This is a genomic window from Anabaena sp. FACHB-1237 (assembly GCF_014696225.1).
GTDB lineage: Bacteria > Cyanobacteriota > Cyanobacteriia > Cyanobacteriales > Nostocaceae > FACHB-1237.
This window is the reverse complement of record NZ_JACJPV010000025.1, coordinates 1-57671: the sequence shown is the minus strand read 5'-3', so window position 1 is coordinate 57671 and position 57671 is coordinate 1. Positions and strand designations below refer to the sequence as shown.

49 protein-coding genes and 6 pseudogenes are annotated in these 57671 nt (G+C 34.9%); 21 read left to right on the top strand and 34 right to left on the bottom strand.

What is annotated here, in order from left to right; all coding sequences use genetic code 11:
• The first annotated feature begins 45 nt into the window (after positions 1 to 45).
• Positions 46 to 1329, top strand: coding sequence for an S-layer homology domain-containing protein (locus H6F32_RS13375; RefSeq protein ID WP_190369820.1), 1284 nt, complete (start codon positions 46 to 48; stop codon positions 1327 to 1329).
• Between the two features lie 173 nt (positions 1330 to 1502).
• Here H6F32_RS13375 and H6F32_RS13370 read toward each other — a convergent pair whose 3' ends face one another.
• Both H6F32_RS13370 and H6F32_RS13365 read right to left on the bottom strand, forming a co-directional pair.
• Complete coding sequence (locus H6F32_RS13370) at positions 1503 to 2384, bottom strand: site-specific DNA-methyltransferase (RefSeq protein WP_190369819.1); 882 nt, start codon at positions 2382 to 2384, stop codon at positions 1503 to 1505.
• Positions 2385 to 2553: 169 nt separating this feature from the next.
• Positions 2554 to 3414 carry an alpha/beta hydrolase gene (locus tag H6F32_RS13365; RefSeq protein WP_242031127.1) on the bottom strand — a complete coding sequence of 287 codons (861 nt, stop codon included), beginning with the start codon at positions 3412 to 3414 and terminating at the stop codon, positions 2554 to 2556.
• Between the two features lie 141 nt (positions 3415 to 3555).
• Between H6F32_RS13365 and H6F32_RS13360 the strand changes: the two genes are divergently transcribed.
• The gene (locus H6F32_RS13360; protein WP_190369817.1) at positions 3556 to 4620 is read left to right on the top strand and encodes a DUF6765 family protein; all 1065 of its coding nucleotides are present in this window, start codon (positions 3556 to 3558) and stop codon (positions 4618 to 4620) included.
• Between the two features lie 22 nt (positions 4621 to 4642).
• Here the strand turns inward: H6F32_RS13360 and H6F32_RS13355 are convergent, their stop codons facing one another.
• Positions 4643 to 5830, bottom strand: coding sequence for a hypothetical protein (locus H6F32_RS13355; RefSeq protein WP_190369816.1), 1188 nt, complete (start codon positions 5828 to 5830; stop codon positions 4643 to 4645).
• Between the two features lie 553 nt (positions 5831 to 6383).
• Between H6F32_RS13355 and H6F32_RS13350 the strand changes: the two are divergent.
• Positions 6384 to 6575, top strand: a pseudogene (locus H6F32_RS13350) (Uma2 family endonuclease); the annotation flags it as partial.
• Positions 6576 to 6654: 79 nt separating this feature from the next.
• Entirely contained in the window at positions 6655 to 9774 is a 3120-nt protein-coding gene (locus H6F32_RS13345) for an alpha-mannosidase (protein ID WP_190369814.1), read from the top strand.
• A 324-nt stretch (positions 9775 to 10098) separates the two neighbouring features.
• Here the strand turns inward: H6F32_RS13345 and H6F32_RS13340 are convergent, their stop codons facing one another.
• The 4 genes and pseudogenes from H6F32_RS13340 to ctpC form a co-directional block, all read right to left on the bottom strand.
• Positions 10099 to 10662 carry a Uma2 family endonuclease gene (locus H6F32_RS13340; RefSeq protein ID WP_190369813.1) on the bottom strand — a complete coding sequence of 188 codons (564 nt, stop codon included), beginning with the start codon at positions 10660 to 10662 and terminating at the stop codon, positions 10099 to 10101.
• A 263-nt stretch (positions 10663 to 10925) separates the two neighbouring features.
• A pseudogene (locus H6F32_RS13335) lies at positions 10926 to 11258 on the bottom strand (protein kinase); the annotation flags it as partial.
• A 42-nt stretch (positions 11259 to 11300) separates the two neighbouring features.
• Positions 11301 to 11456, bottom strand: a complete 156-nt coding sequence (locus H6F32_RS13330; protein WP_190369811.1) for a hypothetical protein — start codon at positions 11454 to 11456, stop codon at positions 11301 to 11303.
• Between the two features lie 433 nt (positions 11457 to 11889).
• Positions 11890 to 13155: a carboxyl-terminal processing protease CtpC gene (gene ctpC, locus H6F32_RS13325; RefSeq protein ID WP_190369833.1), complete on the bottom strand. Its 1266-nt coding sequence runs from the start codon at positions 13153 to 13155 to the stop codon at positions 11890 to 11892.
• Between the two features lie 204 nt (positions 13156 to 13359).
• Here ctpC and H6F32_RS21230 point away from each other — a divergent pair.
• Positions 13360 to 13461: pseudogene (locus H6F32_RS21230) on the top strand (IS607 family transposase); the annotation flags it as partial.
• Between the two features lie 265 nt (positions 13462 to 13726).
• Here the strand turns inward: H6F32_RS21230 and ispG are convergent.
• From ispG to H6F32_RS13305, 3 genes and pseudogenes are all read right to left on the bottom strand, one after another.
• Positions 13727 to 14953: a (E)-4-hydroxy-3-methylbut-2-enyl-diphosphate synthase gene (gene ispG, locus H6F32_RS13315; protein ID WP_190369810.1), complete on the bottom strand. Its 1227-nt coding sequence runs from the start codon at positions 14951 to 14953 to the stop codon at positions 13727 to 13729.
• A 400-nt stretch (positions 14954 to 15353) separates the two neighbouring features.
• Positions 15354 to 15791: pseudogene (locus tag H6F32_RS13310) on the bottom strand (hypothetical protein); the annotation flags it as partial.
• A gap of 391 nt (positions 15792 to 16182) precedes the next feature.
• Positions 16183 to 18873: a CBS domain-containing protein gene (locus H6F32_RS13305; RefSeq protein WP_190369809.1), complete on the bottom strand. Its 2691-nt coding sequence runs from the start codon at positions 18871 to 18873 to the stop codon at positions 16183 to 16185.
• A gap of 147 nt (positions 18874 to 19020) precedes the next feature.
• Here H6F32_RS13305 and psbZ point away from each other — a divergent pair, with 147 nt between their 5' ends.
• Positions 19021 to 19209: a photosystem II reaction center protein PsbZ gene (psbZ, locus tag H6F32_RS13300; protein WP_190369808.1), complete on the top strand. Its 189-nt coding sequence runs from the start codon at positions 19021 to 19023 to the stop codon at positions 19207 to 19209.
• 84 nt (positions 19210 to 19293) lie between these two features.
• On the opposite strand, the gene H6F32_RS13295 is transcribed toward psbZ, so the two are convergent.
• The gene (locus H6F32_RS13295) at positions 19294 to 19920 is read right to left on the bottom strand and encodes a 5-formyltetrahydrofolate cyclo-ligase (protein ID WP_190369807.1); all 627 of its coding nucleotides are present in this window, start codon (positions 19918 to 19920) and stop codon (positions 19294 to 19296) included.
• A gap of 127 nt (positions 19921 to 20047) precedes the next feature.
• On the opposite strand from H6F32_RS13295, the gene H6F32_RS13290 reads away from it, so the two are divergent.
• Complete coding sequence (locus H6F32_RS13290) at positions 20048 to 20743, top strand: response regulator transcription factor (RefSeq protein WP_190369806.1); 696 nt, start codon at positions 20048 to 20050, stop codon at positions 20741 to 20743.
• A 460-nt stretch (positions 20744 to 21203) separates the two neighbouring features.
• On the opposite strand, the gene H6F32_RS13285 is transcribed toward H6F32_RS13290, so the two are convergent.
• Positions 21204 to 21485, bottom strand: coding sequence for an Npun_R1517 family heterocyst differentiation transcriptional regulator (locus tag H6F32_RS13285; protein WP_190369805.1), 282 nt, complete (start codon positions 21483 to 21485; stop codon positions 21204 to 21206).
• A 723-nt stretch (positions 21486 to 22208) separates the two neighbouring features.
• Between H6F32_RS13285 and H6F32_RS13280 the strand changes: the two genes are divergently transcribed.
• Both H6F32_RS13280 and H6F32_RS13275 read left to right on the top strand, forming a co-directional pair.
• Positions 22209 to 22559, top strand: coding sequence for an NAD(P)H-quinone oxidoreductase subunit M (locus H6F32_RS13280; RefSeq protein WP_190369804.1), 351 nt, complete (start codon positions 22209 to 22211; stop codon positions 22557 to 22559).
• 270 nt (positions 22560 to 22829) lie between these two features.
• On the top strand, positions 22830 to 25022 hold the full coding sequence (locus H6F32_RS13275; protein ID WP_190369803.1) for a PP2C family serine/threonine-protein phosphatase: 2193 nt from the start codon (positions 22830 to 22832) through the stop codon (positions 25020 to 25022).
• Between the two features lie 280 nt (positions 25023 to 25302).
• Here the strand turns inward: H6F32_RS13275 and H6F32_RS13270 are convergent, their stop codons facing one another.
• Entirely contained in the window at positions 25303 to 27477 is a 2175-nt protein-coding gene (locus tag H6F32_RS13270) for a DEAD/DEAH box helicase (RefSeq protein WP_190369802.1), read from the bottom strand.
• A gap of 318 nt (positions 27478 to 27795) precedes the next feature.
• Between H6F32_RS13270 and H6F32_RS13265 the strand changes: the two genes are divergently transcribed.
• Entirely contained in the window at positions 27796 to 28278 is a 483-nt protein-coding gene (locus H6F32_RS13265; RefSeq protein ID WP_313926635.1) for a hypothetical protein, read from the top strand.
• Positions 28279 to 28677: 399 nt separating this feature from the next.
• Here H6F32_RS13265 and H6F32_RS13260 read toward each other — a convergent pair whose 3' ends face one another.
• The 4 genes from H6F32_RS13260 to queA form a co-directional block, all read right to left on the bottom strand.
• A complete protein-coding gene (locus H6F32_RS13260) occupies positions 28678 to 29322 on the bottom strand; it encodes a pirin-like bicupin family protein (protein ID WP_190369800.1) in 645 nt (214 codons plus the stop codon).
• A 78-nt stretch (positions 29323 to 29400) separates the two neighbouring features.
• Positions 29401 to 30159: a hypothetical protein gene (locus H6F32_RS13255; protein WP_190369799.1), complete on the bottom strand. Its 759-nt coding sequence runs from the start codon at positions 30157 to 30159 to the stop codon at positions 29401 to 29403.
• A 59-nt stretch (positions 30160 to 30218) separates the two neighbouring features.
• Positions 30219 to 31856: an iron uptake porin gene (locus tag H6F32_RS13250; RefSeq protein WP_190369798.1), complete on the bottom strand. Its 1638-nt coding sequence runs from the start codon at positions 31854 to 31856 to the stop codon at positions 30219 to 30221.
• Between the two features lie 263 nt (positions 31857 to 32119).
• Positions 32120 to 33244: a tRNA preQ1(34) S-adenosylmethionine ribosyltransferase-isomerase QueA gene (gene queA, locus H6F32_RS13245; RefSeq protein WP_190369797.1), complete on the bottom strand. Its 1125-nt coding sequence runs from the start codon at positions 33242 to 33244 to the stop codon at positions 32120 to 32122.
• Between the two features lie 235 nt (positions 33245 to 33479).
• Between queA and H6F32_RS13240 the strand changes: the two genes are divergently transcribed.
• Positions 33480 to 33872 carry a hypothetical protein gene (locus tag H6F32_RS13240; protein WP_190369832.1) on the top strand — a complete coding sequence of 131 codons (393 nt, stop codon included), beginning with the start codon at positions 33480 to 33482 and terminating at the stop codon, positions 33870 to 33872.
• Between the two features lie 108 nt (positions 33873 to 33980).
• Here H6F32_RS13240 and H6F32_RS13235 read toward each other — a convergent pair whose 3' ends face one another.
• On the bottom strand, positions 33981 to 34460 hold the full coding sequence (locus H6F32_RS13235) for a YraN family protein (protein WP_190369796.1): 480 nt from the start codon (positions 34458 to 34460) through the stop codon (positions 33981 to 33983).
• On the opposite strand from H6F32_RS13235, the gene H6F32_RS13230 reads away from it, so the two are divergent.
• A complete protein-coding gene (locus H6F32_RS13230) occupies positions 34459 to 34977 on the top strand; it encodes a pentapeptide repeat-containing protein (protein ID WP_242031126.1) in 519 nt (172 codons plus the stop codon). The two genes, H6F32_RS13235 and H6F32_RS13230, sit on opposite strands and share 2 nt — an antisense overlap.
• A gap of 250 nt (positions 34978 to 35227) precedes the next feature.
• Here the strand turns inward: H6F32_RS13230 and H6F32_RS13225 are convergent.
• The 5 genes and pseudogenes from H6F32_RS13225 to H6F32_RS13205 all read right to left on the bottom strand — a co-directional run.
• Positions 35228 to 35473, bottom strand: a pseudogene (locus H6F32_RS13225) (element excision factor XisH family protein); the annotation flags it as partial.
• 25 nt (positions 35474 to 35498) lie between these two features.
• Complete coding sequence (locus H6F32_RS13220) at positions 35499 to 35903, bottom strand: type II toxin-antitoxin system VapC family toxin (RefSeq protein ID WP_190369795.1); 405 nt, start codon at positions 35901 to 35903, stop codon at positions 35499 to 35501.
• On the bottom strand, positions 35903 to 36181 hold the full coding sequence (locus H6F32_RS13215) for a hypothetical protein (protein ID WP_242031125.1): 279 nt from the start codon (positions 36179 to 36181) through the stop codon (positions 35903 to 35905). The genes H6F32_RS13220 and H6F32_RS13215 overlap by 1 nt, the downstream gene beginning before the upstream one ends.
• A 124-nt stretch (positions 36182 to 36305) precedes the next feature.
• Entirely contained in the window at positions 36306 to 36641 is a 336-nt protein-coding gene (locus H6F32_RS13210; protein ID WP_190369794.1) for a XisI protein, read from the bottom strand.
• Positions 36629 to 37045 carry an element excision factor XisH family protein gene (locus tag H6F32_RS13205; RefSeq protein ID WP_190369793.1) on the bottom strand — a complete coding sequence of 139 codons (417 nt, stop codon included), beginning with the start codon at positions 37043 to 37045 and terminating at the stop codon, positions 36629 to 36631. The genes H6F32_RS13210 and H6F32_RS13205 overlap by 13 nt, the downstream gene beginning before the upstream one ends.
• A gap of 484 nt (positions 37046 to 37529) precedes the next feature.
• On the opposite strand from H6F32_RS13205, the gene H6F32_RS13200 reads away from it, so the two are divergent.
• Positions 37530 to 37970 (top strand): hypothetical protein, encoded by a 441-nt coding sequence (locus tag H6F32_RS13200; protein ID WP_190369792.1) that lies wholly within the window; start codon positions 37530 to 37532, stop codon positions 37968 to 37970.
• Between the two features lie 70 nt (positions 37971 to 38040).
• Here the strand turns inward: H6F32_RS13200 and H6F32_RS13195 are convergent, their stop codons facing one another.
• The 10 genes and pseudogenes from H6F32_RS13195 to H6F32_RS13150 all read right to left on the bottom strand — a co-directional run bounded on the left by H6F32_RS13195 (position 38041) and on the right by H6F32_RS13150 (position 43596).
• Positions 38041 to 38262 (bottom strand): type II toxin-antitoxin system HicB family antitoxin, encoded by a 222-nt coding sequence (locus H6F32_RS13195; protein WP_190369791.1) that lies wholly within the window; start codon positions 38260 to 38262, stop codon positions 38041 to 38043.
• Between the two features lie 89 nt (positions 38263 to 38351).
• On the bottom strand, positions 38352 to 38516 hold the full coding sequence (locus H6F32_RS20595; protein ID WP_242031124.1) for a type II toxin-antitoxin system HicA family toxin: 165 nt from the start codon (positions 38514 to 38516) through the stop codon (positions 38352 to 38354).
• 98 nt (positions 38517 to 38614) lie between these two features.
• On the bottom strand, positions 38615 to 39220 hold the full coding sequence (locus H6F32_RS13185; protein WP_190369790.1) for a hypothetical protein: 606 nt from the start codon (positions 39218 to 39220) through the stop codon (positions 38615 to 38617).
• Between the two features lie 6 nt (positions 39221 to 39226).
• A complete protein-coding gene (locus H6F32_RS13180; RefSeq protein WP_190369789.1) occupies positions 39227 to 39730 on the bottom strand; it encodes a hypothetical protein in 504 nt (167 codons plus the stop codon).
• Positions 39731 to 39910: 180 nt separating this feature from the next.
• Complete coding sequence (locus tag H6F32_RS13175) at positions 39911 to 40240, bottom strand: XisI protein (protein WP_190369788.1); 330 nt, start codon at positions 40238 to 40240, stop codon at positions 39911 to 39913.
• Positions 40228 to 40643 (bottom strand): annotated as a pseudogene (locus H6F32_RS13170) (XisH family protein). Before H6F32_RS13170 ends, H6F32_RS13175 begins: the two are co-directional and overlap by 13 nt.
• A gap of 20 nt (positions 40644 to 40663) precedes the next feature.
• On the bottom strand, positions 40664 to 40996 hold the full coding sequence (locus H6F32_RS13165; protein ID WP_104388591.1) for a XisI protein: 333 nt from the start codon (positions 40994 to 40996) through the stop codon (positions 40664 to 40666).
• Positions 40984 to 41403 (bottom strand): XisH family protein, encoded by a 420-nt coding sequence (locus H6F32_RS13160; RefSeq protein WP_190369787.1) that lies wholly within the window; start codon positions 41401 to 41403, stop codon positions 40984 to 40986. The genes H6F32_RS13165 and H6F32_RS13160 overlap by 13 nt, the downstream gene beginning before the upstream one ends.
• 205 nt (positions 41404 to 41608) lie before the next feature.
• A complete protein-coding gene (gene ahcY, locus H6F32_RS13155) occupies positions 41609 to 42883 on the bottom strand; it encodes an adenosylhomocysteinase (RefSeq protein ID WP_190369786.1) in 1275 nt (424 codons plus the stop codon).
• Positions 42884 to 43200: 317 nt separating this feature from the next.
• On the bottom strand, positions 43201 to 43596 hold the full coding sequence (locus tag H6F32_RS13150; protein ID WP_190369785.1) for a DUF1830 domain-containing protein: 396 nt from the start codon (positions 43594 to 43596) through the stop codon (positions 43201 to 43203).
• Between the two features lie 485 nt (positions 43597 to 44081).
• On the opposite strand from H6F32_RS13150, the gene H6F32_RS13145 reads away from it, so the two are divergent.
• From H6F32_RS13145 to H6F32_RS13125, 5 genes are all read left to right on the top strand, one after another.
• Positions 44082 to 45659, top strand: a complete 1578-nt coding sequence (locus H6F32_RS13145; RefSeq protein WP_190369784.1) for a photosystem II high light acclimation radical SAM protein — start codon at positions 44082 to 44084, stop codon at positions 45657 to 45659.
• Positions 45660 to 45692: 33 nt separating this feature from the next.
• Complete coding sequence (locus tag H6F32_RS13140) at positions 45693 to 47087, top strand: DICT sensory domain-containing protein (protein ID WP_190369783.1); 1395 nt, start codon at positions 45693 to 45695, stop codon at positions 47085 to 47087.
• Positions 47084 to 47722, top strand: a complete 639-nt coding sequence (locus H6F32_RS13135) for a pentapeptide repeat-containing protein (RefSeq protein WP_190369782.1) — start codon at positions 47084 to 47086, stop codon at positions 47720 to 47722. Before H6F32_RS13140 ends, H6F32_RS13135 begins: the two co-directional genes overlap by 4 nt.
• A gap of 317 nt (positions 47723 to 48039) precedes the next feature.
• Positions 48040 to 48960 (top strand): homoserine kinase, encoded by a 921-nt coding sequence (gene thrB / locus H6F32_RS13130; RefSeq protein WP_190369781.1) that lies wholly within the window; start codon positions 48040 to 48042, stop codon positions 48958 to 48960.
• A gap of 482 nt (positions 48961 to 49442) precedes the next feature.
• The gene (locus tag H6F32_RS13125; RefSeq protein WP_190369829.1) at positions 49443 to 51056 is read left to right on the top strand and encodes an NAD(P)H-quinone oxidoreductase subunit 4; all 1614 of its coding nucleotides are present in this window, start codon (positions 49443 to 49445) and stop codon (positions 51054 to 51056) included.
• A 153-nt stretch (positions 51057 to 51209) separates the two neighbouring features.
• Here the strand turns inward: H6F32_RS13125 and shc are convergent, their stop codons facing one another.
• Positions 51210 to 53123, bottom strand: a complete 1914-nt coding sequence (shc, locus tag H6F32_RS13120) for a squalene--hopene cyclase (RefSeq protein WP_190369780.1) — start codon at positions 53121 to 53123, stop codon at positions 51210 to 51212.
• Positions 53124 to 53236: 113 nt separating this feature from the next.
• Between shc and H6F32_RS13115 the strand changes: the two genes are divergently transcribed.
• From H6F32_RS13115 to H6F32_RS13105, 3 genes are all read left to right on the top strand, one after another.
• A complete protein-coding gene (locus tag H6F32_RS13115) occupies positions 53237 to 54412 on the top strand; it encodes a glycosyltransferase (RefSeq protein WP_199294566.1) in 1176 nt (391 codons plus the stop codon).
• 109 nt (positions 54413 to 54521) lie between these two features.
• Positions 54522 to 55817, top strand: coding sequence for an adenylosuccinate lyase (gene purB, locus H6F32_RS13110; RefSeq protein ID WP_190369827.1), 1296 nt, complete (start codon positions 54522 to 54524; stop codon positions 55815 to 55817).
• Positions 55818 to 56844: 1027 nt separating this feature from the next.
• A partial coding sequence (locus H6F32_RS13105) for a Calx-beta domain-containing protein (RefSeq protein ID WP_277875064.1) occupies positions 56845 to 57671 on the top strand: 827 nt, incomplete at its 3' end.

Sequence of the window (57671 nt, the reverse complement as noted above, 5' to 3'; positions counted from 1 at the left end):
AAGGATTTACAGGATTAATTACAAATCACCTATTACCTATTACCAATGTTTTCTCGTATTATATTATTAACTTTCACAGTTTTATTTTCTGTAACAGCTTGCGCGAATAACCCTGGAGCTAAAAATTTAGAACTAGCATTATCTCCCGATCCCCAATTACAGAAAAATCCTCCTTTATTGGCACAAACTCCCACTCCCACGCCCACAAATAGTAATATTCCTAATATTAAATTACCTGAAGATTTCCCAGAAAATATTCCCACTTATCCCAATGCCACATTAGCAGAAACTAAACCTATTAATAATGAACAAAGCCCAGATTTAAAAATAGTTTTAACCCGTTGGGAAAGTGTTGATCCTAGTAACTTAATTATTAGTTTTTATCGTAATGAATTAGCAGCTAAAAAATGGCAAATTATTAAACAACCTCAAGATGATACAGCAGGTATTTTTACAGCGCAAAATGACAACTTAACTATTACCATTGCCATTAAACCACAAACTGTAAATACAGCTAATCCTAATCAGTCTCAAACTTCCACAGAATTATTAATTACTTATGAAAAACATAATTCTGATCATCCTAATAATACTAAATTAGGTCCTGCATTACCTAGTGAAAATCCCAGTCCAGAAATTACCAATAAACCGGAAACTTTGACATCCCAGGAATTTACGGATATTGATCAAGCACCTCCAGAATGGAGAACACATTTACAAGACTTAGTAGATTTAGGGGTTTTATCTATAGAACCGAAAACTAATCAATTTCATCCCAATAAAATTATTACCCGTCGAGAATATGCACGTTGGTTATTTAATGCTAATAACGCCATGTATCCTAAAAATCCAGCGAAACAAATTAGGTTAGCATCTACAAATACCCAACCTGTTTTTAGAGATGTATTAGCTAAAGATGCTGATTTTGCGATTATTCAAGGTTTAGCAGAAGCGGGTTTAATTCCCAGTAGTTTATCGGGAGATAGTACCACCGTTTTATTTCAACCAGACGCGCCTTTAACCAGAGAACAACTTATACTGTGGAAAGTGCCATTAGATACTCGTCAACCTTTACCGACTGCTAATTTAGAAGCAGTGAAACAAACTTGGGGATTTCAAGATGTGGGCAAAATAGAAACGAAAGCGTTAAAGGCAGTATTAGCAGATTATCAAAATGGGGAAAATTCCAATATTAGGCGGGTATTTGGGTATACAACGTTATTTCAGCCCAAAAAAGCTGTAACTCGCGGGGAAGCGGCTGCTGCGTTGTGGTATTTTGGTATTCAGGGGGAGGGTATATCTGCAACGGAGGCGTTAAAAGGAAAATGATGATTAATCTTCAAGATCCCGGACTTCTTAAAGAAGTCCGGGATCTGCCGAATGTGGGTTCTAAATCCTTTATAATCAAAAAAGCAAATTGATAGCTTCTAAACCATTATGGAAAACATTACCGTTCAAGTTGACTCGTAGTTTCACAAATTATATTATAACACCTACTTATTCTATCTCCTATCTATTCTTTTTTTCGCAACTTCAATATATTTCTCTTCCTTCTCAATACCAATATAATAACGACTCAAATTTAAACAAACAACAGCAGTAGTTCCCGAACCCATAAAAGGATCTAACACTACCATATTTTCATGACTACTAGCTTTAATAATTCTTTCTATTAACTTCACTGGTTTTTGTGTAGGATGAAATCTTTCCTCTTTATAAAAATTTATATCTTTCCACACATCAGTTATTCCCATCTCAATATTAAAAACTGGAGCGATATTTTCATAAGCAAGTTGAAAATCGAGAATTTCTTGCAATTTTTCCCACATTTCTTTTGTAGGAATTTGGGCTAAAATATTATTTCCTGTATAAAGTGACCACATTCCTCCCCCATTTACTTTTACTCCTAATTTTTGATTTATTGCTAAAGCAGTTAAACCTAATTCTTTTTGTCTATCTTTAAGGAATTTTTTCACAAAAGGACGACTATTATAATTAAAAAATAACAGACTTTCCGTAACATTAGGAAACATTTTATATCCTTTTGTCGCTCTTCCTCCGATAGATTTAATTCCTTTATCTATAATTATTTGTTGTCTAAAATCAAAGCCTAATTTAATCAGATAATCATATAAATGAACTAAGTTTCTCACATAACCAAATAGATATAAACTACCTGATAATTTAATGACTCTAGCAATTTGTTCTAACCATTGTAAACACCATTGTACATAATCTTCTTCTGTGCGCCATTGATAGTCCCATTTTTCTTGAATAACTTTCCAATAAGGAGGATCAAGAATTACTAAATCAATACTTTTATCAGGTATTTCTTTGAGTTTTTCTATACAGTCACCATGAATTATTTGATTGAGATATTTCATGTTGTATTGGTTGATATTTTTTGATAAGATGAGGATTGATAGCTCTAGTAAATTACAAAAAATATTGATAAAGCTGATATTAAAAGATTATCATTTGTTCGGAAGTAAAATCATTGAGCATTCCTGAAACTAAATGTAAAGACAAAATTCTTTTAATGTGTTTTGTTATTTATAGTTTAATTGGGTAATTTGATAAATGTTGATCCATCCAATTACTTAAATCTTCCATTACTTCAGCATAATTAATATCACAGTGTAAATCATGATATGCTCCCTCATACTCAATTCTTAACTTATCTACATAATTAACTTTTTCATAAAAACGCTTACTTCCTTCCGGTAAGGTGACACGATCCGCACTACCATGTAATATCAATAATGGTACTTGCCATTTTTCTACATGATTGTAGATCCATCTTAAAGTTTTAAAAAACTCTGTAGATAAACGTGCAGTTCCACGAGTATGACGTAACTTATCTTGAGTATAACCTTTGATTACCTCTTTATCTCGTGAACCAGCATTAATATCGAAACCTGTATCTAGCGAAAATTGCGGGTATATGTTAGAAAGTAATTTACCTAAAAATAACCGTAGTGGAGATACTGTCACTTGTCCAACACTAGGCGCACAAGCAATTACACCAGATATTAGAGAATTATCTTCAGGATATTTTAAAGTATAATCTATAACTATCATTCCTCCCATACTGTGTCCATAAAGGAAAAGCGGGATTTCCCCATGTTGTGTTTTTACAAAATCTATAAAAATGCGTAAATTATCAGTGTATTCTGACCATGTATCAATATAAGCTCTTATCCCTGGTGAAAGTCCATGTCCAGGTAAATCAAAAGCATAAATAGCATATTGTCTTATTAATAAATGATTAACAATGTTTTGATACATTCCACTATGTCCACCTAAACCATGTACCAAAACCAATACACCTTTCATTTTACTCTCTGGTAACCAATTTTGATAATATAAATCCTGTTGTTTTAATCCAGTAAAAGTGCTTTGATGATGTTTCATGATCATTAATAAGTAGATATTATTTTTTTGATCACGGTTATTGTACCAGTAAATGCGGTAGTTTTCATAAAAAACAAATTGACATATAAACTGACATATAAATTAACATAAATTGATTTACTAGAGAATAGGCTGATAATTATGCAAATAGACTTTCATCATGGTGTAACTTATATAGTAGCCAGATTAGCAGGTTTTGATCATCAATCAGCAAATGTTATTGCTTACAGTTCTCAATATGTAGATGATGCTACCAATAGTGGTATCATTAGATTTAATAATGGAGCAACATTTTATCGCATTAGTTCCGCACATAAAACATTAGATTATCGCAATTTTCAAGAATTAGCAAATCATCGAGTTTGGATACCTTTTCATTTTTTACCAGGAAATAATGGCAAGAAAGCTGGTGAAGTTGATGAAGGAAAATTTATTGATAAATTAATATGCCGTCCTAATAGTTATGTCGCACAGGATATGATTAGAGAATGTATTAAACATCGAGATAATTTGTATGGTTTACATCGCTTAGGAATTACGATGCACGTTTATGTTGATACATGGTCACATCAAGGTTTTGCGGGAGTTAACCATCAAGTAAATGCTGCAAAAAAATTATTAGATGAAAATGAAAAGCCAGATAAAAATTTAATGAACAGATTGAAAAATTATTTTGTCAATGAGGCTTTACCTTTAGGACATGGTACAGTTTTAAGTAATCCTGATAAACCTTTTTTAAAATGGGGTTATATTAATGGTAGAAATGAGAAAATTATGCGAAATAATCCCGAAGATTTTCTCAATGCGGCAGATTTTATGTGTAAAGCAATGCGTCGTTATTTATTAGGTGATGCTGATATGGATGTTTTAGGAATACCGGAACCAGATAGAAGTTTAATTGCCAATATGTTGGTAAATATTCGGGATAAAAAAGATCATTTACGTCATCGTCAATGGTTAAATGCAATTGCTTCAGGAATGTTTAGTTTTGGTGCTGAAAATGTTGTTTATATTCCCAAGGGTAAGAAGTCTTGGAAATATTTAGCTTTAGGTACTAAGAAGTTGGTAGATAAGGATGATGATGTTTTTTCCTATCATCCCCAATTTTTATTAAGTGACTGGAAATTATTTCATGATGCTTTGCAAATTCATAGGTTTTATATTATTCATGAATTGTTACCTAAGTATGGTATTTGTATAGATTGAGACAAATAGTTTATTTGTCTAACTATTTACCCAACAGAAAACCACGCCAAAAATAAACGATATTTACACATATTTGTTCTACCCATAACATTGCTATATCTAACCATTCTAAAATCTGTTCTAATGGATGTTTTTCATAACCTAATGAAGTTGCAGAAATGTCTATCCAGTCAGGACGAAATTTTACTTGTTTATTGTTCAGTTTATCTTTAAATTGTTCATATTCATAGTTTTTATAAGTTTGATAATTCTCTTGATAATTTTCTCTATCTTCTTCATTTTGAACACTTGCAAATTCTTCATTGATAGTCTCTTGATGCTTACTTTCTGTAGTTAGAGTATTATTGCTTTTACCAAATAAATCATTCCAGGTTAACCAATTTATCTCTGGAATATCTAATTTTGGTAATTGCGGAATATTTGTATGTCTACTATTAACAATATTTTGATCAATTTCAGGAGTAATATTCCTACCTCCTAAAAAATAATTGATCATCCCTGCTACAATATCAGAAAATTGGTAATGTTTCATATTTTCGCCAGGTACTAAAGCGGAATTTTCTAAATAATTCTCAACATTCGCAACTAAATTATCTACAAAAACTAAAAAACGATTTTGCGGATAATTAGCGGTTAACTTATTCAACTTTCTATCAATTTCTGGCAAAAGTTGTAATTGTTGATATGACTCAATTTCATGATTAATTTTATTGGTTATTTCCCTATTTTGTCCTGTACTTAAAACGTTAAAAATGCGATTATCTTCACCAATTAATACTAAATTACGATTATCTAATAATGTCGCAATTCCTTGAATCGTCGGTAAATGCTCTTGTAAAATATTTCTAGGTGTGGTATTATGCTGAGTATGATAGGGAAAAATTGTGCGCCATAAAGATTTCCAGAAATTTACAGGTGTAGAACTTTCGCTAGATTCTTGAGCATCTGTACCAGTAGGTAAATTTTTTATCAGTGTTAATACCTCTTTAATTGGTGTGTCAGTTTCTACAGGAGAAGCAGCATTTAACTGTTTACCAAAAGGTTCTTTTTGGGTGATGATTTGATACAATGATTGTAGTAAGGATTCCACACCTAATTTAGTGGCAATTTGTAATCCTTTGAGGGTATGATCTATCTGTTCACTCAATTTGCGAGATTGCTGAGAAAGGAAGTTAAAGATTTTGCTTTGATAGCGTGAACCGGAAGCCATGATATTAAATAATCTGATAATGTAGGTTGTAGGATTATTCTATATTTTTTCAGGAAAAAATTTTTCTGTTACGATACTCTATATGTGCTTTTCTTTAACTTTAACGTTTGAGCAAATTAAATAAAGTTAAATTAAGTCAATAAGTGTTACTATTTTTTAATTCTGTTTATTGCTATTGGTTGGTTTTGCTTATAATTGGATATACAGCACATTCCACCTACATGAGATACACTATGAACACAGCAAGATGCCTGTGTTACAAGGGTTTTATCATTAACATCTGTACCTCATAATAATGGAAACTGCTGTAATTGCCCAGATTATTGGATATGAGGAAAATTATGGATATTACAGCAATTTTCAGGTAAATGAATCACATTTTGATTCTGGTTTCGCATAAAGACGCAAAGGCGCAAAGTTTCAAATTTTGAATTTGTCATCAAAAAGTGATAAGCTAATGTGCAGCACTCACTGTATAATTAAAAAACCTGAAGTTACAGTAGCACAAGCATCTTGCTTGTATTAATTATTCAAGTTAAAGGCACAACAGCTTAGACCTGCTCCTTTACAAGATAAAATGCAAGAATATTTATCTTCAGGATTACTTTTAGGTTGGTTAATTAACCCACAACAAAAACAAGTAGAAATTTATCGTTCAGGAAAAGCAGCAGAAATAGTCAATATGCCTGTAATATTATCTGGTGAAAATATTTTGCCAGGATTGGAAATCATGCTAGATTATTAACCTAGCTATTAGCAGTCAGTTTCTTAACTCTTATCTTTATCTTTGCGCCTTTGCGTGAGATAAAATTCATATTATAATTATGACTACACCTTTACTATCATCCTGTTCTGAAAATATTTCCGCAATAGTAGAACAATTACGTTACTATTGCCAGATTGATATACAATCACAATGGCGATATTTACAAAATCAGAATATTACTGATATTAGCTTATTACCTAATTTACAAGACTGGTTGCAGGTAGAACTAAACGAAAAAAATCACATTCCGTGGAAACAGGGAAAGGAAGTTCTATGGTTAGGACAAAAATTGATCATTCCCGAAAATGTCCAAGGTTATGATATATCTGGTTTATGCTTGCGAGTTGCTTTGGTGTGGTGGGCAGATCAAGCAGAAGTTTATGTTAATGGTAAATTGGTAGTAACGGGAGATTTATTTGATAGTTCCCCTAGAGTTTTACTAAGCAATGGGGTATTTCCTGGAGAAGAATTTACTATTTTAGTGAAGTTGGTAAGTCCAGAACATTGTGATGGGGCGTTAATGCGATCGCTGTCCATATACGAATCTTTAGATTACCATGATCCTGATCCTGGTTTTCTGGCTGATGAACTGGAAATTTTACAACATCAATTAATTCTATCAGCACCGGAAAAACTGGAGGCACTCTCTACAGCTATCGAAAATAAACATCTGAAGGAAATTAGAACATCTTATTTAAACTTTTGTCAAGAAAATCATCAATATCTATCTAAATTAACTAACTCTACTATATATCTTCTTGGCCATGCCCATTTGGATTTAGCTTGGTTGTGGCCAGTGTCAGAAACTTGGAAAGCGGCTGAAAATACTTTCAACTCGGTGCTAAACTTACAAAAAGATTTTCCTGAATTAATATTCTGTCATTCTACCCCTGCTTTATATGCTTGGATGGAAAAAAACCGTCCTGAATTATTTACCGCAATTCAACATCAGGTAAAATCAGGAAAATGGGAAATTATTGGCGGTAGTTATGTTGAACCTGATTTAAACTTAATCTCAGGAGAGTCTATCGTTCGTCAATTATTATATGGACAACGTTATTATTTAGCCAAATTTGGGAAAATATCCCCTATTATCTGGCTTCCTGATACTTTCGGTTTTTGTGCAACTTTACCACAGTTTTTATCTCAAGCGGGAATAGAATATTTCGTTACCCAAAAACTGCGCTGGAATGATACTACTAAATTTCAGCATAGTTTATTTTGGTGGCGATCGCCTGATGGTAGTCAAGTATTAAGTTTTATGTCAGCTTTAATCGGTGAAGCGATCGCACCAGTGAAAATGGCACAATATCTGCAAGAATGGCAAAATCAAACTTCTATAGAAAATGCACTTTGGCTTCCTGGTATTGGTGATCATGGTGGTGGACCGACTCGTGATATGTTAGAGGTGGCCAGAAAATGGCAAAGTTCCCCTATTTTTCCTCAGTTGGAATTTACCACAGCCGAAAAATATCTCCAGGATGTAAAATCGGCCTGTGGAGATTTGCCAATATGGGAAGATGAACTATATTTAGAATTTCATCGTGGTTGCTATACTACCCATGCGGATCAGAAAAAGTATAATCGTCAATGTGAACATCTATTATATCAAGCTGAGTTATTCGCCACTTTAGCAAAAACCGTCTGTGGTGTAAATTATCCCCAAGCGGAAATAGAAACAGCTTGGAAAAAAGTTCTGTTTAACCAGTTTCATGATATTCTACCAGGTTCTTCCATTACTCAAGTCTATGAAGATGCTTTACCAGAATGGGAAGATGTGCAAAATATAGGAAAGCAAATATTGGAAAATTCATTGCGAGCGATCGCATCTTATATCAAATTACCACAATCTCCCCATCCTCACAGTATTCCCATCCTAATTTTCAACTCTCTTAACTGGGAACGTCGGGAAATAGTCAATATTGCATTACCTTCTTTACCAGAAGATTATACAACATGGCAAATTTATGATCTTGCAGGAAATAAACTCCCATCACAACTAATAGAAAATAGCGAAAATAGAAATTTACTCTTCGTTGCTGATATTCCTTCAGTTGGTTATAACCTATATTTCCTTATACCCCATGAAGCAACCAATGAAAGCGAAACTTGTCAAACCGTTTTTCCTAACAACTACATTTTAGAAAATGAATATTTGCAAATTGAAGTCAACCCAACCACAGGAAACTTAAACAGCATATTTGACAAAACCCAACAACGGGAAATATTAGCAGGTTCAGGAAACGAACTGCAATTTTTCCAAGATAGTGGACAATATTGGGATGCTTGGAATATTGACCCAGATTATCACAATAAACCATTACCACCTGCCAAGTTAACATCTTGTCAATGGTTGCATCATGGAATTATAGAACAACGTTTGCGAGTGGTGCGAAATTTTGGAAGTTCGGAATTTATCCAAGACTACATTTTACAAACATCTTCCCCCATTCTGAAAATAGAGAATATTGTTCACTGGTACGAAAATCAAATTTTAGTAAAAACAGCATTCCCCCTCAATATTACATCGGAAATATCCACCTCAGAAATTCCATGCGGTGTTATCCATCGTTCAACAAACCCCAAAACTCCCGCAGAAACCGCAAAATGGGAAATACCCGCTTTAAGATGGGTTGACTTGACTCAAGATGATGTAAGTTATGGAGTAAGTCTTTTAAATGATTGTAAATATGGTTATGATACAACTCCCCATCAATTACGTCTGACTTTGTTGAGAAGTTCTAACTGGCCTGACTCTCGCGCTGATAGAGGTATCCATCAATTTACTTATGCTTTATATCCGCATTCGGGAAGTTGGCAAAATGCAAATACTGTTAAATATGGTTATGAGTTGAATACTCCTATCCAAGTTCTATTTTGCGATGATAAGAATATTGCAAATACAGCAAATAACCTCACTCCAAAAATGTCCTTTTTGGGTTTCACAGCAGATAATTTGATTTTAATGGCTTTGAAACCTCGTGAAGATAATCTGGAAAAGTACATCTTGCGTTTTTATGAATGTGCTGGGGAAACAGCAGTGTTATGTTTACGAAGTGAATTTTTCAGGTTGGGGGAGGTTGTTGATTTATTGGAGAATGTTATTGAAGGTGGTAAAAATATTCAAGATGTTCAAGCTGGGAAGATTATGAGTTTTGAGTTGTTGTCCAGTTTGTGATTTTGGGTGATTAACGATGGATAGTTGTTAAAGCCGTGAGTATGAATGAGCGCACAGATTTCCACTTTAACAACAGTGTAGCAGGAAGTTAGATTTTTGTCAAGGGGTGGAGAAAATATTTTTTTGGTGATATTGTCAGAATCGGGATACCCAGGATTTGAGGATGTACAGGATATTTTTTGATGATTGTGTGTGGGTATATTGGGATTTTCAGGATGTTTTTTGATGATTGTCTTTAAATTATTATAAACTATCTAAAAATTACTATCCTGTTAATCCTTTAATCCTCGACATCGTGATTCTGATAAAGAATATATTAAAGATTTATTCATTTAACCAACTAAAAATTTGACCTACAGTAAGATTCAAAGACTGACCAAAAACAGGAACAGGTAAACTATCTGTTTCTAGTTCAAATAATAAAATACGTTGATCAGCAAAATAGACAAAAACTAATTTTTCTTCAGGGTCAATTAACCAACCCATTTGAGTACCATATTGAAGACAATGGAGAATATTTCTAACTACTTTAGTTTGACTTTGTTCAGGAGAAAGTATTTCAATTGTCCAGTCAGGAGGGATAGTAAAAGTATTAGCAACTTCACCATTTTCATCGCGGGGAATGCGCTCCCAAGTGAAGACGGCAATATCTGGTACAATGGATCTACCACCAAAGGTACAGCGTAATTCAGAGTATGCGCGGGCAATATGCTGGGGTTTGAGAACGGTATTTGCAGCAGAGACAAAATCGCTTTGAACTGTGCTATGTTTTCCTTGAAGCATGGGTTTTTGAATAATTTCACCGTTAATAAATTCGCTTGCTGGTTTGGTTTCTGGCAATTTGAGAAATTCATCAAGGGTTAGGGTTTTGATAGGGGTTTGAACCATTATCATTTATCATTTCGGATGATGTGGATTATCAATATTGTATCTTATTTTAATTGTCACAAATCACGATGTCCAGGATTTTAGGATTTTCAGGATGTTTTTTGATGATTTTTTGTGAAGATGTTGGGTATTTTACAGGATGTTATTGGATGATTGTTTTTAAATAATTTAAACCATCTAAAAATTACCATCCTGTTCATCCTTTAATCCTGGATATCCTGATTCAGACTTAATAATTATGTGTAACCTTTAAATATTACAGTTTACAAGCCATTTTGATGACAAACAGATAAAGCATCAGCAACATCAGCAATTTGTTTAATATAATCAATAGCAGTAGATTCTGATAAAATACCCTTATTTTTGATTAAATGATATAAATTTTCACCCTTCACAAAATCTATCACTAAACATGGTAAATTATCCTCTTCAAAAAAGTCTATAATTCTGACAATATTCGGATGATGATTTTGAGAAATTTTCGCTAATGTTCTTCCTTCCTTGCGAAAACCCTCCACATATTTAGGATAATTAGCATCTCTACACAACCGACTATTAGGAGTTTTTATAACAACGGGAAAATTCAATTCTTGATGTTTAGCTTTATAGGTAAGCTGTTGTGCCTTTAACTTGAATAATTAATACAAGCAAGATGCTTGTGCTACTGTAACTTCAGGTTTTTTAATTATACAGTGAGTGCTGCACATTAGCTTAACACCAAAACCTCCAGCACCAATTTCTGTTTCTATGACATATTGGGGACGTTGTTTTAATGCTTTTCCTGGTTGTAGCATAGATAGGGTGATGATTGAGTATGCCCATGATTATAACATACTGCACAAGTATTAACACGATCAGCAATCATCAACATCCTGTACATCCTTACATCCCGGATATCCTGATTCTGACAATTAAATATACCAGATATCCGTTAAGCAATAGCTGCGATCGCCGTAGGTGTCTCTGAAGACATTAAAAAATTATCGGCATTGCTGATTAAGGGTATAATGAAAGTCTCACGCAGAGGCACTCCAGGTACACAAGAGTAAGATTTTCATTTTTGTAACTTTTCCATTTCATACTCTAATTCAGCAAGGCCTCATTTATTTATCTCTGTTTGATAAATAATTACTCTATCGCAAAGGCGTGACAAGTCGCAAAAAATACAATTATAAGAGACATTCAAACTGTATAACAAGTAAATAATACTGCTGACTCCTAATTTGCTCAATTTCTCCGAGCTTGCTGACCCAAAACTTCCACAGCTTTAGCATACTCAGGATCGTCCAAAGTTGCTAACTTATCCCTTTCCTTTAACCATAGTTGTTGTCTTTGTTTATCAGTTAATTCTACCTTGATATCAGGGTCAATACCATGTTTATTAATATCCTTACCACTAGGAGTATGATATTTAGCAATAGTTACAGCCATACCTGCACCAGATTTTAAAGGTAAAACAGATTGCACCAAACCCTTACCAAAAGTTTGACTACCTACTAAGATAGCGCGTTTATTATCTTGTAAAGCGCCAGAGAGAATTTCACTAGCACTGGCCGAACCCTTATCAACTAAGATTACCAAAGGTTTATTAGTTAAAGCTGTACCATTAGCGGACTGTTTATCTTGAATACCTTGACGATCAATAGTAGAGACAATAGTACCACGATTCAACCACATTTGAGCGATTTCGATACTAGCATATAACAAGCCACCGGGATTATTTCGCAAATCCAAGACATAACCAGAAACCTTTTTGTTCTCTAAATTGATAATAGCATCCCTCATTTCCTTACTAGCATTAGCGCTAAACTGGTTGAGACGAATATAGCCTATATTGCCATAGGGAGTTTTCTTGTCGGAGAATTTAACAGGATGAATTTCAATTCTTGCTCTAGTAATTTCAAACTTCTTCTGATCCTTGCCACGTAGTATAGTTAACCTAACCTTAGTATTAGGTTCACCACGAATTAAAGATACTGCATCATTAGTATCCATACCCTTGGTACTTTTACCATTAATTTCTAAAATTATATCTTTAGCTAAAATACCTGCTTTAAAAGCTGGAGTATCTTCAATAGGAGAAATAACAACCAACTGCTTAGTTTTTTCATCTAAACTGATAGTAATACCAATACCAGTAAGCTCTCCAGAAGTATCAATTTTCATACTTTTAAACTCTTCTGGGTCCATAAATCTAGTATAAGGGTCTTCGAGCTTTTTGAGCATTTCCCGAATAGACTTATATGCTTCCTCTTGAGTAGTATAATTTTTATTTTTAACGTATTCCTTGCGTACTGCTTGCCAATCTACCTGATTAAAAGTACTATCAACATAACGATAGTAGATATTTTGCCAAACTTCATCAACTAAATTTTTGTAGCTGTCTTTAAATGAAGCTCTACTTGCGGAGTGAATACCAATACTAGCAACACCTATACTAGAAAGCGTCAATAAAGTAGCACCTAAAACCAGCTTGCTTTTTGTAATCATAATAACAGCCGTGTGAAAAAATATATTAATTATGCCCAATCTAACACTTAATTTTATAAATGATAACACAGCGATCGCTAATTCTGGAAAATAGGAGTCAGCTTTCATCTTTGAGTGGATTTTTACTCCTCCGTTTCTGTGCTTCTGTGCGTGCAAAATAATGCGTGCAAAATAAAATATAGTGTGTCTGAGTGTGAGATAAATTTTATGCTAAAACGCATCATGTAAGGTAATGTCAGCGGATTGGTTTTAACTGATAAAGACAGACTTTTAAGACTTGGTTATGAGCTAGTATTTGCAATGTGTGAATAGTTTAAAACAGAGATGATGATTATCAAAATCTTGAACATTGGTTTGATGGTATTTTTATACCAAAATGTTCAGATTTGGCGGTAAGCTCTACCGTGTCAGCCTGTAGAGTAAGCAAACGTCTCAAGAGTCATCTTGAGACTATGTTAAATCAGGAAGTAAACATCAAAGCTACCATTGTCCAGTTAAGTATAGACTTGGGTAGCTTTGGGTAAGTTTTATAGAGCGGAAAGTTATAGCAACCAACCAACCCTACAAAATACCATTAAGGATCTACCCAACGGCCATCAGCCTTAATTAAATTAATCAATTCTTGTACACCTTCTGTTTCAGGAACTTTCTTAATTTCCTCACGCCCACGATATAACGAAATAAAACCAGGAGTCTTCCCAACATAACCATAGTCAGCATCGGCCATTTCTCCAGGGCCATTAACAATACAACCCATAACCGCAATATCTAACCCTGTGAGATGTTTAGTTGCTTCCCTAACCTGATGTAACACATCTTCCAAATTAAATAAAGTTCTACCACAGGAGGGACAAGCCACATATTCCACCATTGTTTTCCGCAAACCTAAAGCTTGCAAAATGCTATAACACACAGGAATTTCCTTTTCTGGTGCTTCTGTTAAAGACACACGAATGGTATCCCCAATACCATCAGTTAATAACGCCGCAATACCCGCAGTGGATTTAATTCTACCATATTCACCATCTCCCGCTTCTGTTACACCCAAGTGTAAAGGATAATCCATAGCCAAATCATCCATGCGTTTAGCCATTAAGCGATAGGCTGCTACCATGACGGGAACTCGTGACGCTTTCATAGAAATTACAATGTTGTAAAAATCTAAAGATTCACAAATACGGATAAATTCTAAAGCTGATTCTACCATCCCCTCTGGAGTGTCACCATAAGTAAATAACATTCTTTCAGCTAAAGAACCATGATTTACACCAATACGCAGAGCTTTACCTTGATCTCGTAAGGAGATCACCAAAGGAGCTAAAGTTTCCCGGATTTTTTCGCCAATTTCGTCAAATTCAGCTTGTGTATATTCAGTACGGTTGCTGTTAGGTTTTTCAAATACGTATAATCCTGGATTAATGCGTACTTTCTCAATGTGTTTAGCCACTTCCAGAGCTATTTTCATGCCATTGTGGTGAACATCAGCAACTATGGGTACATCACGATAGGTTTTAATTAGTTTCTCTTTTATTTCTGATAAGGCTTTAGCGTGAGCCATACTAGGAACTGTAACGCGAACTATTTCACATCCTATTTCATGTAGACGACGAATAGCGGCTACAGAACCATCAATATCCAGGGTATCTTCGTTAATCATTGATTGTACAACTACCGGATATCCACCACCAATGGTAATGTCTCCTACTTTTACCGGGCGGGTTTTCCGCCGTTTAATAGTAGTATCAAAGGTAGGTTGAACGGATATATTATTGTTTGTTTGTGGCGTTGCTAGGGTTTGCATAACTTGAATTAGGTAGATTTTCTGTAGCTAATCACCTTTAGATTTTAAATTGCTAGGGACTTTTATTAATAAGTTTTTTATTATCTTACCAATTAATTAGATCCCGTAGATCCCGGACTTCTTAAAGAAGTCCGGGATCTTACTTGACATTTTCCCTAAACCTGTGATAATGCAAAATTTTTATACTATTAGCTTATAATTGTATGTAAGGTGCGTCAGACTTTATAAATCCTACAAATAAACAGACTATTGACAGTTGATGTACCTTAAAGATTGACGCATTGCTGATTAAGGGTATGATAAAAGTTCCACGCAGAGACACTTCACGTACATAAGAGTAAGATTTTCATTTTTGTAACTTTTCCATTTAATAGTCTAATTCAGCAAGGTAATATCCAAAAACTCTCAATATTTTTTCATAAACATCCCATTTTACTGGCGGTTTTTCTACATCTCTTAATATTTATCCTAAGTCTTCTTTTTCTGTTCCCGGTGATAATAATTCTACCACAATGTAAGGATTCACTGCTTCTTGGCATACAACGTAACTTAATCTTAAATCTCTATTTTCATACAAATATGGTACTCCTAAAGCTGCAAACTAGTCTGGTATTTTATACCATGATGCATGAGGTATATCATAATACAGATTTATGTCCGTTCCCGTAAATATTTCTTGCCAAATATAGTTAGGAGGACAAAAGGTATCTGTTAATAATTGTGGTTGTAGTACATGAAAGTGATCAGGCAAACGAGGTTCCTCCGGATCTTCGCTAGGAAGATCATACATTGTCGGTAATGTTTCTTTAGGAGAAAGTGGTGGATCTACTTGATACATTTTTCACTGTTCTAAGTTGTCAGGTTGTCTTATATTTATTAAGCTGTCGTGCCTTTAACTTGAATAATTAATACAAGCAAGATGCTTGTGCTACTGTAACTTCAGGTTTTTTAATTATACAGTGAGTGCTGCACATTAGCTTATACATTTGTTAGGCAATATAATAAGTTGTTGTGCTTTTAATTTGGATAATAAATGCAAGCAAGATGCTTGCGCTACTTTAATTTCAGGTTTTTTGGTTATACAGTCAGTGCTACACATTAGCTTATTTATAGGGGATAATTTTCGCCTAAAAATTCCTTTGTTTTCGATAATAAATGCAAGCAAGATGCTTGCGCTACTTTAATTTCAGGTTTTTTGGTTATACAGTCAGCGCTACACATTAGCTTATTTATAGGGGATAATTTTCGCCTAAAAATTCCTTTGCTTGAGTTTTATCTTTAATAATACCATCAATAGTCACCATCAATAAATTATCTAGCATTTGTTTATATAATGGACTAGGTTTATAACCCAATTGTTTTAAATCATTGCCATTTAATAATGGTTGAATATTTGCCCATAATGTTAAATATTGCCATATTTTTCTTCTCACTTCCTGGGAACTCTGTAAAGCAATTAAAATTAATGTTTGTAAATCAAAACGTCTTAATAAAATCACAATCTCACTAGGAAATTGACAAATAGATAAACCTTTTAATACCTCTGTATGATTTTGTGATAGATTTTCTAATCTGTGAATACTATCATCTCCTAATTGTAAATTTCTGGCGACTTTACCACGATATTTAGAAGGTAAATGCGCAATTAATACTTCTAACCTAATTTGCCAATGATGGATATTTTCCTTCTGAGAAAATTTTCTTAACCACAGTTCTAATAAGCGCAATTTTTGTTTAAGTTGTCTATCTAATTTTAAACTATGATGAATACATTGTAAAGCCCCTAAATCATTTAATAATTGTAATGTTGATTGCCAATAAGGTGCTGTTAAAATATATTTTAATTCTGTTTTCAACCGAGTTTGTAAAGCAGGAGTTCTGGCATTTCTTTGAGTAGTTAAATCGTAAATTCCGCTATTAATAGCATAACGAATATACGTTTCTGTTTGGGTTTCAATGGTAAATCCAAATCTGATAGCAAACCGCACTCCGCGATAAATACGAGTAGGATCTTCAATAAAACTATTAGCGTGTAAAACTCTAATTTTTCGAGATTGAATATCTAATAAACCACCAAAGAAGTCTAACAATTCTCCATTACGCGGTGATGTTAATCTTAATGCCATTGCATTAATTGTAAAATCTCTTCTATATAAGTCTTGACGAATGGAACTGGCTTCTACTTCTGGGTTGGCAGCAGGATAGGGATAAAATTCGGTTCTGGAAGTGGCAATATCTACCCATAAGGAACCTAATTGGGGATCTTTATGCCATAATAAAGCCGCAGTTTGAAAAGATCCATGAATTTCTAATCTGGCATTTTTATAAATATTTTGTAATACCTTAGCTAATTCTACTCCAGCACCGACATCGGCAGATTTATGAAAACCATCCACCACTAAATCTATATCATTAATTATTAATTGTTCATGGTTTTTAGCTAATAATAAATCTCGTACTGCACCTCCCACTAAATAAAGATGCCAACCACGTTTTTCTGCTGCTTGGGATGCTACATTTAATAATTGCCACAGTTCTGGTTTTAACTGATTTTTTAGTTGTGGTAAATTAATATTATTTTGTGCTTCTGTGGTAATTTGTCTATCTCTAATTTCCGCTTGATGTAATTCTCTTAAAACATCTGTTCTGGTGACAATTCCCACTAATTTATCATTTTCTAAAACTGGTAATCTACCAATGTCATAAGTCACCATTAATGATTCAATTTCTGGTAAAATGGTATCAGGATTAATGGTTTTTATTTGACTAGTCATGTAACCCTTAACTGGTGCATGATTAAAACCATGATGTAAGGCAATATCTAAATCTCGACGGGAGATAATTCCCAATAATGTCCCTTGATTGTTGACTACAGATAAGCCAGAATGTCCATAACGGAGTAATATTCTTTGTGCTTCCCAAATGGTAGTTTCTGGTAAAATAGTTCGCACTGGAGAAGACATTAAATCTCTGGCTGTGGGAGGATGGGGAACTTGGGATTTTAACCCTGTAATTATTTGTTCTAAGATGTGTTGAGAGTCATTAGTGCGAAGATTTACGGATGCAGCTTGAGAATGACCACCTCCGCCAAAAAATTGAAATAACTGATTAAGATTTGTATGGGGTATTTGCGATCGCCCAATTATTGTTAATCTTAAATCACCATCATTTAATGGATATTCATTAGCTAAAATTACGGCATCACTTTCTGTTAAATCAACAATTTCTGAAGCTAAGTTTGATAAACCTGGTACAAATTGTTCTGTTTTTAATATGACTGAAGCTATGGTATATCCCCGCAAACAAATATATTCTAAGTTCTCCAAACTTTGAGTTAACAATTTTTGTAGTTGGGGAGATAAACCAGGATCACAATATACAGAAATAACCGCTAAACTCGCTCCTTGCTGCATTAACCAAGCTAATGCTAACGCATCCCTAGCAGTAGATTGACTGTATGTTAAAGAACCAGTATCTACATGAATGCCTAAAGCCATCACCGTAGCTTCAGCAGCAGTCAAAGCAATATTACGTTTTTGCAATTCTTCTACCATTAAAGTAGTAGTTGCACCTACCTGATTCAAATATAATTTAGTAGTGGGAATATCTCTATCTGTACCTAAATGATGATCATATATAATGATATCTTGAACATTTGGTAAATCTAACCATGATGCAGACTTACCTAAGCGATCGCGTTGTTGAGTATCTACAATAGTCAAAGAACGTATTTTTTCAGGATTGACAGAACGCGCTTCAATCAGAGCATATTCATCTCGATGTAAAGCCAAAAAATCTCTCACAGGAGGATGCGCTCCTCCAGTTAAAACTATTTTACTCCCAGGTTGGAGACAAGTTAAGCCCACCGCCGCACCCAGAGCATCAAAATCAGCAGTTGTATGGCAAAGAATCAGATCCATTGTGACACAGGAGAAGTAAAATATTAGTTGTTCATCAATTGTTCAGAAACAGCCTAGTGATCTCACAGGTTAATCTGAATCACTAAAACTGTCTATCAAATGCCAGTTTTGGTAAAATCAATATTTATCTGTATTGGGAAAAGTAAAATGACAACAGTATTCCAAATTGCTTTAATATCACTAGTCCTGTTCTCTTTTGTACTAGTTATAGGTGTTCCTGTAGCTTATGCTACTCCCCAAAACTGGGTAGAATCTAAAAAACTCCTTTGGGTAGGTTCTGGAATTTGGGCAGCTTTAGTAGTATTAGTAGGTATCTTAAACTTTTTTGTAGTTTAAGTATTATTGGTGATTGGTAATTGGTGATTGGTAATTGGTACAATAACTATCAATTATCAATTGTCCATTATCAATTCTAACTGTTTAGGCAACCACAGGGGGTTTGCCCCTACATATATGTACCCCATTTTCCCATACTACCCCATCTAAGGGTTGATCCCAATGATCTCTGGGTAATTGTGGTAAATAACCAAGTTCAAAAACTATTCCCATCGTTATTTTTTCTCTCATTATTGGAGAGCTTAATAACCGATCATAATATCCCCCTCCATATCCTAAACGATATCCTTTAAGATCACAACCCACACAAGGAATAAGGATTAAATCAACTTCTGTAATATCAACTACTTCTGCATGAGGATGAGGTTCATGAATACCATAATTACCTACATTTAAACTATTATATGAACTATTATTGGAACTATCTTCTGGTTGCCAAAAATGCCACATTAAGAAATTACCAACACAACGCGGAAACCCCCAGCGTTTTTGAGAACTGTTAAATAATGGACTTAAATCTGGTTCTTGCCGAAAACTAAAAAATGCTAAAATAGTTTCAGCTTCTTGAAATAATTTTGATGTTTGTAAATTGGTAACAATGCGATCGCTTTTTTCTCTCCATTCTACCATTGTCATCTGTTGACGTTTTTTTAACAAATAACGACGTAATTGTTTCTTATCTAATTTATTTTGTAAATTATCTCGGTTCATATTTAATTTACAATTGATAATCTATAACAAGTTTAAATTTCACATTTGTAATTATTCTACCATCACCAATCACCAACTTTGATTAAATTTCGTTACATTTAAAAAACCACCCTCAAGGAAAATTTCTATGTCAGCACAATTATTACTCGTAGATGATGAACCTAGTTTGAGAACCGCAGTTAAAGACTACTTACAAGAAAGTGGTTTTAATGTCCTCACTGCTACTAATGCCCGCGAAGGCTGGGATATAATGCAGCAAAATATACCTGATCTGGTAATTTCTGATGTGATGATGCCTCAAGTAGACGGTTATCAATTTTTGAAACAATTACGTGATGATCCTCGGTTTCAAGCACTACCAGTCATATTCTTAACAGCTAAAGGCATGACAGGCGATCGCATTCAAGGGTACCAAGCCGGTGTAGATGCTTATTTACCTAAACCATTTGACCCTGATGAATTAGTAGCTATTGTAGAAAATTTATTAGCACGTCGTCAAGCCCAAACTAAAGTTAGTAGTGAAGATGGAGAAGTTCCAAATATTGCCGAGTTGGCTAACCAAATTGCTCAAATCCGAGTATTATTAACTCATAGAAACGGCATATCTCAATCTCCAGCACCATTTAATATTGATTTGACTCCTAGAGAACAAAGCGTTTTAAATTTAGTAGCGGAGGGATTAATGAATAAAGAGATTGCTCGACGTTTAGACACTAGCGTTCGCAATGTGGAAAAATACGTCAGTCGCTTATTTAGTAAAACTGGTACTAACAGCCGCACAGAATTAGTGCGTTTCGCTTTAGAACATGGTTTAGCTAAGTAATTTGGTGATTGGTGATAGTATTAAATAAGTGGTACTTATATACTAACTACTTGATATAACACTATTAAGTGTGTTGTTGGTAATAGAAAATTAGTTAATTGTTAATTAATGTGTTAGTTAATATATTAATTTATTAATTAACACTTTACCCAAAACTGACCACTGATAGCTGATAGCTGACTGAAAAACGGTAAAATGCACCTGGCTGATATTCCTGCCCAAAATTTCCAAAATTGGCAACATTTATGTTAATTTTTGTTACAAATTTACAAAATGTAAAATCTTTGTAAAATTTTTCATGGTTCAAAATTACTATTTTGAAATTTGAGACACAAAAGTAATGTTTGAGCTAGGTAGAAGCGGAGAAAAAAGACAAATTCAAGAGAAAAGAAAATGAAAATCAAACTCAAACTTAGAGAAAAATTCATCAAAACTTACTCAGGAAAATTATATAATTACTTTACTGAATAGTATCTGAAAAATTACGTAAACGCATTAATTGTCGGCGCATTTGGGGAGATGCTTTAAACTCAGAAATTTCCTGAGCTTTTACAGATGCTTGTAATGTTTCCAAAAAATCATCATTTCCTTCAGTTAAAGCATCGAGTAAAACTTGTAACAATTGTTCTCTATCTCCCAGCAAACTTTTGTCCTCAATCAACCGGAATTTCAGATGAAGTTCGCACTCATAAACACCTACTTCGGGATTATTTACTTGACGTTGTAATGCCTTAGAGTTCATAGATTTAGAGATTCCTTGAATTTAGTGGTAATACAGGTGAGAATTATAGATCATTAAGCCTTGATAGTTGAACCAAGAAAGGAATGAGTATTAACAGAAGAGAGTTGTCTCTGTTGTTTACTGTACACTATTCCCTATGATTTGCTATATCTTGTAGAAAATTCCTGATAGAGTTGTCAATCCCAAATATTTCAACTAAGAATTTTTGGTTGTTGATAAAGCTGGCATTTCATTTTACTCACCCATAATGTTTTTCCAGCTATATTTTACACTTTTTGATGTTTTTTAATACTGATGGCATATTTAACTCATAAACTATTGTTTATTTTTGAGGATGCCATAGTATGAAGTTTTTGTAAGGAATTGATGAGAGCTTTTTAAAGTTTTCTACATCAAGTTTATGAAAATGTCAAGAATTGTTAAAGTTAGAATGATGTATAATTAAAATACGTAAGTATTCATACCATGTATACTCCTTGAGTAAATGCAGTGTTTTTCCGTGATAAAACCAAAATTATTAAGTAAAGTCACGAGGCTATAAGTAGTTTTCTAGCAAAAAAGATCAAATCAGTGAGAAAATGAAAATTATTTTCAGCAAAATTGCATACTTAAAGAGTGCGGAGTGAAAATTCTTACTCCTTCAACTCCTGGCTCCTGACTCCTTGACTAACAACTTAGGCTAAAATGTTAGAAGTCTAATTCATGGAAATCTTCGATCCGTTTATGAATAATCCCACATTACTTAAATCCACTACTCGCCATATTCGTATTTTTGCGGCGGAGATGGATCAAGACGAGCTAGTTCCTAGCGATCAAGTATTAACATTAGATGTTGATCCAGATAATGAATTTAATTGGAATGAGGATGCTTTACAAAAAATATATCGGCAATTTGATCTTTTAGTAGAAGCATCCAGTGGATCTGAACTCACGGATTATAATTTACGGCGGATAGGTTCAGACTTAGAACATTATTTGCGATCGCTACTACAAAAAGGCGAAATTAGCTATAATCTCTCCAGTAGAGTCACAAACTACAGTATGGGATTACCTCAAGTAGCAGAAAACAAATAATAGAAGGAGTCAGGAAATCAAGGAGTCAGGAGTCAGAATAAAGAATTTTCTCCCTGCACTCCGCACCCAATAGGTGTAAAGTAAAAAATTAAGATAAAAAACAACTTTTTACTCTGTCACCTGTCGCCTATGGCTTACTATAAGTTATGATTGGAGAAACTAACCGCTTGAGTATTTTTGTGATACAAAAAGCTAACTGTTAAACCCAGGAAGTAATTCTTTTAAACAAAACGGTAATAATTGATCAGTGATCAAACTGGTGATAAAATTATGGTAAAAGATCCGGCAAAGCTCTGCTGTCCAAAAGAAAATTGTTCAAGTGCTAACCCCCTCACTGAGAAGTTTTGCCTAGTTTGTGGTGCATACTTAACCAAAAGATATTTGTGGGCAGTGGGAAATGATCCTATACTCAATGATATAGGAACTGTACTGGGCGATCGCTATTTAGTAGTCGGATCATCCATTCTTTTAGATACTAAACCTAATTTATTACCACAAATACCAGATATAGAAGAAACACAAAGCATTAAACCCTATCTTAAATTAATATCTCATCGTTTACATACACCTCAACTCTATGGTACTCTTACCCTAGCTGGTAAACCAAAAGACAAAGAAATATTACTTATAGAAAAACCACCAATTAAATTACAACCAATCACAGATCCAGAAAACATTCAAGTGGCTCTTTGTGATAAATTACCAGATATTTGGAATCAAGCCTCATCAATTCGTCAAATTCATTGGTTGTGGCAAATAGCTAATCTGTGGGAACCTTTAATCACAGAAAGAGCAGGGTCTAGTTTATTAGATCCTGAATTATTGCGAGTAGAAGGACAATTAATACGTCTGCGAGAACTACATTTAGATGAACAAAATTTACCAAGTTTAGTGGAATTAGGGAAATTTTTTCAAAAATTAGCCTCAAGTGCAAAACCCAGCATTATTTCTTGTATTCAGTCCATTAGTGATGCACTAATTCAAAGAAAAATTATCTCATCAGAGCAACTAGTTCAAGTATTAGATCGTGCTTTAGTAAAATTAGAAAGAAATCAACAGACTGAGATTACAGTTTGCACAAAAACCGACCAAGGACCAAACAGACAACGTAATGAAGACGCTTGTTATCCGCCTAGTCAAACATTAGTAAGTAAATCGCCAACAGACAAAACCTTAGCTATAGTTTGTGATGGTATTGGTGGCCATGAAGGAGGAAATGTTGCTTCTAACTTAGCAATTGATAGCATTACGCAAAAAGTTCCCGACGTATCTTCACTTTCCTTTGAAAATAATCCATCCCAGCTTTTATCTAATTTAGAGCAGTATATAGCTTATGCAAATGATATCATCAGTCAAAAGAATGATGATCAGCATAAACAAGGGCGACAACGTATGGGAACAACCATAGTGATGGCCTTACCCATAGCTCATGAAATGTATATTACTCATATTGGTGATAGTCGTGCATACTGGATTACTAAGTATAATTGTCATCAAGTAACCCTAGATGATGATGTAGCTTGCCGTGAAGTGAGATTAGGTTACGCTTTATACCGAGAAGCATTACAACATAGTGGCTCAGGTTCATTAGTACAAGCATTGGGGATGAGTAAAAGCAGTTCCTTACATCCCACATCCCAAAGATTTATTATTGATGAAGATGCTGTTTTTCTCCTGACATCTGATGGTTTAAGTGATTTTGATCGAGTAGAAGAATATTGGGAAAGTGAAATATTACCATTGCTGAATGACAAAACCAATATCGAAAATGTTGTAAATAAATTAATAGAAATTGCTAATAGTAAAAATGGTCATGATAATGCCACGGTTGCTTTAGTACATTATCAAGTAAGATATTCTGAGCCGGAAAATATTATTGAAGCAGATATTTCTAATTTAACGCCTGCCCCTACTTTAAATTTAACAGCGCCAGATGTAAATGGGGCAAGTGCTAAACGTCTTGATAAGCCGGGAATTTTTGGTTCACAACGTTTAAATTGGATCATAGCAATTCTTCCATTTATTGGATGTATAATCATATTACTATTACTATTAATAGATAAATCTAGTAATAAAAATAATTCAAATAATCCAAATAACAACACTAATACCACAGCAACATCTTCAGAATCTCCTGGTACTAATGCAACAAATAAACCACCAGTTCCTGAAACTAGAACATTAGATAATTTGCAAAAGGGTTGGGTAATTGAAACTAAAAAACCTACTACTATTAATAAAAAAACTTATACAGAGAAGACTTTCTTTAAAGTAAAAGTAATAGATGAAAATCCTAAAAAGAAGGTAAAGGTAACTTTAGAAATTTGTAAACCAGGACTCAAGCCGGAAGAAACCAGCATTTCTATTTCTAATTCTGAATTAAAAAAATTAAAGGACAATAAAGAAATCACTGTAATACAATCTAATCAACCTAATGATTGTGATAACAAGAGTTCAAATTAGCAGTGAAACTGTAGCGCAAGCATCTTGCTTGCACACATTATCCATATTTTATTGCGTCTTGTACAGCGAAAAGATCCTTTAAATACTCTGAGGGAATTGTAGATGTTAATGCAAATACTGTGTAAATTTTAAGAAATACGAGTAATCTAAATTGTCCATTAATTTTCATGCTCTTGCATCCACTCTCCTCAATGTATTAGTAAAATTTGGTCTTGATGGTAAATGGTAGGTTGCAACGCAATCAATATTTATTAGCTCGTGCGTCTAACCCACCCTACAATTACTCAGTTTCTTCTCCTGTATTGACTTTTGGCGGTTTCTTAAAGGTGAAAGTAAAAGTATCTCCACTTTTAATCACTTGCTTAATTTCACTATAAAAAGGATAGTCACCAATTCCACTCATATAAGCCCAACCCCTCGATCTTGTTAATGCAACAAATAGCTGATTTCGTAAATTAGGGTCACTTTCATTTTCTGCAATTTTATCAACTCCAACAACATAAACCATATTAGCCTCGTTTCCTTTTGCTCGATGAATACGAGAAATTGTTACACCTCCTTCACACCAAAACTTATCTTGATTTAATGTTCCAGCTTGAAAATTTGGATTTAGCTGATTCAGTGTTTTAGCAGCTGCAATGTAAATATCAATTCCTTCTTTCATCAAGAACTTTCCTACTTCTGTTTCCAACTGACCTGCATCTCTCACTGAACCTAAAACGACTATTAAAATATCTCTACTAGATTTTAATCCATCTTGCTCAAGATTATATTTAATTCTTGCGGCTAAAGCTTCTAATTCTTGAGTTCGAGATTCATAGATTTCAAATTCAAGAACTGGCTTTTCCCATAGTTTAGGAATAGGATTCGGCGAATTTTCAGGAGGACGATGTAAAACAATTTTCTGCCCAGAACGAAATTCGCCTTCTTTAACTTGATAACCAATTGACTCCCAACTTTTCTTGTCTGTTAATCCTTGTAGCATTCCATCAGAGCGCAATAATCCCATTCCAACTGCGTGAGCAGCTGTTAGAATTTCTCCAGGAGTTCTATAACAACGGTGCATTATTTCACTTTTTTTAATTCCACCTTTATGTTGTCCAGATACTAAATTTGTCAAACTTTTACCAAATAATTCTTTAGCCATTGGTATTTTTAAACTATCTAAACTTTGAGCCTCATCATAAGCCCATATTAAACAACGTTGTTCAGAAGATTCATTGTTAACAGGACGTAAAGCTCGATAAGCCATCCAATAAATAGCTTGTTTAGATTCATTATTTTCTTCAAATTTTCTTTCATCTTCACTTACAAGGTCTTGACCTTCATCAATAAGAATAGCATCAAAAAGAGGTTGAATTTCTTTCCCATCTAACAATCTCTTCGTACATTCAGCCAATCCTTCATTTGGACTTAAACCCTGAATAGCTCTCAGAGGTGAAACGCCATGTTTCTCACAAATAGTTGAATATAAACCTGCTCTATAGCTACCTCCCCAAGCATGAAGAACTTTTAGTTTTCTCCTAACTTTTTCATCATAGGAAACATCGCCATGACTAAATCTTTTTAACCAACGATCTATTAAACTTTCAATCTGCTCATATAAAGAACGGGTAAAGAACACTAAAGCAATATCCCAATCAGGATGTTTTAAATACATATTAGCAGCTTTTTGGCACAGTAAAACAGTCTTACCTGAGCCTGCAATTCCCCGTATTCTTTGTGCTCCTGGAGGAATTTCTTTACCAATATGTTCTTGTTGTAAGTCAGTTTCATACAGCCACTCACCAAGAATTGAAACAATAACTGATCTATTTTTAGTATGAGAAAAAGTAGCTGTAGAAGGTTTACGAAGTACAGGAGTCCCACTAATAACAGCACGTAATACTTTCCATTGTTCATCATTGATATGATCTCCTGTAACCATTGGTTGAGATTGGTAAATTCTCTCAAAAAAAGCTGTTTTACCCAAATTATTTTTAAATATAATAGGAGGACAATTAGGTAATTGATCAAAACCTTTTTGTTGCCACTCTTCTATGGTAATTTTTGGCAAAGCAACTAAAGCACGTCCTGTAATTTTCCGAAAAATAGTATCTTCTCGATCACAATATCCTAATAATGCTTGTAATGAACGATTAGAACGTTGTGCAGGATTAGACAGCACTGTAGTATCATGTGTAAATTCCCATTGATCACTATTAACAGCTACAACTTGATCAATGCTAATATTTTCTATTTCTATAGTAATTAACCCTAATTCTCGATCAATAATCAGAATATCTGGTTCTTTTCTAACTTCTCCTACTTTAGAAAATAGAGGATAACGCCAATATCCTATGCAATCTCGACTAGAAAAACTGTCTTTAGTAGTTTTCCAAATTTTCTCATGAGTATCATGTTTCTCATTCGATATAGCTTCACTAGTGATAAATTTGCGTTCATTGTCAGTCATGATTATATCTCCTTTATTTTGAGGACTTACCCGATTTAAGCATAAATATTTTACGTAAAAGTATACAAATAATTATAATAAACAAATTTATAATCAAACATACACCTTACAATAAATATTCAATCTTAAACTTATGTAAGTTCTACTTTTAACCTACACTACACCACACAGATATAAATAAAAAGCGGAAAAAAGCGGATCGCAAAAAAAAAGTTACAAACAGACGGAAAAAACCTGAAAAATACGGATAAAGTTTGTTATCATTATCTGTGTCGCATTACATTCCTAAATATGCAGGTTCAGGAACTGATACAACTTGTGGATAACGCTGTTTATCTCAAAACTGGGAAGCATCTTAATAACGTACAACGAGAAGTTATTATCGGAACTCTCAAGTATCAAAAGTATGCTGATATTGCCGAAACTTGTGGTTGTAGTGTCGGTCATGCCAAGGATGTAGGTTACGAACTTTTACAAATGTTATCTGATATCTTTGATGAACCTGTTTATAAAAGCAATCTTAAATCTGTTTTAGAACGCCAAGGAAATGTAAATATTTCTTTAGGTGATAATAATAGTAGTAATATATTTGAAATTAGCTGTATAAACAGTAATTCTAAAAAACCTCAAAATCAACCAAATAAAAATCAAATTACTCCTAAATCATCACATCGTAAAAAGAATAAAATTAAGATAGAAAAAATCAGTAAATTACGGCATTTTGGGTTAAGTGATGAAGAAATTGCTGAAGTATTAGAGTTGCCTGTAGAGATTGTTAAACAGGTAGAATCAGCATTATAAAACTTGTGATTTTCTCGTTAATTCTATACCAGTTTACACAATCAATGTTATAATAATATTGATTGTTAAGTATCTTGTTTATGAGCCAAATTATAACTCTGGAACTGAGTGATAAAATAGCCATAGCTATTCAGCAACAAGCTAATAATGTATAAACTTTGTCCTAATGCGTAAACGTCGTATAATTAAGCATTAACGACAGATAGATACTTTGAACCCACATTCCGCACCCCCCAGTGTCACAATCGGTAATTTCGGATTTTTGAAGACCTTTGAGAATAATTTTAATACAAAATAGTCTAAAGTTTAGGTAGCGATCGCCAATCTCAAATCCCTAAATGACCATTTTTCGTTGTGTGACAGTTTAGGGTGCAGAAGGTGGGTTTGAACAAGAAGGCTTTACTCGTTTACTGCATCCCGAATCATAAAATCTATAATATGAATGTATCTAATAAGCTGTTGTGTTTTTAATTTAGATAAGAAATGCAAGCAAGATGCTTGCACTACTGTAATTTTAGTCATAGCCGCATATAAATTGACATCTTGATGAATAGTAATAGCACCATTATCACCATCTTTTGCTGCTATTAATTGTAAACTTCCTGGGTTGTCAATAATGTTAAATTCCTTTTGTTCATATCGAGGTTTTAAACTTTGGGTATCAGGTAAAATCCAAATTTGTAAAAGGTGTAATTCCTCAGAGGAAGAAGGATTAAATTCACTATGAGAAATACCCGTTCCCGCGCTCATAATTTGCACTTCTCCAGCACGAATTATTGAACCTGTACCTAAACTATCCTGATGTTCTACCGCACCAGATAAAACATAAGTTAATATTTCCATGTCTCTATGTCCATGAGTAGGAAAACCTGCATTTGCAGCAATAAAATTATCATTAATTACTCTTAAAGCACGAAAACCCATACGTTGAGGATCATAAAAATGACTAAATGAAAATGTATGATAACTATTTAACCAGCTAGTTTGACTATGATCGAGATCGCTTCCTTTGTGAATAATATAATTAGCGGTGTTTGTAGACATAATAAAAAATGATTATTTAAAAAATTTAGATCCCGGACTTCTTGAAGAAGTCCGGGATCTTTGAGTAGTCAACAGTAACTATTTGGGAACTGTTAACCCAGGATAAATTCTCGAAGCGGGTCCAGAAATTGGATTTAAACCAGGAGAACCAAACCGCATAAAATTAGGATTATTTATTAATGATTGAATACCTTGTAAATTAAAACCTAATTGAGATAAATTTACCTGATTAATATTTGTCAACTGTGGGTTGAATATCACATCATTGATGTTCTCAACTGTACCTAAATTAGTTAAATTTAGAGAACTTATAGGTACAATATTCAGAAAATTATTAAAATTATTAAAGTTATTAATTTGATCACCATTAATTGTGAGATTTCCCCAGTTTGTTAATAAATTAATATCTTTACCAGATGATGTAATTCCATTAATACTTATAGGAATCTTAGTAAAATTAAAAAAATTACCATTAACAGTTTGCAATCTTCCACTTATTAAACCAGACAAAGATCCAGAATTACCAATCATATTATTAATATTGTTGATATTTTGGGTAATATCTGTTAAATTAAATCCTTTGATTAATTGACCAATATCTTGAAAATTAGATTGAGATATTGTACCCATATTAGTTTCTAATATCAAAGAATTAACATCTAACCCAGTGACAGTATTTAAAATAGGGACTATCGGCTGATCATAATTAGAATTGAGATTATTAATAAGATTACCATTGGGAATGATAACTTGTGCTGAAGTAGGTAAACTATCAGCTAAAATGCAACTAGTAAATATTCCCATTCCTAGAATATTAGCAACATATTTAACAGACATTTTTACAACTCCTATTCTGCAAAGTTTTGTATTTTTATTAAATGGTAAAATTCTAGTTTCTAAAAACTAAAAGTAGTTCTCAAAACACCAATAGTAATCATATCGCTATTAAGACTATGTCTAGGCTCAAATATCAAGATAACACCAGGAGTAATATTGATATTATCGGATACTTTATAACGATAAAAAGCCTCTACATGAGTAGTAGTTCCTGGTTGTCCTCCTGGACTTCCAGTACCATCTTTAAGAATACCAGGAAGATTATTACCTGTGGGTAAATTACTACTCACAATTTTCGGAGGTTGACCTACATAAATTCCTCCTAAATCTCCCTTTCCTAATAAGTCGGGAAAGTTCAAAAAAGCCATCCAATTATTAGTTTCTACAGTACCAGATTGTCCCGGTATTTGAGAAGTAGTAAAACCTCCCCAACCACCAATAGTTAATTTTGGATTAATTTGCCAAGATGCTGTAAAACCAAAAGCATCAGTTGTCAAAGGACTATTTAATGTCACTGTATAAGCCAATAAATCATCACCAATTCCAGTACCTAAAAATCCTGTAGTAGAGTAAGAATTAATATAATTTAGTGCTAAATCAATTTTATTTGTTGGCGAGAAATTTAATTGTAATCCTGTAGCATTTCCACCATCAAATAACCCCAATTTTTGACTACTATCTCCTGGTTGCTTGGCTGTATAAACTGCTTGCAAACTCATATTTTTATTAATTTGCCAATCAAATCCTAAACCTCCTTTCCCATTACCAATTGCTAAAATTGGATTACGTTGTGCAAATGCAGAAATGGGACCTTTGCCTGCACTTTCTACTCTATTTGTTCCCCGAAAAGTATTGATAGGATTAACACCAACAGGACCAAATATAACGGCTATTTTATCACCTAATAAAAAGCGATAATTCAGGTCAGTAATTAAGAAATTACTATCTGTATTACCCTCATAAGCTAATCTACTATCATTGGTTATTCGCGGTGCATTAGGACTAGCTGTACCTCCATTACCTACTTGTAATCCTGTTAATAATAAACTACGATTTTTAAATTGAGTAAGTAATGTTAATTGCAGATTATTAATAACATTAATACTTGTACCGTTATCTGTTGTTTCTTCAATACCATCTTTTGGTGATAAGTCTATACTATTTCTACTACGTCCTTGAATCCCAAAAATTGCCTGTCCAAATAGTTTTGTAGTGGTAGAAAATTGATTTGTTTCTAATTGTGCGGTTCTTGCTTGTAAATTATCTATTTCTCTCCGAATTGTTGTTAATTCGGTTGTAAATTCTTCGGTTAATTTTTGTAATTTTGCAAAATCTTCTTTTGTTAATAAGTTAGTTGTATTTGTGGCTATTAATTCATTAATTCTATTTAAACAAGCATTTAAACCACCAGCAAATTCATAACGATTTAAAGCCTTATTTCCTCGGAAAGTTTCATTAGGATATCCTACAATACAAGCATATCTTTCTACTAAAGATTGTAAAGCCTGAAATGCCCAATCTGTAGGTTGTACATCTCTCAATTGAGAAACTGATGTAACCTGTTCTATTTCTTGTTCTATTGCTGATGAATTAATAGATAAATTAACATTTTCAGCCTTAGCTATAGTATGAGTTAATAAAGCATAAGTTAGATAAATTACAGATGCTATCAATGTTCTTTTTATTAATATAATCATTATTTTTACATACCACACATTAATAAGCGATGATATATTGATCCATTGATTTTCTACAATACTTATGCAATGTCTATGCAATAATTAAATTATAATACTTATTTAATACTTATTTAATACTTAACTGATTTTTCTAATAACGGAACTCACGCGCATCCACAGTAACAAACAGGGGAGCTTTAATTCCACTTTAATTACAGTTAACCCCTTTTATAAAGGGGTTTAGGCGTATCTTGTTCGTTAAATTAATAATTTATGTAACTTTATGTAAACTGTTCTTTTGCTGTGGGTAAAATCAACATTGCATCACCAAAAGAATAAAACCGATATTGACAAGCCATTGCTGTTTCATAAATATTTAACAATCTTTCTCTACCAATTAATGCACTAACCAACATCAGTAAACTAGACTTAGGTAGGTGAAAATTAGTAATTAATCCATCCACAACCCGCCATTTATAACCAGGATAGATAAACAAATTAGTCTTACCTACAAACGGCCTTAAATCGCCTAATTCCGCAGCACCTTCCAAAGCCCGCACTACTGTAGTACCCACTGCAATAATCCGTCCACCTTTCGCTTGTGTGGACTCAATCATTTCCACTGTCTCCCTTGGTACTTCTATCCATTCTTCATGCATATTATGGGTAGTAACATCTTCTACTTCCACGGGTCTAAAAGTACCTACACCCACGTGAAGCGTCACAAATGCCTGTTTAATGCCAATATTAGTTAATTTTCCTAGTAAATCTGGTGTAAAATGTAACCCTGCTGTTGGGGCAGCGATCGCTCCCTCTTCCTGAGCATACACCGTTTGATACTGCTCATCAGCCGCGCTAGAAGCCGTAATATAAGGCGGGAGGGGAATTTCACCAAAATCTGCCAACACCTGCATTAAAGACACATCTGGAGGCAAATCAAAGCGTAATAAACGCCCCCCCGTATCCTCATCTGAATCTATTACCTCTGCCCTGAGTATCTGATCTTCCCTATTTCCTGCACCCCTAAATACAATCTCACTACCTAGTTTAAACCGCTTACCTGGTTTAACTAAAGCTAACCAACAATTATGTCCACATTCTTCCAATAATAACGCCTCTACTTCAGCCCCAGTGGTTTTAGAACCATATAACCTAGCTGGAATTACTTTAGTATTATTCATTACTAATAAATCCCCAGGTTGTAAGAAATTGGGTAGATCACGAAAAATGTGATGTAGAGGCGGTTTATTTCTACCTGTTTCTGGTGAATTAACCACCAATAAGCGAGAACTATCTCTAGGAACGGCAGGATTTTGGGCAATTAAATCAGCAGGTAATTGATAATCATAACTAGATAAACAAAGGTCTAACTCAACATCTGGAATTTTCTGATCTTCTTGATTCATATTAGATAGTATTTAAGTGATATAGTCAAATTAAATAGACAATGAACATTTACCTGAACTATGGAATTGCTACAGGTCATGAATAATTATTAATTGTCCATTGTCCATTGTCTATTGTCTATTGTCAATCAATTGGGTAAACCTCCCCATCAAAAAAGGGTGCTTTTACCCTAGCAGGAAGTCCACACTATTGATGAAAATTAAAGATGTAGGATAATCTTTGGTCTAAAAAATGATGACGGAATACTTGTATTATCTAGCAAATGCCAGTCTTACTCTACGAGTCGTGCAATTCCTCCACAGCAGACCCCAAACTCCTGTTTCTTTTGTTACCGTAATTCATCAAATAGATGGTTGGGTAGTCAGAATCAAATTTACAGAACAATTATCCCCCCAACAAGATGGAGACTTTCGCGCATTCCTCAACGAACTAGGAATTAGTTATCAACCACCCATGAGAGTACAAATGGCACTGTGGAGTTTAGAAGGAGGACAATTTCCCGTTGATGTGATGCGTCGTTATCAAGTAGCAATAGTTTCTCATGGTAGTCCTGAAAAAGAGGAAATTGAAGCATTTAGACAACAATTTGTGAGAGGTTTGGGTTACTGTCCAGAAACTTTGGCATAATTATATCAGCAGTCAGCTATCAGCTAATAATTGGTAGTAGAGTCATAAGCTTATAGTTTGCTGAATTGAAAAGTGCTGTAGTTGGCAACCTTACATCAACTTTTACTACTATGCTAAACCCATACAATCAAAAGCTGCGGGGATATACTCTCGCAGTTTTAACGTATATTCAGAAGTATTTACACTAACCAAATATTTGTCTTCTTCCATATTTTTCTTGATTCTCTGTTTGAATATTGGCTGAAAATTAACTAAAGCCACATCAAACCGACAAAAACAATCTGCTTTTTCTGGATAATTACCTAAAAATACTGCCGCAGTTTTCCACAGTTTAGCCTGCTTTTTAGTTGTAATGGCATCTTTTCCATGATTATCCCAATTGCCACTACTACGAGTTTTTACTTCTACAAAAGCGAGAATACATGAACCTGTAGAATCATGACATTCTGCAATAATATCAATTTCACCCCAACGACTGTGAAACTGTCTATGTAAAATTTTCCAACCTTGAGATATTAACCAATTAACCACTAGGTCTTCACCTATGTCACCGATATCTGGATAATTATATGTGAAACTGTTAGCCATGAGTGAACATACCATGAATACTCAAAATCGCCTTTGGACAATTATATTCAGTTTATTACTTGGGGTCATGATTTCTACCATAGATATGATCGGTTTTGATAATTCTGCTTTTGCTTTGGAGTATAATAAAGAAATATTAGTCAACTCAGATTTTTCCGGTCGTGATTTAACAGATTCTAGTTTTACAAAAGCTAATTTACGCTTTAGTAATTTTAGTAATACTAAGTTAAACGGAGTTAGTTTTTTTGCAGCTAACCTAGAATCAGCAAATTTACAGAATGCAGACCTCACAAATGCTACTTTAGATTCCGCGCGATTGATTAAGGCTGATTTAACCAATGCCATATTAGAAGGGGCTTTTGCTGCTAATACTAAATTTGATGGTGCTATAATTGATGGAGCAGATTTTACAGATGTTTTACTACGTCCAGATGAACAACAAAAATTATGTAAGGTAGCAAAAGGTACTAATTCAGTGACAGGTAGAGACACCAGAGATACTTTATACTGTAATTAATGATATATATGGGGATTCCCGACTTATTCTTTAATATTTACTTTAATACTTATAAGTTGGGGTTAATTAACAGTAACTAAAAAGCTAAAAATTACAGGACTTACGCAACTGGCACATTGGTAGGGTGTGGTTCGACAAGCTCACCAACCACGTCAGACAGTATAAATCATGTAAATAACTAAACTGTTGATATTTGACGCACCCACTCAACAGATTTTTTAGTGTGACACTTGCGTAAGTCCTAAATATAACGGTAATTAAGTGTTTGTCCTAAAGCTGTATGAAATTCACTAATCGCTGATTTTCCCAAAAAAGATTTTATTTCAACTGCTATTTTTTCTCCTTCTTTTTCTGCTGCTATAAGTCTTTCCGCTCCTAAATCAAGACAAAATTCTATAGCATCTACTATAAATCTTAAAGGATCATCAGTAATTAACCAACCATCTTTTTCTAAAGCTAACCTAACTGCATTGTGAAAAAAATCTTTCGCGGACATATAAAATTAAAGTGATGATGTTTAATTATGTTACTTCCCAGTCTTGTAATTGTAATTGAGGAATGCGGGAAAACTCCCTAGTATTGTGTGTAACTAATATCAAATTATTAGCTAAAGCAATAGCAGCAATTTGTAAATCATAACCACCAATGGGTGTTCCTTTGCTAGTAAGTTCAGCACGAATATTACCGAAAATTATAGCTGCTTCATCATTAAAGGGTAAAGAGACGAATTTATCAAGAAATCCTTGTTGTAATTTTAAATTACTCTCCGGTTTAGCACTCCGCATAGCACCATAGAATAATTCACTTTTCACAATGGAACAAACTGCAATTTCAGAAGTTGAGATACTATCCAATTTCTCTTTTAGATGAATATTTTTACCTTTAAGATAAATAATACAGGTATTGGTATCTAATAAGTAAATCATCAGAATGCTTCTCTTTCAGGTTGTTCTAATTGTGGATGTCTAATAAATGTTTCATCTTGGATACAACCATAAAAATCACTCACTTTCATGGTTTGTTCTGTTGCTGTTTCTTGTTTTGGTACAGCTATTTCATAAATAACAATAATATCAAATTCAGTTCCTTCTTTAGCCTGTGGTAAATGAATTTTTAATAGTCCATCTTTACCAATGCGGGATCGCAGTCTTAAACTTTCCATTTTTAATTTTCCTTTCTCTAGTAATTTGCGATTTTTCGACATTACTTTATTTTATCATTTTTTTACCTTAAATTCTATCCTACTTTCATTATTCTTTATCTAGTGATAATTCTTAGGTTGGGTTAAGCTGCAACGAAAAACCAAAGGCTTCAACTAAAGTTTTAAACTAAGTAATTGCAAATTCTGTATATTGTCTGATATCGGCTGGTTGGAAGGCTAAAACTATTTGATTTTTAGGAATACCAGCGTTAACAAGTTCGTTGGCTATACCGTATTCTGTTCCGTCTCTTTGAATCCAGATTTTATCGTTGATTATGTCAATATGAACTAAGCAACCATGCACTCGTTGATTATTTTCCCAGCCTAATGTTAGTAGTAGGTAATGATTGGCGGTTTGGTCTATGATTAGTTGTCTTTCTAGTTCACCGTAAGCGTAGGGAAGTTGAGAATATTCGGTTAAGATTTTTTGAATGATTTGACGATAATTATTTAAGGTATCCATTGCAGTATAATCTCTTGTTTGGGGTCGAAGACAAGTAAACAAAGGCGTTGATTTTCTAATAATATTTTACCAATTGGTTCTTGAAATAGTTCTGAGTAGGTTTCTTGACGAATAGCGAGATATAAGCGGCGTTCAGGTTCTAAGCGTGTGAGAATGTCGTAATATAAGATATATTGCCCTAAAGCGTTTTCTAGGTCGGCAACTGGAGAAGCACCTATAAAGCTTTTAATTTCGACTGCTATTTTCTGTCCAGTTTTTTCGGCTGCTATGAGTTTTTCTGCACCTAAGTCTATATATAAATCTCTTATACCCCATTTGAGAACAAATGGATCTTTGGTGATTTGCCAATTATCTTTTTCTAGGGCATTTCTAACGGTATTATGGTAAATGTCTTTGGCTGGCATAGGGATAAATTTATACTACAATATATAGTATATTAATTTGGGTATTTACAAAAAGCCCTGGCGATTAGAAATTGCGGCTATACAAACAAAGTCCACCTGCGTGGACTAAAAGCAAGATTTTTGAACCCGCGTTCGCGTAGCGTTCCGAAGGAAAGGCGGGTTTTGTCTGTGTAGACGCGAATTATATTCGCCGGGTGTTTAAATGTTTTTTGTTTCGCGCAAAGTCGCAAAGGAGCAAAGGAGCAAAGACGCAAAGTAAGAGAAGTAAGAGAAGTATCATAATATATGATATATATAAATAAGGTTAAATAATCTATGTCAGTCCTCCTGATAGCCAATAGTTATAGTTTATGATTCTTTATAAACTTCAATAATGGTTACTTATTTTCACACATCTTTACAAAGTCAACTTTACTTAATTAGAGATTAAAGAGGTATTTCTATGATATATATCATTACCATTTTGATAACTAAAATCTTAATTATGAGCTATCTTTTATTTACACAGGATAACAACCAGCAACAGAAGATTGATACACAAGATGCTCAGAATGTGGCTAAATATAATTTAATAACTAAAGTTTTTTTAGATATATTTTCTCAATCTCAGCAGTTAAACATAAAAGTTGAGATATTGACTGATAACAATGAGTCCTTAAAACAAGAGATTCAAAAACTACAACGACAAATTAATAGTTTGCATCAGGAATATCAAACAACTTTAGAGTTAAATAATAAGTTGCAGAGACAAAATACTATTTTTCAACAAAGAAATCAAGATTTAGAAAATAACCAAAAATTATTTATTCAAAGGCTGGGTGGTATTGTTTATAAGGAGAATTTAGAAGATAAGACATGGAATTTAGTTTTAGAAAAAGCTCAGTTCGTAGGTTGGGTTAAGCAAAGCGCAACCCAACGCAATTAAATTATAATGATGTTGGGTTTTCTCAACCCAACCTACCACTAAACCGATCCAAAACCAGTAAACTATAAAGTTATGAAGCTATCTGATAAATTACAGGTTTATATCTTGCTTCGGGAATGGGTTTACCTTCTATTTCCGCAGCTTTTAACCAAGCAGTTTTAGCTTTCAGAACTTCTTGCAGTGTTTCTTCTTCAGTTAAACCAAATCCTGAACAATATTTTAAATCAGGAATATCAGCAATATAACCTTCATCTTCTTGACTGTAGAAAATATTAATGTGATAGTGTTTCATTATTCATTCTCCATAGTTAAGGAATATTTTTCAATTAATATTAAAAATTGCCGAATTTGATAAGGAATAGCCTTACCATTGCGATTTTGTCAGTTAATAAGTTCGGGGATAGTTGGATGTGTAAAAATGTGATGACTACCGTTGATATGTGATAGGGAAAAACCAAAGGCTTCAACTAAAGTCACTAAATCATCAAATTGAAGATTTTTAGATCCTGAAAGAACTTTCTCTAGTAATTTACGTTTTTTTGACATTACTTTATTTTATCATTGTTTTACATTAATTTCTATCCTACTTTCATTATAAAGATGTTGGGTTTGGTTCCTCAACCCAACCTACTACTAAATCAATTCTAAAATACAGCATTAGGATCAAATTCCTCATCAAAATCAAATTCTCGAATTAGTGTTTCTCGAATTTCCGTAAAATCCTGAACTAAGGTAAAAAGTTCTTCTGTTTTTTGAAGCATTGGAGAATTAGTTTCTTTATCAAGATGTCTTAGCTTTTTAATATTATCAAACAAAGTTTGATTAGAATACCATGCCCTTCCAAATTGCAGTTCCTTAATTTTGATTTTATTCTTATCTTCAATTAGCTCCTGAAGGTTTTTCAGTGTACTTTCAGCTATTTTGAGAGATTGGTTATGTTCTATTACTACCGGACGTTTTCTAGCCTTACGATTACGAATGCGTTTTTGTTTACCTTCAATCTGTTCTTTTAATGCTTGAATAATTTGTTCAGCTTGTTCTTTCTTTTTTTCATTCATCTCATGTATTCTCTGTCTTCTAAGTTCAGAAATACCTAGATATTTTTTCTCAGGATATTTTTCTAAATAAGCCGCTACAGCTTGTTCTTTATATTCCTTGATATTATTGTCAATTTTAAAAGTATTAGCAAATAATTCAACTAACAGTTGAATAGTTTCTTTATTTTGACCAGCCCATATATAAAGTGGCATGGTTTGTCAATACTTACGCATGAGTTCTGAGATATTTTCTTGGCGGCTTTTAATATATGCTTTACGATGTTCCATTTCTTGCTGAGAGTATTTACTTGCTTTTTTTATGTATTTTTCTCCTTTTCCATCATCAACAAACTTAGTAGTTTTTAGCGCATAACATTCCGATGACTCACCTAATTTTGACGGAGTTATAAATTGAAATTTATCTAGTGGAACTTTTTGTTTTGAAATATCGTCTTGTCCACTATGTAAGTAGGCACACCTTAAAGCATAACAATCTTCACCAGTTAGAATAGAGACTTCTTTGTTACTGTTGTCATAAAATCCACTATAGTCTTCTTTAATATAAGTATTATACCAACGCTTATAGCGCTCTCCTACCGCCTTATTAGGGTTAGGGTCTTCTAGCCACCCACAAATATCTGGTAATGTTAATGCAGTTGCAAGTGCAGCATACCAATTACCCTGTTTTATAGCTTGTCGTACTGCTTCCTTCAGTTCTTTCATAATCAAACTCCTTACAATATCATTTAATACATTATATTAACAGATTAAAGTATAAAAATTATTCTTCCTTTGCGTCTTTGCTCCTTAGCGTCTTTGCGCGAAACACAAAAAAGGGATAAGCAAAACGCCTATCCCCAAAAAATCAATCTATTATCAAGTTATTAAAATTGAATAAAAAATCTAAACTGATGCAAAATCAGTAAACTGTCTCATATAAGGTGGCTTAAAACCTAAAACAATATCCGTTTTGGGTACTCCCAAATCTACCAACTCACTAGCTACCCCTTCCTCTGTAAAATCTCTCTGAATCCAAATTTTTCCATCTCTAATATCTACATGAATAATTGTCCCATAAGCCCTTTCATTATTTTCCCATCCTACATAAACTACTAAATAACTATTTCTTTCACAATCAAAAATTAACTCCTTTTCTGTTCCTTTGGAAGCATGATTTTCTGTATGTCTTGCTAATACAGTTTTTACTAATTCAGGATAATTCATTCCTTCCATAAAACAATCTCCTGTTTAATAGCTTCAAATATCAGTAATTTTAATTGGTGTTCAGCAATGATTTCTTGAATAAACGGAATGAGAAAAACTCTTTGTATATTTCTTTACCGATAGCTAAATATAAAATGCGGTCGGGTTCTTTTTTTCTTAAAACAGAACGGTAATTAAGTGTTTGTCCTAAAGCTATATGAAATTCAGTAACTTGAGATTGACCTAAAAAAGATTTTATCTCAACTGCTATTTTTTGACCTTCCTTTTCTGCTGCTATAAGTCCTTCCGCTCCTAAATCAAGACGAAATTCTATAGTATCTACTATAAATCTTAAAGGATCATCAGTAATTAACCAACCATCTTTTTCTAAAGCTAACCTAACTGCATTATGAAAAAAATCTTTTGCTGACATAAAAACAATGAATAAAAAATCTAAACCGATGCAAAACCAGTAAACTGTCTCACATAAGGTGATCTAAAACCTAAAACAATATCTGATTTCGGCACACCTAACTCAACTAATTGATGAGGAATTCCTTCTTCCGTAAAATCCCTTTCAATCCAAATCTTTCCATCTTTAATACTAATATGAATGGGAAACCAATAAATTCTCTCTTCATCTTTCCATCCTGTAACCAATAATAAATAAACATCCCTTTCGGTATCAAAAACAAGTTCGATATTTTCTGAATCTTCTACACATTCTTCCTGTGCATACTTTTGAATGAAATTTTTAACTATTTCTCGATAATTTAATGTTTCCATAGTAAGATTTCCTCCCTTTTCACATCAAACACTAATAACTTAATGTCATAAGTTTGTAAAACAGTTTGAATAAAAGAATCTAGAAAAAATCCTTCATATATATCTTGAGATATGGCTAGATATAATATCCTTTGAGGATCTTTCTGTGTTAATACTACCTTATAATTTAAAAACTGACCAATAGCTGTATGAAATTCAGAAATAGCTGAAAGTCCTATAAAACTTTTTACCTCTACAGCTATTTTTTGATTACCCTTCTGGGCAGTAATTAACCTTTCTGCACCTAAATCTATTCTCACCTTAACTTTTTCAGTAAGTTCAAAAGATAAAGGATCATGAGTAATTAACCAATCATCTTTTTCTAAAGCTAACCTAACTGCATTGTGAAAAAAATCTTTTGCTGACATACAAACTTACAATAACACCCTCCCCTTATTATATCCTCTCTCCGTGCCTCTGCGCCTCTGCGTGAGAAACAAAAAAAGTAATCCCAGTGCAAGATTAACTCTTCTCTTCTTCCCCTCTTCCTTCGTTTCCTTCGCTCCTTCGTGGTTCGTTAAATAAAAAAAGGGATAAGCAAAACGCCTATCCCCAAAAAATCAACTAAATGACTTACGTTCCAGAAGTCCAAGAATTGATATAGTCAATTTGCTCGGCTGTCAAACTATCAATGAAAATACCCATAGCTTGCAACTTCAAACGAGCAATTTCTTCATCCACTTCTCTAGGAATAGAGTGCAAACCAGCAGCTAAACTACCCTTATTCTTCACCAGGTATTCAACAGCTAAAGCTTGGTTAGCAAAACTCATATCCATAACCGCGCTGGGGTGTCCTTCAGCAGCAGCCAAATTAATCAAACGTCCTTGTCCGAGTACAACTACGGATTTACCATTTGTCAATTTATACTCTTCTGTGAAAGGACGGACATCCTTGATTTCCTTAGCATTAGCAGCTAAATATTTCAAATCAAGTTCTAAATCGAAGTGACCAGAGTTACAAACGATCGCACCGTCTTTCATCACATCGAAGTGTTCACCGCGAACGACGTGCTTGTTACCTGTGACAGTAATGAAGATATCACCGTGAGGTGCTGCTTCCGCCATTGGTAGCACGCGGAAACCGTCCATAACGGCTTCAATTGCCTTGATGTGGTCAATTTCGGTGACGATGACGTTTGCACCCATACCACGGGCGCGGAGGGCTGTTCCTTTACCACACCAGCCATAACCGACAACGACAACAGTTTTACCAGCTAACAAAATATTTGTAGCGCGGATAATCCCGTCTAAGGTAGATTGACCAGTACCATAGCGATTATCAAAGAAGTGCTTGGTGTCTGCGTCGTTGACGTTCATCGCGGGGAATGTAAGAACGCCTTCTTTAAACATGGCGCGTAACCGCACAATACCAGTTGTGGTTTCTTCGGTGCTACCAATTAAATCAGCTATTTGGTGTTGACGATGTTGAACTAATTCTGCTACCACGTCGCTACCATCATCAACAATGATGTTGGGGCGATGATCTAATGCTATTTGCACGTGGCGGTTATAAGTGGCGCTATCTTCGCCTTTTTGAGCAAATACAGCAATACCATGATCAGCTACAAGGCTTGCAGCTACGTCATCTTGAGTTGATAAGGGGTTACTCGCAATTAAAACTGCATCAGCACCACCGGCTTTGAGAGCGATCGCTAAATGTGCTGTTTCTGTAGTAACGTGGGCGCAAGCAACTAAGCGTAAACCAGCAAAAGGCTTTTCTTTAGCAAAGCGATCGCGGATTTGCTTCAATACGGGCATTTCTCGTCCAGCCCATTCAATACGTTGTCTTCCCAAGGGAGCGAGAGCGAGGTCTTTAACCTCGTGCTTTAAGGGAGCAGCTACAGTCATGAAAATTATCCTCTAAAAAACGAAAAATTACCACAAAAATTATCAATCAAGGAACTACACAGGTAAAACTTACCACGAATTTGTGTATACATACCTTCTTGTGTAGATCCAAAATTATATTTTTAAGGCTTTACGTACTTTAACAAAAATTTATTGCCACTAACCATATTTCCCAGCATTTAATAATCAACAGCATATTAACTGCTGAAAATTGCCCTTGTAGAGACATTCCATAGAACCTCTTTAGTGACTCCATGAAAAAGGTTGCTATATTCAGCAACCCACATTTAGACAAAAATTTTCTGAAAAAACTTGTTTTATTCCACAGATGCTAATTTGACCGTTTCTAAAGGGGTTGTTGTATCAGCAATTTTTGTATTAATTTCCGCATTCATTACAGTGGTGTTATGAGAATTATTACTTACTGGTGGTTCCGTGATCTCCCCATGATTTTGAGGTTCACTAATAGCTAGGCGATCGCACGGGATAGTATCCGATATAATAGCACTAGCCATGATTCCAGTATGAATCTCCATTTGTGCTTCCAGAGGAGCTTCAAAAACTAGTTTTTGTCCGGGAAATACAACCCTTTCAAAGTACCAGTTAGGAATATTACAGATGCGAGCAACCTGTATTTTACTCGTGACATTGACGTAGCAGCAGAGAAATTTTCCCGAATGCTCCGGTGGTAGAGGATCTAATATTTGAGCCATAACTGCTGAGGAGCTTTTACGCCACAATCTTACATTACATCCACCAACCTAACACCTGATGATCCCCTAAAGTTGTAACTCCTACTACCAACTGAGATTTTCTGCATTATTTATATCTAAAGATGTAAATAGACTGTTCTATATAACCTCTTTACAAGGGTTGCAGAAAACGCATATTTAATTTTCAGCACAGGCCTAATAACCCAAGTTGCCAGTTATTAATTTTCAGATATTTTATAGTCTGTAGGGTGCGTCAGACAGAATAATTTAGGTTAAAATTACCAATTTTAAGATTCTGACGCACCCTACTTCATCTAACTGGCAACTTACGTTAATACTAAAAATCCTCCCCTAATTCCTCAACTCGATGTTATTCTAAAAATATCGGAAACTTTTCTTAATAAACTCTCTCATATTCTCATATCAACACTCTCCATATCATAAATGTCATCCAATGTCAACCCTCAACTTCCCCCAAAACTGCCATGATTACAGATAAAATTCTCTATGTTCGTCTTCCTTGTAACCCCATATTTCCCATTGGGGTAGTTTATCTCAGCGATCATGTTCACAAACAATTTCCCCACATAGAACAGCGCATTTTTGATCTGGGAACGGTTCCTCCTTTAGACTATACCAACGCACTTAATCAATGTATTGATGATTTTAAACCCACTTTATTAATATTCTCCTGGCGAGATATTCAAATATATGCACCCGTAGGCGGTAGAGGTGGTAACCCTTTACAAAATGCCTTTGAATTTTACTATGCAAAAAATCCCTTCATTAAACTACGTGGTGCATTAGGTGGACTACGCATATTTATCGCTTATTATTTAGAATTATGGCGTAATTTAGGCTTAGTCAAGGGTGGGTTAAAACGCGCGCAAAAATATCATCCTCAAGCCCGTGTTGTATTAGGAGGAGGGGCAGTCAGTGTATTTTATGAACAGTTAGGTAAAAGTTTACCCAAGGGAACCATTATTTCTGTCGGAGAAGGAGAAACTTTACTCACCAAACTATTAAAAGGTCAAGACTTTAGCGATGAACGTTGTTATGTAGTGGGTGAAAATAAACCAAGGCATAGACTAATTCATGAACAACCCACACCCCTAGAAAAAACAGCCTGTAACTACGATTATATCAGCAGTATTTGGCCAGAATTTAATTACTATCTACAAGATCAGGATTTTTACATAGGAGTGCAAACTAAAAGAGGTTGTCCACATAACTGTTGTTACTGTGTATACACTGTTGTTGAAGGTAAACAAGTCCGTATTAATTCTAGTGATGAAGTAGTAGCAGAAATACGACAATTATATAATAGAGGTATTCGCAACTTCTGGTTTACCGATGCTCAGTTTATTCCCGCCCGGAGATTTATAGATGATGCAGTGGAACTCCTGGATAAAATCATTGCATCTGGGATGGAGGATATTCATTGGGCAGCCTATATTCGTGCTGATAACTTAACACCTCAGTTGTGTGAGTTAATGGTAAAAACAGGTATGAATTATTTTGAGATTGGCATTACCAGTGGTTCTCAAGAACTAGTGCGGAAAATGAGAATGGGGTATAATTTACGTACCGTGTTGCAAAATTGCCGTGATTTAAAAGCCGCAGGATTTAAGGATGTAGTGTCAGTGAACTATTCCTTTAATGTAATAGATGAAACTTATGAAACCATCCGTCAAACTATCGCTTATCATCGTGAGTTAGAACGAATTTTTGGTGCTGATAAAGTGGAACCTGCTATTTTCTTTATCGGTTTACAACCCCATACTCATTTAGAAGAATATGCCTTGAAGGAAGGTATCCTCAAATCAGGGTATAATCCTATGAGTTTAATGCCCTGGACAGCAAAAAAACTTTTGTGGAATCCTGAACCTTTAGGATCTTTCTTAGGTGAAGTCTGTTTACAAGCATGGCAACAAAACCCTAATGATTTCGGTAGAGAAGTAATGAATATCTTAGAAACAAGATTAGGTTGTGCTGATTTGGAAACAGCGCTTTCTGCACCAATAGAACCTCAAAGCAAACAACTTGCAGCCATAAGAGCTTAAATTTTATCTATTCCTTAGCAGTGCTAGAAGTTCATGTTATACGGTTCAATTCTCCAACAGCTAGAAACTTCCCATCGTTATAGTACCCGCCCCATTCATTTTGGTGTGTACTATAAAAATACCTTGGTTTCTCTGTGCCATGCTTTAGAAGATCATGTATTAACTAAAAATGATCAGCCTTTAGTTATAGCGGCTTTTCAGCAGGGTAAATGGTATGCCCAAGAGGCACAAAGATATACTGATATTGCTAAACATAGTCGCGCTGTGGTCATTATGGCCGCAGATGACGCTGGTTTTATAGAACATCCCACCAGTAAACTAGATAATGTGGACTTGGTAGGATTAAAACCAGGTGATTCTGTGTCCCAAGAGTGGCACTTGATTATTTTATCACCAGAATACACAGCTATGGTACTTTGTCAAGAGTTATCTGAGGCTGATTATAGCTGTAGAGGTATACCAAATACGGATCTCGAACGGAAATTTTATGGATTATGGACTTTTGAACCAGAATTAGTCAAAGAAACAGCTAATTTAGCGATCGCCCACATCCAAAAGTATAATCCGCAACTCGCAGAAAAATTGACTAATGATGTAAATAATATTACAACTACCGTATCTTCTGTACAAGACGTGAGTACAGTAGTAAGTCGTGTAATTGATTACCTCAAAATTGAACAAGACCATATTTACACTGCTACCACTAAAAAAGTAGAATCATTAGATAGAAACTTAGTATCCAACGAAATTCAAGCCTTGCTGCGGATGGCACAGTTAATGGACTTATCAGACATTAACAACCCTATGGCAGCCACAGAAGTAGCTGGAATAGTGGAAACAATGGGGCAATTATTGGATTTACCTGCATGGCAAATTAAAAGATTGCGACTAGCAGCTTTACTGCATCGCATAGATCCCATGCAAAAAGCTGAAAGTATGATTAATCACAGTAATTCCAGTAGATATGCAGATGATCCTAATTGTCCACTTACCTGTTCCCTGATACCCGGAGTGCAAGCATTACGGATCATGCCTAGACTGAGGGCAGTAGCGCAAATTATCACCCATCAAAGCGAATGGTGGGATGGTACAGGTAAACCCACAGGTTTAGCAGGGGATGATATTCCTTTAGAGTCAAGAATTTTAGCTTTAGCAGCAGAATATCAATGGCGAGTCAATCAGTATAGATACTCAGAAGACAAAGGTATAGAACTATTTGCTCGCGCCCTAGATCATTGTCGTGAACAACAGTCTACCCGATTTGATCCTAAACTTGTAGACACATTAACTTTATTAGTGATGGGTTTACAACAAGGATTAGACTTGCCATTATTGAAACCTAAATATAGTAGTAGTATTTGGTTACTCGATTCTCGATGGGATGTACAAAATAAACATAGTCAGCAAATGAAAATTTACCTACAATGAACATAGAAGCGATTAGATCAGGAGAAATTTCTCAGTTAGCTGGTGCAAATTTAGAAGATGAGGATCTTTCTGAATTAAATTTAAGCAAAATCAATTTAGCCGGGGCAATTTTAGTAGGGACAAATTTTAACAATTGTAATTTAGAGTCAGCGCATTTTGCAGGAGCAAATTTAATGGGTGCAAATTTATCCCAAACAAACTTGCGTGCGAATTTAATGGGTGCGAACTTGATGCAAGCAAATTTAACCAGTGCTGATTTAAGGGGTAGTAACTTAAGAGGTGCAAACTTAATGGGAGCAACCTTGAGTGATGCTTGTTTAGCAGGTGCTTTTTTAAGTGGTGCGAATTTAATGAATGTTAATCTTCAAGGTGTAGATTTGCGCGGAGCAGATTTAAGAGGTGCTAATCTTAAATCTGCTAATCTCAAAGGCGCGGACTTATCTAGTGCGGACCTACAAGGAGCTTTATTAGCTGAATCGAATTTAGAAGAGGCAGATTTACGGGGAGCTAACTTATCTGGTGCGAACCTTTTAGGTGCTAATTTACTATGTGCAGCACTAGAAGCAGTAAAATTAAGTGGTGCAAACTTGGATAGAGTTTGTTTCTTGGGTACGGTTTTAGAAAAAGATTATTAGGAGTCAGTAGGGGTAAAGCAAGAGATTCATGGGTATCAATTTAAGCTACAGATAGCTTATGTGTTTAGCTACTGCACCCAGATGGAACTTAAGTTCCAGGCTAATAGTTAAAGTTTACTAAACTATACTCAAAACAACTTAATTATCTGATTCTCCTGGGAGGGGTTTAGCACTGCTAAACCCCTCCCAGAATAGGCCACGCCACCCTATCATAATAAAGAATTTCCTCCCTGCACTCCAAACAATTTTAATATTTTTCGTCCCTTATATGCGATGCTAATGGTTTACTTAGTTATGGTTTTGAAGATTGAATTTGGATGTCTGTAATATCTAATTTTACTGTGAAAGTTCCGGCCACTACAGCGAATTTAGGTCCTGGTTTCGACTGTATTGGTGCTGCTTTGCAATTATATAATGAGTTTAAGTTTTCCACTCTCACATCGGGAAAACTGATGATTCAAGTCTCTGGTGCAGAAGCCGCAGGTGTGCAAACTGATGAAAATAATCTGTTATATCAGTCTTTTATCAGATTGTATGACTATATCAAACAACCACCTCCTCCGGTAAGCATTGAGATTAATTTAGGTGTACCCCTAGCACGCGGTTTGGGTAGTTCTGCTACAGCTATTATTAGCGGCTTAATCGCTGCAAATTATATGGCTGGTACACCTCTATCTGATGTGCAATTAATGAATTTAGCGATCGCTATAGAAGGCCATCCTGATAATGTTGTCCCTGCTTTATTGGGTGGTTGTCGTTTAGCAGCTAGTAGTAACACAGGTTGGGAAATTTGTGATATTACCTGGCATCGGCATATAATTCCAGTGGTAGCAATTCCTAACTTTGAACTGTCTACCTCTCAAGCTAGGTCAGTTTTACCTCCTCAAATCTCCCGTGGAGATGCGATTTTTAATATTGCCCACTTTGGTTTATTATTGCGAGGTTTAGCAACTAATAGAGAAGAATGGTTAACCACTGCGTTACAAGACAAAATACATCAACCCTATAGAAAAGCATTAATTCCCGGTTATGAGGCGGTAAATAATGCAGCTATAGATGCTGGTGCCTATGGTATGGTAATTAGTGGTGCTGGTCCTACATTATTAGCATTAGCTGACAAGAATATAGTTAAGCCAGTAGAAAATGCAATAACTGAGGCTTGGAGTGATCAAGGTATTACTGCTATAGTGCGATCGCTGGCACTAGATACCCAAGGGGCGATAATAGTTCATAATTAAGCTAGTTTGGTGTGATCCTTAAGCGATCGCACTATGACAATTAAATTAGTTATAGCAAAATTAGAATTATGAGTAAAAATCAGGAAAACTGGCAATATCAAGCCTTAAAAGAACACTAGAAAAAATTGCTACAGAAAATAATAAATCAATCAGCAGTGCTAAACCCCTACTGACTCTTAGCCCATGACTTACCTGACACTGTGCACAAAAAGACTTTCTTGCCAAACCCTAAAAATAACAGAAAGCGGTGACATTAGTTACCGTTTTTCTATTGACGTTACAAAAGTTTATATTTAGAATAGGAAAATCCTAATTTTAGTAAGTATTTATAACTATTTTTTGATCAAAACCAGCCCAAAATCAACAATTTGGCCAACAACAATCAAAAAATCATCAAAAAACAATAAAAAATATTTACAAAAGTAACGATTCCTTAATATAATAAAATCAAAAGTAAAACTGAAAACTGATTATTAACAGTGATGAATCATATAGAAATTCCCTGGTTATCAGCCATAGTCCTGTTGCCCTTAGTGGCCAGTCTAGGCATTCCGATGATATCCGACAAAGAGGGTAAAACCTTACGCTGGTATGGTTTAGGAGTAGCATTTGCAGACTTATTACTAATGATATTTGCCCTGGAGCAGAAATACGACTTTCAAAGTTCTGCCATACAAATGGTAGAAAACTATTCCTGGCTACCACAACTAGGTTTACACTGGTCATTGGGAATTGATGGTTTATCAATGCCGCTAATTCTTCTAACAGGCTTAATTAATACCTTAGCGATATTTGCAGCCTGGAAAGTGGAAACAAAACCACGTTTATTCTACGGATTAATGTTGGTAATGTACTCCGCTCAATTAGGAGTATTTCTCGCCCAAGACTTACTATTATTCTTCTTGATGTGGGAAATTGAATTAGTACCAGTTTACTTACTAATTTCCATTTGGGGGGGACAAAACCGCCGTTACGCAGCAACTAAATTTATCATTTATACTGCCGCAGCATCCATATTTATTCTTATTGGCGGTTTTGCAATGGCATTCTATGGTGATAACTTCACCTTCAACATGACAGAATTAGGCTTAAAAGAATATCCTCAAGTCTTAGAATTAGCACTATACACAGGTTTCTTAATAGCGTATGGTGTCAAACTACCAATTTTCCCTGTGCATACTTGGCTACCTGATGCTCATGGTGAAGCACCAGCACCCGGATCCATGATCTTAGCAGGTGTATTATTGAAGATGGGAGGTTATGCCTTAATTCGTTTTAACATGGAAATGTTAAGCGATGCTCATGTTACCTTTGCTCCAATGTTAGCAGTTTTAGGAGTAGTGAATATAGTTTATGGTGCTTGTTGTGCCTTTGCTCAAACTAACCTGAAACGCCGTTTAGCATACTCTTCTATTGCTCACATGGGTTTTGTGCTCATCGGGTTAGCATCCTATACAGAACTGGGTATTAGTGGTGCAGTGCTACAAATGATTTCCCATGGTTTAATAGCTGCTAGTTTATTCTTCCTTGCTGGTGTGACTTATGAACGTACCCACACCTTAATAATGGATAAAATGGGTGGTATAGCCAAAATTATGCCTAAAACCTTCGCCTTATTTACCGCCGGCGCTATGGCTTCTTTAGCATTACCAGGTATGAGTGGTTTTGTGGGAGAATTAATGGTGTTCTTAGGTATTGCCACCAGCGATGTGTATAGTTCCAGTTTCAAAGTAGTTATTATTTTCCTTTCCGCAGTTGGTGTTATTCTCACTCCTATTTATTTACTTTCCATGTTACGTCAAGTATTCTATGGAAATCAAAGTGCAGAATTACATTTAGATCCTGTGGTTTTGGATGCCAAACCTCGTGAATTATTCATTACTGCTTGTTTCTTAATTCCCATCATTGGTATTGGTTTGTATCCTAAATTAGTGACACAAACCTATGATGTAAAAACAATAGAAGTTGCTGCTCATGCACGTCAAGTATTACCAGTATTAGCACGTGAACAACCAGCAAACCTGTATTCGCAAATTTTCACAGCCCCAACCTTAGCTGCTGCTGAAGTAGAAAGTTCCGTTAGTATAGTCAAGTAATTATTTAAACCAAGGAATATCTTGGTACTAAATCATCAATTATAGGGGAATTGTCTATCAGATCCTTGATTTCTTAGAGAACTCGGGGATCTGAACTTTAAAAAAACTTAAAAAATTTTTAATTTAAAACCGATCCCTCTTGTTTTAGTGAAATCAATTCATATTTATCTTACTATATCTTCCTAACGCAATTAACGGGAAATATTGCTGATAGAAATGATATTTCAAATAAAAATGACAAGGAAAACCCGTACCTGTAAAATAAGACTCTTCCCAAGTTCCATCATCCTTTTGAGTAGTTAATAAATAATTCACACCTTCGTTAATATTCTCCATCGCAAAATTACCCGTTGCTTCCCCTGCTGCTATTAAACCAATTAACGCCCATGCAGTTTGAGAAGCGGTACTAAATCCTATACCTTTAAGACAAGGATCATTATAACTATAACAGGTTTCACCCCAACCACCATCGCTATTTTGACATTGAATTAACCACTGTGCACCATCTTTCATATAACGATGATATTTTTGGGAATTAGTCACAGATAAAGCCGATAAAACTCCACTTGTACCATAGATATAATTTACCCCCCAACGTCCAAACCAACAACCTTCCGCTTCCTGTTCAGCTAATAAGTAATCTAGGGCTTTTTCCAGCTTATCATCCTCAATTTTTAAACCGCAAACGCCCAACATTTCTAATACTCTAGCTGTTACATCTGCCGTATTTGGATCAATCATCGCTTTGAGATCACCATAAGGAATAGAATTAAGCCAATCTTGATTATTATTAATATCAAAAGCTGCCCATCCTCCTTGATCACATTGCATGGAACTAATCCAACTTAAGGCGCGTTTCATGGCTTGTTTTTTCAAATTTTCATTGGGTAATTTCGCTTGATATAAAGCCATCACAACTACTGCGGAATCATCCACATCAGGATAAAAGCGATTATCAAATTCAAACGCCCAAGCCCCAGGTTTCCCTTGGGAATTTTTCACTATCCAATCACCATAATCTAATATTTGTTTATCTAATAACCATTCTCCAGCCTTCACAATTGCAGGATGATCATGAGGAAAACCAGAATCAATTAAACCTCTAATTACCCAAGCCGTATCCCACACTGGAGACACACAAGGTTGGACACAATAGGTATTTTCAGTTTCAATAACGAAATTATCTACTGCTTTTAAACCACGATAAATAATCGGATCATTGACATCATAACTCAAACATTTTAAAGCTAATAAAGAATTTAGCATAGCGGGAATAATTCCTCCCCAATCTCCGCTAACTTCTTGCCGTTCTAAAATCCATTTTTCTGCTGCTTTAATACCTTCTTCTCGAAATGGTGAAAAGTTAATACTTTCGCATAATTTAAAACCTTGATCTAAAATAACAAATATATCACTCCAATCACCAGCACGGGGTAATTCCCATTTTACATTCTCAATTCCTTCGGTGTATAATTCATCAAGATTGATGGGATTATCAAGATTAAAAATGGGTTTTTGATCAAAGACAATTAATAAAGGTACGGTACTAGAACGCGCCCAACTAGATAATTCATAAATGTTGAAAAAGAAGTTATTTGGTAATAACATTACTCCTGGAGGTAAGGAAGGTAAACCTTGCCAATTGTAACAACTAATTAAGGCTAAATGTAATTTAGTAAAGATACGAGTTTTACTAATACCACCTTTTGATAAAATGAAAGATTTTGCTTTTATTAAAGCCGGATCTGTAGCAGGCGCTCCCAATAATCTTAAAGCCATATAGGCTTCTACAGATGTACTTAATTCGCCTCCGTCACCATAAAATAATTCCCAACCACCATGATCTTTTTGTTGACGACGGAGATAATTTTCGGCTTTATGTAAAGGTCTAATTTTATCAGTTCCCCAAATTTTATGTAATAATACTACTTCCGCTGTAATTGTTACATTAGATTCTAATTCAGCCCCCCAATAACCATCAGGATATTGTTGAGAAAGTAGATATTTTTGACTAGCAGTTATGGCTTGTGTAACTTGCTGGACTTTTCCTTGATCTTGTATTTGCATCGCATCCTCATTTATTGTATCCCCGACTTCTTTAAGAAATAGGGGATCTAACTATTTGCTAAAATTAACAAATATTGTATTCTGTCTTAATTAGTGCAAGTTGGCAAGTCTTTATGAGCGGAATTACAGAAATTATTTTTGGTTTATCACTGTTATCTTTAGTAATTTGGTTATTTTTAATTTTATTTTGGGGACAATTTTGGCGTGTAGATGAAAGATTAGAAACAATTATACCTCAATTAAATACTTTACCTAGCATAGCTATTGTAGTCCCAGCGCGTAATGAAGCAGAAGTAATATCTATAAGTTTAAGATCGCTCTTCCAACAAGACTACCCTGGCAAATTTAACATTATCCTGGTAGATGATCAAAGTACCGATGGTACAGCCAATTTTGCGGAAGGAGTAGCTTACGCCCTTGATAAAACTGCACAATTACAAATAATTACTAGTCAAACTTTACCATCAGATTGGACTGGTAAACTTTGGGCTTTGGAACAGGGTATTCAATTTGCTAACCAACTTACACCTGACTATATTCTATTAACAGATGCTGATATTGAACATCATCCTAATAATTTATGTCGTCTCATCGCCAAGGCTGAAAAGGAAAATCTAGATATGGTATCTATAATGGTGCGATTAAGATGTGAAAGTTTCTGGGAAAAATTGCTTATACCTGCTTTTGTATTTTTCTTTCAAAAACTCTACCCCTTCCGATGGGTAAACAACCCCCAAAAAAGCACCGCCGCAGCCGCCGGAGGTTGTATTTTAATCCGTCCCACATCTTTAAATAATATAGGTGGTATTAGTAGTATTCGTCATGCTCTCATAGATGATTGTACTCTAGCTAATAGAATTAAATCCAATCAAGGTAAAATTTGGTTAGGACTAAGTAGCCTAACTGTTAGTTTACGAGAATATAATAGTTTAGACACAATTTGGGATATGGTAGCACGAACAGCATATACTCAACTTAATTATTCACCATTACTACTTAGCTTAAGTATTATAGGCATGATGATAGTTTATGTTATGCCTATATTAGCAATAATTATAGGTTTAATTATGCTCAAACCAGGGATAATTATTGTAGGATTATTGACATCATTAATAATGGCGATCGCCTATTTTCCCATTATTAGCTTTTACAAATGTAAACCTATATTTGCATTAAGTTTACCTGTTATTTCTATACTCTATACCTTAATGACCATTGACTCTGCTATGAGATATTGGCAAAAACGTGGAGGCGCGTGGAAGGGACGAGTTTATCCTGTTGATCGGTGATGGGTGATTGGTAAAATAATCTTCTAACTCTCAACTCCCGACTTTTGACTTTTGACTCCTTGTTACACAATAGATATACAATATGACAGTTGTATTGTATTCTGTGATTGTGATTGAGCGTTATACTTTGCCGGAAATGGGCAATCTGTGGAATGAAACCTATAAGCTGAAAACTTGGCTAGATGTGGAAATAGCAGTTTGTGAAGCTCAGGCGGAACTTGGTTATATTCCCACTGCGGCCGTTGCAGAAATCAAAGCTAAGGCGAATTTTGACCCTAAGCGGGTATTGGAAATTGAAGCAGAAGTCCGCCATGACATGATTGCCTTTTTGACCAATGTTAATGAGTATGTAGGTGATGCAGGACGTTATATACATTTAGGTTTAACTAGTTCGGATGTGCTAGATACTGCTTTAGCACTGCAAATGGTAGCTAGTTTGGATCTATTGTTAAAGTCTGTACAGGAATTTGTTGATGTAATTCGTGCCAAAGCCAGAGAACACCGTTATACTGTGATGATTGGGCGATCGCACGGTATTCATGCAGAACCTATCACCTTTGGGTTTAAACTCGCTGGTTGGTTAGCAGAAATGTTGCGACATCAACAAAGACTACAAACTCTTAAACAAACCATTGCCGTAGGTAAAATATCCGGTGCTGTGGGAACTTATGCTAATATAGAACCTCGTGTAGAAGCGATCGCCTGTGCTAAATTAGGACTCAAACCTGATACCGCATCTACTCAAGTAATATCACGCGATATTCATGCCGACTTTGTGCAACAACTAGCACTAGTAGCAGCATCTATAGAACGTTTTGCCGTAGAAATTCGCAACCTGCAAAAAACCGACGTTTTAGAAGTGGAAGAATACTTTTCCAAAGGGCAAAAAGGTTCTAGTGCCATGCCCCACAAGCGTAACCCCATTCGTTCTGAACGTCTCACAGGTATGGCTAGACTAGTGAGAAGCCATGCTGGTGCAGTATTAGAAAACGTAGCCCTATGGCATGAAAGAGACATTTCCCACAGTTCAGTAGAACGAGTTGTTTTACCAGATGCCTGTATTTTAACTCACTTTATGCTCCATGAAATTACTGAATTAGTGGAAAACCTGTTAGTGTATCCTGAAAATATGCAACGGAATCTTAACTGTTATGGTGGAGTAGTATTTAGTCAACGAGTATTACTAACCCTAGTAGATAAGGGATTAAAGCGAGAGGAGGCATATAAAATAGTACAAGAAAATGCCCATACTGCGTGGAATAAAGCAGATGGTAATTTTTATGCTTTGATAAAACAAGATTTGCGTGTTACCAGTAACTTATCAACAGCAGAAATAGAAGCCTGTTTTGATGCCAAACATCATCTAGAACATTTAGAAGCAGTGTATCAAAGATTAGGTATTTAGGAGGTTGCAGGGTGCAGGGTGCAGGGTGCAAAGTTTTGGGTAAAGCATGAGATCATAGGTGTCAATTTAAGCTACAGATACTTCATTGGTTTCATCCGCAACTTACTCAATTACGTTCTCATTCAACTTTTCTGGTTGAGAAAACCACCATCACCAGCATTGAGTATCTAATAAAAGCCTCACTCTGCACCGCCTTCAAATGCAAGTAAAATATCTTAGGGTAGAGAAGCATTAAAATCATCTGGAACAGTAAATTTTCCTCGATCTTGACCTAGGCTAGAACGACCAGCACAGGTTGTAGTGTATATTTATATTCTGTAGAAATTTCTACTATTTCTTCTAGGCGAATTTTACCTTCTAAAGATTGTATATTGTTCTCATAGTATATATTCTAGTAGTTCTGAAACTCCAATAGGTTCTCGATTAATTACTAACCAATATATTATTTGTTTAATGTTTTTATAAATATCTAATAAACCTCTCAATTTGCAAATTGGGAGATTCTGATAAACTGGTTTCTTGTTGGCGAGAAAGAAACTTGATAATATCAGTGATTATTTCCGTAAATGGTGGAGCGTTCAGGAGCGATCGCCTCCGGTGGACAGAATGCGATCGCCATCAAAAGTTATCCAGTTATCAAATCAAGGTTTAAATAGAACTCGTGTTGACTGGTTTACCAAAAACACGATTTTTATAGTAAGATTACTAGAACAATCGTGTTTAATTTTCAGATATTCTGATCCCAGAATACTACATAAGAGTCATTTTTTTATATACGCAAGATTTCTGCGTGCTAACTAAAGCAGGAGTAATTAAAATGAGTCAGCAAAATCTAGTTTTCACTAATCCCAATGAAATTACCATTCCTAATGGTGGATCAGCAACAACCTACCCGTCAAGTATCAACGTTTCGGGGTTAAATGGCACAATTACGAGTGTGAAAGTAACCCTAAACAATATTACTCATACTTATCCCGATGACCTTGATGTTCTACTGATAGGTCCTACAGGTGCCAAGGTCTTGTTAATGTCAGACGCAGGTTGGTCTTGGGACTTAAACAATGTCACCTTAACCTTTGACCCCAATGCCAGTGATTTTCTGCCGGATCAAGGTCAGATCAGTAGTGGTAGTTATCTAGCCACAGACTATGAAACAGGTGACACATTTAATAATTCTCCTGCTCCCAGTGGTGACTATGGAATAGATTTTTCCGTATTTAACAACACCATCCCCAATGGTACATGGAGCCTGTATATAGTGGATGATACAGGAGTGGACTCCGGCAACATCGCAGGCGGATGGTCAATAGCTATTGATACTACTGAGGTAACGACAAAACCAGTAGTCACATTAGCGATTTCTACCAAAAAAGTAGCAGAACATAGCGGGGCGAATATTCTCTACACCTTCACCCGAACAGGCAATATCGCCAGTGCGTTAACCGTCAATTACACCGTATCAGGTTCAGCTATATTCAACACAGACTATAGTCAGACTGGTGCCACATCCCATACTGCCACTACAGGAACAGTTTCCTTTGCGGCTGGAGCGGATACAGTTACCCTAACAATTTCTCCTCTTGAGGACAACATTCAAGAAAATGACGAGACTATCATCTTAACCCTGGCAACAGGGACAGATTATATCATTGGCACGACCACAGCATTGACTGGAACGATTACCAACGGGAATGATCAGTTGGAAGCGACGGGCAGTAATCTAGTCAGCAACAAGATATATGACGGTGGCAATGGCACTGACAAACTGATTGTGGATTATAGCAGTGCAACCTTTAGTGGATTAGGTACAGATGGATTAGGAGTGTCCAATGGATATTGGTCAAATAGTGCCTT

Excerpts from the sequence above, each read along its gene's own strand:
- H6F32_RS13375 (WP_190369820.1), top strand. The coding sequence starts at position 46 with ATGTTTTCTCGTATTATATTATTAACTTTCACAGTTTTATTTTCTGTA.
- H6F32_RS13370 (WP_190369819.1), bottom strand. The coding sequence starts at position 2,384 with ATGAAATATCTCAATCAAATAATTCATGGTGACTGTATAGAAAAACTC.
- H6F32_RS13365 (WP_242031127.1), bottom strand. The coding sequence starts at position 3,414 with ATGAAACATCATCAAAGCACTTTTACTGGATTAAAACAACAGGATTTA.
- H6F32_RS13360 (WP_190369817.1), top strand. The coding sequence starts at position 3,556 with ATGCAAATAGACTTTCATCATGGTGTAACTTATATAGTAGCCAGATTA.
- H6F32_RS13355 (WP_190369816.1), bottom strand. The coding sequence starts at position 5,830 with ATGGCTTCCGGTTCACGCTATCAAAGCAAAATCTTTAACTTCCTTTCT.
- H6F32_RS13345 (WP_190369814.1), top strand. The coding sequence starts at position 6,655 with ATGACTACACCTTTACTATCATCCTGTTCTGAAAATATTTCCGCAATA.
- H6F32_RS13340 (WP_190369813.1), bottom strand. The coding sequence starts at position 10,662 with ATGGTTCAAACCCCTATCAAAACCCTAACCCTTGATGAATTTCTCAAA.
- H6F32_RS13330 (WP_190369811.1), bottom strand. The coding sequence starts at position 11,456 with ATGCTACAACCAGGAAAAGCATTAAAACAACGTCCCCAATATGTCATA.
- ispG (WP_190369810.1), bottom strand. The coding sequence starts at position 14,953 with ATGCAAACCCTAGCAACGCCACAAACAAACAATAATATATCCGTTCAA.
- H6F32_RS13305 (WP_190369809.1), bottom strand. The coding sequence starts at position 18,873 with ATGGATCTGATTCTTTGCCATACAACTGCTGATTTTGATGCTCTGGGT.
- psbZ (WP_190369808.1), top strand. The coding sequence starts at position 19,021 with ATGACAACAGTATTCCAAATTGCTTTAATATCACTAGTCCTGTTCTCT.
- H6F32_RS13295 (WP_190369807.1), bottom strand. The coding sequence starts at position 19,920 with ATGAACCGAGATAATTTACAAAATAAATTAGATAAGAAACAATTACGT.
- H6F32_RS13290 (WP_190369806.1), top strand. The coding sequence starts at position 20,048 with ATGTCAGCACAATTATTACTCGTAGATGATGAACCTAGTTTGAGAACC.
- H6F32_RS13285 (WP_190369805.1), bottom strand. The coding sequence starts at position 21,485 with ATGAACTCTAAGGCATTACAACGTCAAGTAAATAATCCCGAAGTAGGT.
- H6F32_RS13280 (WP_190369804.1), top strand. The coding sequence starts at position 22,209 with ATGAATAATCCCACATTACTTAAATCCACTACTCGCCATATTCGTATT.
- H6F32_RS13275 (WP_190369803.1), top strand. The coding sequence starts at position 22,830 with ATGGTAAAAGATCCGGCAAAGCTCTGCTGTCCAAAAGAAAATTGTTCA.
- H6F32_RS13270 (WP_190369802.1), bottom strand. The coding sequence starts at position 27,477 with ATGACTGACAATGAACGCAAATTTATCACTAGTGAAGCTATATCGAAT.
- H6F32_RS13260 (WP_190369800.1), bottom strand. The coding sequence starts at position 29,322 with ATGTCTACAAACACCGCTAATTATATTATTCACAAAGGAAGCGATCTC.
- H6F32_RS13255 (WP_190369799.1), bottom strand. The coding sequence starts at position 30,159 with ATGTCTGTTAAATATGTTGCTAATATTCTAGGAATGGGAATATTTACT.
- H6F32_RS13250 (WP_190369798.1), bottom strand. The coding sequence starts at position 31,856 with ATGATTATATTAATAAAAAGAACATTGATAGCATCTGTAATTTATCTA.
- queA (WP_190369797.1), bottom strand. The coding sequence starts at position 33,244 with ATGAATCAAGAAGATCAGAAAATTCCAGATGTTGAGTTAGACCTTTGT.
- H6F32_RS13240 (WP_190369832.1), top strand. The coding sequence starts at position 33,480 with ATGACGGAATACTTGTATTATCTAGCAAATGCCAGTCTTACTCTACGA.
- H6F32_RS13230 (WP_242031126.1), top strand. The coding sequence starts at position 34,459 with ATGAGTGAACATACCATGAATACTCAAAATCGCCTTTGGACAATTATA.
- H6F32_RS13235 (WP_190369796.1), bottom strand. The coding sequence starts at position 34,460 with ATGGCTAACAGTTTCACATATAATTATCCAGATATCGGTGACATAGGT.
- H6F32_RS13220 (WP_190369795.1), bottom strand. The coding sequence starts at position 35,903 with ATGATTTACTTATTAGATACCAATACCTGTATTATTTATCTTAAAGGT.
- H6F32_RS13215 (WP_242031125.1), bottom strand. The coding sequence starts at position 36,181 with ATGTCGAAAAATCGCAAATTACTAGAGAAAGGAAAATTAAAAATGGAA.
- H6F32_RS13210 (WP_190369794.1), bottom strand. The coding sequence starts at position 36,641 with ATGGATACCTTAAATAATTATCGTCAAATCATTCAAAAAATCTTAACC.
- H6F32_RS13205 (WP_190369793.1), bottom strand. The coding sequence starts at position 37,045 with ATGCCAGCCAAAGACATTTACCATAATACCGTTAGAAATGCCCTAGAA.
- H6F32_RS13200 (WP_190369792.1), top strand. The coding sequence starts at position 37,530 with ATGAGCTATCTTTTATTTACACAGGATAACAACCAGCAACAGAAGATT.
- H6F32_RS13195 (WP_190369791.1), bottom strand. The coding sequence starts at position 38,262 with ATGAAACACTATCACATTAATATTTTCTACAGTCAAGAAGATGAAGGT.
- H6F32_RS20595 (WP_242031124.1), bottom strand. The coding sequence starts at position 38,516 with ATGTCAAAAAAACGTAAATTACTAGAGAAAGTTCTTTCAGGATCTAAA.
- H6F32_RS13185 (WP_190369790.1), bottom strand. The coding sequence starts at position 39,220 with ATGCCACTTTATATATGGGCTGGTCAAAATAAAGAAACTATTCAACTG.
- H6F32_RS13180 (WP_190369789.1), bottom strand. The coding sequence starts at position 39,730 with ATGAAAGAACTGAAGGAAGCAGTACGACAAGCTATAAAACAGGGTAAT.
- H6F32_RS13175 (WP_190369788.1), bottom strand. The coding sequence starts at position 40,240 with ATGGAAGGAATGAATTATCCTGAATTAGTAAAAACTGTATTAGCAAGA.
- H6F32_RS13165 (WP_104388591.1), bottom strand. The coding sequence starts at position 40,996 with ATGGAAACATTAAATTATCGAGAAATAGTTAAAAATTTCATTCAAAAG.
- H6F32_RS13160 (WP_190369787.1), bottom strand. The coding sequence starts at position 41,403 with ATGTCAGCAAAAGATTTTTTTCACAATGCAGTTAGGTTAGCTTTAGAA.
- ahcY (WP_190369786.1), bottom strand. The coding sequence starts at position 42,883 with ATGACTGTAGCTGCTCCCTTAAAGCACGAGGTTAAAGACCTCGCTCTC.
- H6F32_RS13150 (WP_190369785.1), bottom strand. The coding sequence starts at position 43,596 with ATGGCTCAAATATTAGATCCTCTACCACCGGAGCATTCGGGAAAATTT.
- H6F32_RS13145 (WP_190369784.1), top strand. The coding sequence starts at position 44,082 with ATGATTACAGATAAAATTCTCTATGTTCGTCTTCCTTGTAACCCCATA.
- H6F32_RS13140 (WP_190369783.1), top strand. The coding sequence starts at position 45,693 with ATGTTATACGGTTCAATTCTCCAACAGCTAGAAACTTCCCATCGTTAT.
- H6F32_RS13135 (WP_190369782.1), top strand. The coding sequence starts at position 47,084 with ATGAACATAGAAGCGATTAGATCAGGAGAAATTTCTCAGTTAGCTGGT.
- thrB (WP_190369781.1), top strand. The coding sequence starts at position 48,040 with ATGTCTGTAATATCTAATTTTACTGTGAAAGTTCCGGCCACTACAGCG.
- H6F32_RS13125 (WP_190369829.1), top strand. The coding sequence starts at position 49,443 with ATGAATCATATAGAAATTCCCTGGTTATCAGCCATAGTCCTGTTGCCC.
- shc (WP_190369780.1), bottom strand. The coding sequence starts at position 53,123 with ATGCAAATACAAGATCAAGGAAAAGTCCAGCAAGTTACACAAGCCATA.
- H6F32_RS13115 (WP_199294566.1), top strand. The coding sequence starts at position 53,237 with ATGAGCGGAATTACAGAAATTATTTTTGGTTTATCACTGTTATCTTTA.